The sequence below is a fragment of the uncultured Chloroflexus sp. genome, from assembly GCF_937951745.1.
GTDB lineage: Bacteria > Chloroflexota > Chloroflexia > Chloroflexales > Chloroflexaceae > Chloroflexus.
In genome coordinates, this window is the sequence record NZ_CALFBQ010000044.1 from 1 (window position 1) to 56490 (window position 56490).

Genomic DNA, 56490 nt, shown 5'->3' on the forward strand with positions numbered 1-56490 from the left:
CGCAGAGTCACCGTATACTCAACTGTATCACCGGCATACGCAATCGCCGGATCAACCGCCTTGTTAACAATCGCGCGCGCACCGGGTTCGATAATCCGGGTACGCACTTCACTGAGCCGAGTAGAAGTAAAACCATTAAAGGTATACGCACTGGTCGCTTGATTGACAATAACCGCATTTACCGGACTTGCGGCGACTACGGCACTGAACCCATGACCGGTGGCACTGAAGCCAAACGGCAGCGGATCAAGATAGCGCCAGCGAACAGCAGTAATCTGCTCACCGGCAGCTAACGTCAGCGTTGCACACCCGCCGCCACTCGCGGGGGCAATATTGACACAGCTTGTGCTAGTAAAGGGACTGCCGGGTACAGCGGTAAAGGTTGTGTTAAGGTTCGTCGTATATTCGAGCGCAACCCTGATCCCCGGCATATTGCCACCATGCACGGTCAAGCGTGTCACCTGCAACTCCGGCGGTACCGGGTCAGTAATCACCACATCACTAAGCGGCGTCGTCCCGGTATTAACGGCACTGAGCGTATAGGTCACGGTATCGCCGACCAAAGCTGAGTTAGGGCCGGTTTTAGTCGAACCCAAACCGGGCGTAGGCGGCTGGATACGGCGCACGTCATCATCAGTCAGGGTCAATGTCACCGAACCGGCTTGGGCCGTCACATCAGCCATGTTGCGCACTTCCGTACCCACCGGGAATGAGGCGGACGGAAACACAACAACTACTGTACGGGTAGCGCAGAGACTACTCGGCACAGTTAGGCTAGTCGCTAGCCACGTCACCGTATTGGTGGTCGGATTATAGGTACCGCCATCTGAAGCGCTCACAAACGTAGCACCAGCGGGCAGGGTATCAACAATCTGGACATTCGTTAGATTAAGCGAACCAGAACCATTATTCGGGATACAAACCTGCACCTGATAGGTCGTCGGCACATCAGGCGCACCACCGGAGACAAAGGTCTTGGTTACGACGGCACGCGGTTCAGCGCGGGCTGTAATCGTCAGCGGGTTCGAGAGCCGTGGTGGCGCAGTGGTCGAGCGCATCTCGGCACGCAGGGTGGCGGTGGTGCCATCGGGGGTAGTGCCGGCGGGGAAGCGCACCCGCAATTCGAGTCGCCCAGAGTCACCAGCGGCTAATCGCGCATTGAAAGCCCATGTCACCGTGCGGGTGGCCGGATTATACGATGGTGACGTGCCGGAACCAAGGGCTTGGACATCACCGGCGCCGCCGGCTAATTCGGGTGGGAGAACAACTGTAACGGTCGCATTTTCACATGGGGTATTAACAACACTTGAACAACTGTAATCAACGTTAATCACCGACCAATCGCCGCTATTCACTACTGGAAAATTGGTGCTAAGCACTATGTTAACTGTAGCGTTGGCAAACGCTACATCTGGTCTGAGACCAACAAAGGCAACAGCGACGATTAACAATAGACTAAGCAACGAGCGGCGCACTACAGCGAGGTTTACCATGAAACTAACCTTTACCAACAACGTGTACTACTGCGATGGCTTTCGGAATCAGCCGAAGGCCGACCGAAATGTCTAGGTCAAGTATATCTTCGGCGCGAACCAGTGCATTACCAACTACTTAGGGATACACGCAGCAGTAAAAAGAGAGTGTAATGACACGATGCTTCTCTTCCCGTAGGGAAGAGGGTCGGGGTGAGGGGTATGCCCCCCGGCACCGCCAGTCCCCTTCCCCCCTCTTTCCCACGGGGAGAGGATCGGGGTGAGGGGCATGCCCTGCGTCCGGTAGAACTATGCAACATTCGCCGTTCGATGTTAGAGCTGCGCTTCCGTGCGACTCTAGGGGCGTTGCCTATTCACCAAAAACAGCACGTCGCAACCATCTTACTTTTGCGTAGAGAGTTCACAACCAACTACGAGACTATTCGCTGCCCAGATAGTACCGAGTGCCGTGCAATTGATAATTATACCTGTTTAATTGAGATTTCACTTATGTGATTGAGCTTTCCAAAGGGGTAAAGAAAATGATCACATTTGAGCTACTGAGTTCCAACGTCTAAGAAATAGCATATATGCAAAATTTTGAAGTTGACAAGCGATTGCACAATTTTTGCAAATATTGCACACACCTGTAATATATGCTATACTCACGGCGAAAAGCACATCCCGAACGCCTCCATTATCTACAATGATAGGTTGCCGCGTCTGCCAACAGCAAGTTAGTCGTTGCACCCGAAAAAAGTAGTACGCAGTCTGCGCTACAGGTCATTCGTTTCATCTAACCAACTAGAAAGGTGTGCGTGATGGGTCTGCTCCGTTTCGCCGTCAAAACCTTTCGTCTCTCGCTCATGCGGGTAGGCGCCGGATGGATGTTCGCGCTGTTGACGTTCAACTTCAACCGGGTCACGATCGCCGACCTCGGTGCAATGGCAGTGATTGTCACTACACTGATCGGCCTACACCACTTCATCTCGTTCTTCCAAGTCTACTGGGGTCGCTTCACCGACCGTTACCCCATCTTTGGGCTACGACGCACACCGTATGTCATTCTGTCAAATATTGGGGCCGCGCTGATCTTTACGGCCCTGCCAAGCATTGCGGTTGGGCTAGGCGAACGGTCGCTGGCAGCTACACTTGAAGCCTTCGGGTTGATCTTCCTCTTTGGCGTGCTGATGGCGATGAACGGCAGCTCATCGAATGCGCTGATCGCCGAGGTAACAACGCCGAAAGAGCGTGGCGCAGTGGTGGCGTTCATCTGGGCGACGGTAATCATCAGCGGAATCGTCTCGGCGGGAGTGTCACGGGTGATTATGCCCCAATACTCACCCGAAGCGATGCAATACCTGTACAACCTCACACCAATCATCGTGACCATCACCGTCCTGCTCGGCGTGGTCGGTCTTGAGAAACCAATTACCCCAGAAGAGCACCGCAAACTGCTGCTAGCCGCACCGGAAAAGGGCGAGGCTGGCCCGCTGGAGACGTGGCGGGTGGCAACCGGCCTGATGGGGCGCAATCCACAGGTACGCGGCTTCTTCGCCTTTGTACTGCTGGCAATAATGGGCATTTTCCTCCAAGACGCTATTCTTGAACCATTCGGCGCCGAAGTCTTTGAGATGCCACAAAAAGACACAGCGGCGTTCCAGCAAATGTGGGGTGCAGGAGCATTGATCGGTATGCTCGGTATCGGTATTTTATCGAGTATCTTTTCCATTCAGAAAAAGACCATCGCCACACTTGGCGGTCTGGGTGTGGCCGGCGGCTTAGCACTCCTTATGATCTCGGCCCTAAGCCACCACCGTGAAATTATCCAGCCTGCACTCGTGATAATGGGTTTAGGCATCGGCCTCTTCAACGTTGGCGCATTAGCAATGATGATGGAGATGACGGTCGAAGGGCAGACCGGTCTCTATATGGGCATGTGGGGGATGGCGCAGGGCCTCGGTAACGGCTTTGCGAATGTGCTCAGCGGGCTGGGGCACACGGTTATGATTGAAAGCGGCATCGTTACCCCAGCTATGGGGTATGGCATAGTCTTCGGGCTAGAGGCACTATTGATGGTTATCGCCATCGGCATTTTGCGCGGCATCTCGGTGCAAGAGTTCAAAGGCTTGACGCGGCAAGACCTAACCGCAGCGTTGGCTATGGATACGGCCTCGTAGGATAGCACGGTCTTGTCTGCTAGGCTTTGACGGTGAGTTTCGCACACTGACGCGGGCACACGACCAGCGGCCCGCGTCACTGGAAAGATCGAGTCGGTATGGCGATCGAGATTGCTTTTGACAAGATTGCCGATGTCTACGACGCACAGCGCGGCCATTCGCCAGAGGTAGCGATAGCGATTGGGCAAGCGATTGTCTCTCAGACTGGAATTGGCGCGCAGGTGCTTGAGATCGGGATTGGCAGTGGCCGGATCGCACTGCCAACGGCGGCAGCCGGAGCGCAGGTTACCGGTATTGACCTCTCAACCGCGATGTTAGCAACCGCCCGTGAACGAGCTGCACAAGCCGGTGTACCACTACGGCTGGTTAAGGCCGACGCTCAAACCTTGCCCTTTACCACCGCAACCTTCGATGCGGCACTAGCAGTGCATGTGCTACATCTCCTCTCTGACTGGCGGACGGCACTCGCAGAAATGGTGCGTGTCGTCAAGCCGGGTGGGGTCATCATTCAGGGGATCGATTGGCGCGATCCAGCATCGTGCGTCGGCCTACTGCGCGGGCAATTGCGGCAGGCAGTTATGGAATTGTTGCCCGGCGCGCGCCCTCCCGGCGCCGGTGCTGCGGTTACGCAACACCTCGCCAAATTGGGCGCACCGGCAGGTGAACCGATCACAGCAGCGCGCTGGGAACGGGCAATCAGCCCTGCCGAGGTCATTGCCGGCATGGCCGACCGGATTGACGCCGAAACGTGGGCACTCGACGACGAGGTCTTGCAACAGGCGATCAAACGAGTGCAAACGTGGGCGAGCCAGCGCTGGTCTGATCTTCACGAACCGCAGCTCGTTGAACATCGCTTTCTGCTGACAGTTAGCCGTACCAGTATCGCAACGCCGGCATAGCGCGGATGAGGTGGAGGATCGTATGTACACGCCCGAACAATTGGAGCGACGTAACCGCTCGCCGTGGACAAAAGCCCAATTTATTCTGGCTCCGATTCAATTCATCGTCTTTATCATCAGCTTTGCTCTCGTCATACGGTACCTTGCAACCGGTGAAGGATACTGGATCGCTACTGTCAGTGTGTGGATCAAGATTGCACTGATTTGGGCATTGACCATCACCGGCATGCTGTGGGAACACGACATCTACGGCAAATATTTTATGGCGCCCGAGTTCTTCTGGGAAGACTTAGGGAATCTGATAGCCATCATCACCCACAACGCCTATTTCGTGGCGGTGTGGCTCCACCTCGATAGCCGCACCGTGATGTGGGTGATGGTCTTTGCGTATGTCACCTATTTGTTCAACGCTGGCCAATTCCTCTGGCGCGGGATCCGTTCGGCTAAAGAACGGCGCCTGCTTGAAGCGCAATTACGGGCGCAGTCGGCTAGCGCAGCGAAGGCGCAGTAGCAATGAAGTTGAAGCCATCGTTCGAGGTTGGCTGTGTCACTGAGCAGAGATTACGCTTCGGCGTACTAGAAAGCGATCGACTGTATGCCGATCAAGTCGCGCGCGGTAGTCATCCCGAAACGGAACACGATCGAGATTCGCACGGTGCAGGTCAATGAGCCGAAAGCCGGTGATGTGCTGATCAGGACGGCCTTTACCTCGATCAGCGCCGGTACTGAACGGATGCTGCTCGATGGTCGTCTGCCGCAACCGCAGCTCCTCTTCCCAGTCGTACCCGGCTACGAGACCGTTGGGCAGGTGGTGCAAGTTGGTAGCAAAGCGCCGAAGGAATTGCTTGGTCAGTGGGTATACATTGGCGGCGCGCGTTGTTTTCGCGGTGTCAATGCAGCGTGGGGCGGGCAGAGCGAGTATATCACCGCCGAACATGAGCGGGTCGTGCCGTTAGGATCGATCGATCCGGCGACCGGCGTACTGTTAGCACTGGCGGCAACCGCATTGCATGGCGTAAAGATTGGGCAAATCCGACGAACTGATCGGGTACTTGTGTTGGGGCAAGGTATTGTCGGCCAATTGGCAGCGCGGCTGGCAAAACTCGTCGGTGCGCAGCATGTGGCCGTCGCTGACCGCGTTGCTATTCGGTTGGAGGCGAGCCAAGCCGATCAAGTGATCGATGTTACCCGCGAGTCGCTCGATGAGGCCATTGGCGAGTCGAAGGTTGATGTGCTGATCGAAGCGACCGGCTCGATGGGGGCGCTCGCCGGAGCGTTGCCGCTGCTCGCCAACCATGGTCGCGTCGTGTTGCTCGGCTACTACGAACATATCAATATTCCCTACGCGCCGGTCTTTATGCGTGAAGCACAGATCTTAGTTGCCCGTGAATGGGAATTTGGCCCCGACGGCGATTTACCGCGGGTGCGCGACTTGCTCGCGAATGGTGAATTGAATGTCGCTGGTCTACTCACGCACTATGTACCGCTCGACCGGATTCAAGCCGCGTATCGGCTGGCGTTGGAAGATCCGGCTTGCTTGAAAGTGGTTGTGACGTGGCCACAAAACGGAAATGGGCCGGAAGGGGCATAACGACATTCCACCTAGAAAGAGACTATACGCATGCCTGCGCATCCTAAGCAGAAGCAGCCCGGTTCAACCGCACGAATGCTGGCCGTCTACGGCAAAGGCGGCATGGGCAAGTCGTTCTTCACCACCAATCTGGTCAGTAAACTAGCCCTATTGGGAAACCGGGTGCTCCAGCTCGGCTGTGATCCCAAGCACGACAGTTGTAACGCCCTCTTTGGCGGAGTCAGTCTGCCCACGTTGGGGGATGTCTGGCGTGAATTTAAAGAAGCCGGACGTGAGGATGAATTGGCAGTACACCACGTAATCTTTAAAACGACCGTTATGGGCCGGGCAACCGTCTACGGTTGCGAGATCGGCGGCCCTGAAGTTGGGCGCGGCTGTGGTGGACGAGGCATCACCTTCGGCTTCGATATGCTCGAAAAGTTTGGCCTCAGCCAATGGGCGCTTGATTATGTGGTCATGGATTTTCTCGGCGACGTGGTGTGCGGTGGTTTCGCAACCCCCCTCTCGCGATCATTGGCCGAAGAGGTGATTATCCTCTGCGGCAACGACCGCCAGAGCCTCTATGCGGCCAATAATATCGCCAGCGCCGCCAAATATTTTGCCAGTATGGGTGGACGCACTAAACTGCTGGGGTTGGTGGTCAACCGCGACGATGGCAGCGGTGTGGCGGCCCGGTTTGCCGAGAAGATCAACCTGCCCATCTTGGCCAGCATCCCGCTGGATCGCACAGTGCGCGAATTGGCCGACGCTTGCCAGTTGGCGCTGCAAGAACCGCGCTTCGACGCGATCTTCGACCGGCTAGCTCGCCAGATCATCGATCGCACCTTGCCGGCAGTCAAGATGGAAGATGTTCGCCCGCTCGAGTACAAAGAGTTCTTGAGCGTGTTTGGGGCCGAAGAGCCGGACATTGTGCCTGATGGCGCCACCGCAGAAGAACTGTTCGGCGGGCAAACGGCGCGGCGGCCAGCGCCGGTGATTACGCTCGGTCTGATGGAACGGGCGGTTGGTGATAAGCCGGAGATGGACGCCCCTACCCGCATAGTTGTCAAGCGACTGCTCAATGAGTTGGGGATGTATGTGACCGAAGCCAACCACGATCCGAAGAAGGGTATGACGTTGACCGTTGATGGGCATACCACTATCTGCATGGGCAACACCGACGATCTTGACAGCAAGATAGCAATTCTGGCCGCGTTGCAGCGATCGGGCGAACAATTCCGCTACGTTGACCTGCGCCGTCCGGCCAGCCCGTTCTACCGATAGCCGGCTTTGTAACCGTAAGCCGGATGATGGAGGTGAGCAATGCGGCTACACCTTGCGACAAAACCCACCGAGTATCGCGTAGCACCGCTGGCGCTGAGAATACGCTGGTGGATTGAGGGATGGATCTGGCGTTGGGGCCAAACCGCAGCAGACTTGCACGCGGACAGCCCAGAGTTGCAACATCCGCTGTGGAGGCGGTAATGAGTGAAGTCGATGAGATTCCTGATTTGAAGGAGCTCAACCGCCTGCTGATCGAGCGGATGCGGGTGAAGCGGCGTCCGGTTGCGATCACCTACTGCTACGATGGGCCGCCACCGGGATACGAACCGGCCAATGTGGTGGCGTGCGCAATCGTGCGCGAAGCCGAACAAGGACGGCGGGTGTATGTTGATGCCGAGCATCATGACTGCTGGGTCGGGCAATATCACCTCGGTCTGAATCCCAATCCGGGGCCATACATTACCGAGGGTGTCTATCTGACTGACGCGCAAGGCTTCTATACGCCGGAAGCAGCGGCCTGCAATAAACAGCAGAGCTACTCGCTGCCAGCGGGCATGATCAAGGCATTGGCCGCCGCGCCGCTCGATGACGTGCCGGATGGTGTGCCGGTCGATCTGATGGTGTGTGTGGTCGATCCACAGCGGGCGATGCAGATCGCCGGGGCAGCCAGCGTGCGGATCGGCACATTTCCGGTTGGTGAATTGGGCGCTAGCGCCTGCGCCTCAATATTCGCTGCGCCATGGCACACGAAAAACTCAGTGTTTGCGATTGGTGACGGCGGCGGACGGATGCATAATCGGCTCGATCCGAGTGAAATGTTCGTTTCCATCCCGCGATCACATTTGCGCTACGTGGTAGAATTAATAGAGAACTTCCGCATTGATCCGCAGAAAATGCGAGAAGTAATTATGCCGTCGTATGCCGCAAAGGCAAAATAGCCGCGAGAGGAGTGAACACTATGCCAAGCGGACTCGGTGAAGCCACGCAAATGATCGGTCCGTTGACGCCAGCCATCCTGTGTTGGGCCTGTTTAATCCTCACTGTCCTTGGCCTCGGTCTGACATTCCTGTGGACGAATGTTACCGCCTATGCACGCCGCACACGCAACGGGCGGAAACCAACAGCCGGATCGGTGGTCAAGACGCAGCGGTAATTCGGCCCATAGCGGGATCGCGGTACACCGGTCGCAAGAGGTTGTGATCGGGTTGTCCTTGTTATCCCGCCTAATTCGGGTTTGATGGGTTGGGCGGGCATCTGCCCGCTCATTCATTTTGCAAAGGTACGACGCAATGACTAAAGAACACGACCAAGCAGTCACGACAGCCGAACCATCAGCAAATGGTGATACTCCGTCTACCAATGCTCCGATTCCACCGTATCCATTTGTGGCCATTGTTGGTCAAGCAGAATTGAAGTTAGCCCTTTTGCTGTGCGTCGTTAATCCGACGATCGGTGGGGTCATGGTGATGGGTCATCGCGGCACGGCCAAATCAACCGCCGTGCGCGCGCTTGCTGCCATGCTCCCACCGATCAAGGCCGTTGCCGGTTGCCCTTACTCGTGCGCCCCCGATCGTACCGCTGGCCTGTGTGACCAATGCCGAGCCGTGCCCAACCAGACTGGCAAACCCAAAAAGCCGAGCGTCATCAATATTCCGGTGCCGGTAGTTGACTTGCCGCTCGGCGCAACCGAAGATCGCGTCTGTGGCACGCTCGATATTGAGCGGGCATTGACCCAAGGCGTGCAAGCGTTTGCCCCCGGCCTGTTGGCCCGCGCCAATCGCGGTTTTCTCTACATTGATGAAGTGAATCTGCTCGAAGACCATCTGGTTGACGTCTTGCTCGACGTAGCAGCGTCGGGTGTGAACGTTGTCGAGCGCGAAGGTATCAGTGTGCGCCACCCGGCCCGCTTTGTGCTGGTGGGTTCGGGCAATCCCGAAGAGGGCGATCTGCGGCCACAGTTACTCGACCGCTTTGGCTTGCACGCCCGTATTACCACCATTACCGATGTCAGTGAGCGGGTGGAGATTGTCAAACGACGCCGTGAATATGACGCTGATCCGTTCGCGTTTGTCGAAAAGTGGTCGAAAGAGACGCAGAAATTGCAGCGCAAGATCAAGCAAGCGCAACGCCGTTTACCCGAGGTGGTATTGCCCGATCCGGTGCTGTACAAGATCGCCGAACTCTGCGTTAAACTCGAAGTTGATGGCCATCGTGGCGAACTAACGTTGGCCCGCACGGCAACTGCACTGGCTGCGCTCGAGGGGCGCAACGAGGTGAACGTGAACGACGTGCGCCGGATTGCGGTGCTGGCGCTGCGCCACCGGCTGCGCAAAGATCCGTTGGAGACGCAAGACGATGCGGTGCGGATCGAGCGGGCAGTGGAAGAGGTGTTGGTGCCGTAACGGGACATATATTGCTGAGGACGAAATGCAGCAGGCATCACAGGCAATTGCGCAATGAGCCGGCTCCGAGGCAACGAAGCGTGATGATGTGCGGCAGTTTCACTGCCGCACGTCATACCAATCCTGCAACTGTGCGACGGCTGCACGAAGCCTGTAATGTGCATTCCACGCTCTATCACAACCGCTCATGTTCCGTTCATCATTGATCATCTGGCAGTGTGACGCGATGCCGCCGATCACGCTGACAGGAGCGCATTATGGCACAGAAAGTGAAAGAACTGCCGTCAGCGCCGCTCCCGTTTACGGCGATAGTTGGCCTTGAGACGGCCCGGCAGGCCCTGTTGTTGCTGGCGGTCGATCCGATGCTGGCCGGGGTGGCAATTGGCGCCGGGGCCGGAACCGGCAAGAGCGCACTGGTGCGCGCCTTTGCCCGTATGCTGGCCAGCGGGCGCGAGTTTGACCCCACCTTGCCCTGCAATTTGGTCGAGATGCCGGTCGGTGTAAGCGAAGACCGACTCTTGGGTGGGATTGATATTGAGGCGACGCTGGCCTTGGGCAAGCGGGTGCATCGCAGCGGGTTGCTGGCGCGCGCCAACGGCGGCTTATTATACGTGGATAGCGTCAACCTGCTCGACGATAGCACCATTAACCACATTCTCGGTGCGCTGGATAGCGGCGTGGTGCGGGTTGAACGCGAAGGGATTTCGGTGGTGGAACCGGCCCGCTTTGCGCTGCTGGTGACTTATGATCCGGCAGAAGGGCCGCCCCGTCGCCACTTGCTCGACCGGCTCGGGTTGATCGTGGCCCCAATCGGCAAAGCACCGGTGACGACGCGGGCCGAAGTAGTGCGGCGTAATTTGCAACCAAACCTCGATTATGAAGACGATGAGGCATTGGTCTTGGCCGGCGTGTTGGCAGCACGGGAACTGCTGCCAACGGTGACGATCACCAACGAGCAGATCCGGCAATTGAGTATGACTGCTTTGGCGTTGGGGGTCGAAGGCCACCGGGCCGATATGTTTGCGATGCGGGCAGCGCGGGCAGCGGCGGCGCTGGCCGGACGCGACACGGTGAGTAACGAAGATCTCGAACTGGCGGTGCGGCTGGTGATGTTGCCGCGCGCAACCCGGATGCCGGAAATGACGCAGGAAGAGGTGCAACCGCCGCCGCCTACCCCCGAACCGGCGCCGCCACCGCCGAGCCAGCGCGATGAAGAGGACGAGCAGAACGACGAAGAGGATCAACCACCGAAACCGCCGGACGAAGAGCTGACGGTGGAAGACCTGATTTTGGCGGCGATGGAGACTGAGGTGCCGCCAGATATTCTCGAAACGCCATTCACAGTGCGGCGGCGCGGGCGAAGTGGCTCACGCGGCACGATTTCGGGCCAGCGCGGGCGGCACATCCGCTCGGTGCCGGGCCGTCCGGCGCAAGGCCGGCTTGATGTGATCGCAACGTTGCGCGCAGCAGCGCCGTGGCAACGCTTGCGGGCCAGCGAGCATCCGTATCATCAGCACCGGCGCGGGCGCATCCATTTGCGGGCCGATGACTTGCATATCAAAAAGTACCGCTCGAAAGCGGGCACCCTCTTCTGTTTTCTAGTTGATGCCAGCGGCTCGATGGCACTGCACCGGATGCGGCAAGCAAAAGGCGCGGTTAATGCTCTCTTGCAACAAGCCTACGTGCATCGCGATCAGGTCGCGTTGCTCGCCTTCCGTGGTGAGCGAGCCGATCTGCTGCTCCCGCCATCGCAGAGCGTCGAGCTGGCAAAACGGGCGCTCGATGTCTTGCCGACCGGTGGCGGCACGCCGCTAGCGGCGGCGCTGCTGGCAGCGTATCAGATTAGTGAACAGGCGCGAGCGCGTGGCATCTTCCGTACCACCATCGTGCTGATCACCGATGGACGGCCCAACGTCCCGCTCAAAGCTGACCCGACGATGGATAAAAACCGCCGGCTCGAGCAGGCCCGCCAAGAGGTACAGCAACTGGCCGGACGATTGCGCGCCGCCGGCATCGGAGCTGTAGTAATTGATACACAGCGTAGCTTTGTTTCGCGGGGTGAAGCGCAACAATTGGCGGCATGGCTGGGTGGACGCTACGTGTATCTGCCGAACGGGCGCGGCGACCAGATCGCCAATGCCGTGATCGCGGCGAGTGAAGAGACGTAGCGGCGAGTTGGACGGGTAACAACCCACGGGCAAGCGGCATGGAGTGCGGCAGTTTGACTACCGCACTCCATCGACGGTTATCGCCAAGATATTGGTATTGCGAGGGGGCGTAGCCCCCGAAGGAATCTCCGGCTGTAGCAGGCATAACCGCTGAGTGGTTACCTTTCACACTCGCGGGGATTGCTGCGCCGCGCAAGGCGCGGCGCGCAATGACGTCAGGAAAGCGACGCGCGCTATCCCCGCTAGCGCCAACAAAACACCGGCAACCTCTATGGTTGCCGGTGTTCGTGCCTCTGGCACCCCGCCAGCAGAGGGAAGAGGAAGGTGGAAGAGGGGCAACGGGGAGCACAAGAGGCGGTGTACAGTTCGTGAGGTTTGCTACAGTTGCCTCTCCGCTGGCGGGCAGCGCCGTCTTCACTTACCTGTAGCATATGCCTTGGAGTTACAACGCGGCAATAGTTCTTTGATACCCTTTGCGATGAACCATGTGGCTCGCATCTATTGGTATTGACTTTGCGTCTGAGCTGAACTCATTTCAGTCAGAATCTCAATTCGTCAGCTTAGACCCTCTCGCGCAAGGAGCGAGCTAGGTCTTGGGTAAATGATATTGAATTATTACGGCGAATATATAATTACCATATCTTGCAAATGTCCCGACCGTAATATCTTCAGTTCGATCGAGACCATGAAAAGCCGCATGACTTGATTTAGCGAGATTATCAACCAATTTTCGGGAAAGATGATGATCAAACAGGAATACCGTAATTATTCGCTCACGATCAGCAGCAAAGACCAGACAAGCCTTAATGTCTTCCATAGTTAGAACAGGAAAGTCTGCCAACATTTCCGCAACGCTCATTCTAGCAGCGAGACAAGATAAAATATCACAAACTACATAGCGTAAACTACGAATAATTGGCTTACCACTACGGATAGCAGGATTGACGATAATCATCAACTGATACGTTTTGCCCAGATGCACCTTAACTGCACCGATAACGTGCGAACTTATTGCAGGATTGTAGTGCATCAGCTTGCCTTCATACAAGAGACGCTACCACGCTTAGCAACACACCGGCACGCAACCCGATATGCGGCCAAGATATGCTACAATCAGGAATAGTACGATCAATAGCTCAACAAACTGTTGCCTATGCCGCCCAAACCGCGAGGCCCAACTTTGTTTGACGCGCAACGCCAACAGGCGTTGCAGAATCAGGCGCCGCTGGCAGCGCGTATGCGCCCGCGCACGCTCGATGAGTTCGTCGGACAGGGCCACATCATTGGCGAAGGCAAGTTGCTGCGGCGAGCGATTGCTAACGATCAGCTTTTCTCGCTGATCTTGTGGGGTCCGCCAGGCAGCGGTAAGACGACACTGGCCCAGATCATCGCTAACAGCACCAATGCCCACTTCGAGCCGCTCAGCGCGGTGAGCGCCGGGGTGAACGATCTGCGCCGAGTAGTGCAAGAGGCCAAAGACCGGCTCGGCATGTTTCAGCAGCGCACAGTCGTCTTTATTGATGAAATCCACCGTTTCAACAAGAGCCAGCAAGACGCCATCTTACCTTACATCGAAGATGGCACGATCATTCTGATCGGCGCGACGACCGAAAACCCATCATTTGAGGTTAATTCGGCCTTGCTCTCGCGGGCGCGGGTCTTTACGCTGGAAGCGTTGCGCGATGACGAGATCGGTATCTTGATCGATCGAGCCTTGAGCGATCGCGAGCGCGGGTTGGGTGAGTTGAAGATTATGCTCGCCAGCGATGCGCGCAGTTACTTGATCAATATGTCAAATGGCGACGCTCGCACCGCGCTCAACGCGCTCGAAGCAGCGGCCCGCTCAAAGCCACCGGCGATCGGCGAGACGCGCTTGATCACGGTTGACGATATTCGCGATGCGTTGCAAAGCCGGGCCGTGCGCTACGATAAACACGGCGAACTGCACTACGACGCCATCTCGGCGCTGCATAAGAGCGTGCGCGATAGCGATCCCGACGGTGCGTTGTATTGGCTGGGGCGGATGCTCGACGGCGGCGAGGATCCGCTGTACATTGCCCGCCGGTTAGTGCGGATAGCAGTGGAGGACATTGGGTTGGCTGATCCGCAAGCCTTGCCGCAGACGATTGCCGCCCAACAGGCGGTGCATTTTCTCGGCCAGCCGGAAGGCGAATTGGCGCTAGCGCAGGCGGTTGTTTACCTCTGCCTCGCGCCGAAGAGCAATGCACTCTACCGGGCTTACGGCGCAGTGCAACGCGACGTGGCCGAAACGCGCAACGAGCCGGTGCCGCTCCATTTGCGCAACGCACCCACCGAGCTGATGAAACGGCTGGGGTATGGTCGCAGTTACGAGTACGCTCACGACCTGCCAGAAGGGCGGTCTGATCAAGAACACCTGCCGCCGAATCTGGCGGGGCGAATCTACTACGAGCCGACCGGACGCGGTTTTGAGGCGGTGGCCCGCGAACGGTTGGCGTGGCGCGAAGAGCGCCGGCAACGCTCAACCCCGCCACCTACCACACCAACGCCGGCGGAAGAGCTGGCCCCCGGCGAAGAACCACAGCTACCGCCAGAGGACGTACCGCCGCGACGGCGCGGCAAACGGAGCACACTGTAGGGGCATAGCGCTGCTATGCCCCGACCGAGGAACATATCAATGATCGACCGAGCACAAGTCGTTATTATCGGCGCAGGCGTGATTGGCGCGAGTATTGCCTTTCATTTGGCCGAACGTGGCCTGCGCGACGTGGTTATCCTTGAACGCGAAGAGACCGAAATCAGCGGCAGCACGGCTCGCTCGGCTGCCGGGGTGCGCCACCAATTCTCGTCGCGCATCAATGTCTTGCTGTCGCGCTACAGCATCGAACGACTGCGCCACTTCGAGGAAGAGGTCGGCGGCCACGCCGAATTGCGGCAGGTGGGGTATCTGTTCCTGATTAACGACGAAGCGACGTGGGCGCAGTATCTGCGCAACGTGGCGATGCAACGCGAGCTGGGGGTGCGGGTTGAGACACTGACGCCGGAAGAGGCGGCGCGTTTTGTGCCGCAAATGCGGATCGATGACTTGATCGGGGCCACCTTTGGCCCTGACGACGGCTACTGTGATCCCTACGGCATTGCGCTCGGCTACCTGCGCGCTGCGCAACGTCACGGTGTACGCCTGCGCCGTGGCACGCCAGTGACCGGTTTTCAGATCACCGGCGGGCGCGTGACGGCGGTAGAAACGCCGTCTGGGCCGGTCGGCTGCGACATTGTGATCAACTGCGCCGGGCCGTGGGCAGGTGAAGTAGCGGCGCTAGCCGGTCTCGACTTGCCGGTGCGACCCTACCGCCGCAACGTCTATATGACCACCCCCTTCCCAGCGATCAGCGCGCCGATCCCGTTGACGATCGATGTTGGCACCGGCTTCTACATGCGGCGCGAGGGGCAGAGCATCTTGATGGGTCGCTCGAACCCAGCCGAGCCAAGCAGCACCAATACCACGGTGGATTGGGATTGGCTGGAGGCGGTGATTGAAGCCGGCATCCACCGCTTCCCGATTCTGGAGACGGCAGGGTTGGCCGAACAGCAGTGTTGGGCAGGCTTGTATGAAATCACGCCGGATCACAATCCGATCCTTGGCCGGCATCCTGATTTAGCAGGTTATATTGACGCCAGCAGCTTCAGCGGCCATGGCATCATGCACGCGCCAGCAACCGGTTTGTTGATCGCCGAAGAGGTGATCGACGGGCGGGCGCATACGATTAATATTGACGAGCTGCGGATCGACCGGTTCCGTAGCGGCAAGCTCGCATCCGAATTCAATGTTATCTAACGAGGTGATGAACCATGACGCTTGATGAAGCGATTGCCGAGATTCAGCGCCGGATTGCCGCTGCCAGCCCTAGCGCGGTCACACGGGTGACGCGCGTTTCCGCCGAAGAGGCTAGCATTCGGGCTTACGCCCCCGCCGCCGACGAGCAGGCGATCAAGAATGCGACGAATGAGTTTACCATTTCGCTGTTGACCAACGAGGGCCTTGACGTGCAGGTGCTGGTGTACGACATCACGACATCGTTGCCGCCAGAGGAGTAGGGGAACGGGCATATCGCACATACGATACATATCCTTAACAGATCACAAAAGCTATTGTTTGGGTAGCATCGCAGTGACTCCGCCTCCAGTTGCCTTGAATGGCACGGAGCGCGGGGTCATATTTCATTGCCAAACTAAAACGTCAGTGCTTAAAAAGTGAGCGAACGTTCAAGTTAGTTGTAGGCTTCTATTGCTATCACGCTTACTAGAAGATGATACACCTCAATCTCGACAAGCCTCAGCGATGGAAGCAAGACATTGAGCAATCAATATTTCAATCGCTGGTTCATCACATTTGCTCCAGAGACGTTCCGAGCAGCGCGTGAAGGCACTATTACGCCCTCAACAAACATTGCAGATTTGCGCTTAATCACGCCAAGCGAACCCTATTATTCGTAACGAGCAAGAGCGTCGCCAACCTTCGTTTGATAGCAACATTTCGCGAACAGCATTGATATACCAAACAATCAGTAGCTAGCACCATGCTGATCTCGACAATGCGCGCCAGTACATACGCTGTTCGATTGAACATCACTGGATAGATCAACATTCCACATAGATGTCGTTATGCAAACCAAGAATGCGCTCCCTTAACAAATTCCCATTTTTATTGAAGCGAAGCTAGCCGGTGATTTCGTTAACCTAAGCAAGCGCCGGAAAGAAGCAGCCAATAAGATGCAACATATACGAGCAGCGTGTGGTGACAACATCCGGTACGTATTATTTCTGGCCGGAAGTGACTAGGGAAGAAGTAGTACAGGTAACATTGTGGTGAACCGCTCCTACCTCACCCCCGCTCGTCATTCATCAACACCTGCTGCAACTGCCGTTTAAGGCGGGCAAAGGCTGGGTCGGTGACGAGGGTGTACGAGCGCGGGCGAGGCAGCGCAACGCGCAGCTCAAGCGCGATGCGGGCCGGGCGCGGGGTGAGGACGTAGATGCGGTCGGCAAGGATGATGGCCTCGTCGATGTCGTGGGTGACGAGCAAAACCGTGCGGTCGAGCCGATCCCACAGGGCGAGCAGCCACTGTTGCAACTGGGCACGGGTGAGGGCATCGAGCGCGCCGAAGGGTTCGTCGAGCAGCATGATCGGGCGGTGCCAGAGGACGGTGCGCAGAAAGGCGGCGCGCTGGCGCATGCCACCCGACAGCAGGGCTGGGCGGGCATCACCCCAGCCTTGCAAGCCAAAATCGGCCAGCAGCGCGTGCGCTTCGCGGCGGGCCGCCGCCACATCGCCGCCATGCACCACCGTCGCCAGCACCGCGTTCTCGATCACCGATAACCACGGGAGCAGGGCGTCGCGTTGCGGCATATAAGCCACCTGCCCGCGCCGGCCCGTCACATCCACACCGTCGATACGCACGGCACCGGCATCGGGTCGTTCAAGGCCGGCAATGATGTTAAACAGGGTCGTCTTGCCGCTGCCGCTCGGCCCAATTACGGCGACAAACTCCCCCGCCGCGACCTGCATGCTCAGCCGGTCGAGCACCAGCATCGGCCCGGCGGGAGAGGTGAACGTTTTGCTGATGGAGTGTAGTTCGAGGGTTGGCATTGCGTTAGTTACCGAAGGGAGACAGCGGCGCTGTGTCCATACGGCGGTTACGGCAAGAAATCGTTAGTAAAGGCCTTTTCCGGCTCGATCATGCGCGCAATAAGGTTGCGTTCGGCCATCCATTGGGCGTAGGTGCGCCAAACCGCAAGCTTCTGCTCACCCCAACGCGGCGCTTCGGCCTGATATTGGCCGGCCAAATATTGCTGGCTGCGCCGCACCAGCTCGGCGTCGAGTTCGGGCGCAGCCTTAAGAAGGATATCGGCAGCTTCGGCGGGCTGCTCGATGGCAAAGCGATACCCGGCGCTCGTTGCGGCGAGGAACCGTCGCACCAGATCAGGCCTCTCGGCGATCAGCTTTTCACTTGTAATTATGACCGGCGTATAGTAGTCGGGGATGCACTGCACATCGTTCATCATCACAATATTGAGCGGCACACCGCGCACCTCAGCTTCAATGCCGGTCCAACCTTTGAAAATCCAGACAAAATCAACTTCATCGCGTTCGGTGGCGACAAAAAAGTCGGAACTACCGATGTCAACAAACTTCACCTGATCAAACTGTTCACCGGCCCCAACACATTCAAGCAAACCACGGATAACCGCTTCTTCGACAGGGGAGCCAAACGCACCATACTTCTTGCCAATGAAATCGCGCGGGCTGGTGATGCCCTCTTCGGCGCGGCTGGCAAAGCCACTGGTGTTGTGCTGAATAATTGCAGCAATCGAGACAATTGGCACTCCCTCCACACGGGCTTGGGTGACACCTTCTTGATACGAAATGCCAAAATCAAGCCGGCCAGCAGCCACCAACTGCTCGACCGTGCCGCCCTCTTGCGCACCGAGAATCTCGACAGCGAGACCTTGCTGCGCGTAGTAGCCTTTATCTTGGGCCACATAGAGACCGGTATGATTGGTATTCGGCGTCCAATCTAATCCAACGCGCACGTTGGTTAAAGGAGTCTGAGGGGAAGACGGTGTTGCAGTCCCACTACCACACGCAGTCAGCACCATCATCAGGGTAAATAACAACCATCTGCGCATTAGCGTTCTCCCTTCCAAAACACGATCCAGCGTTCAAGCAGGCTAACCAAGGTGAAGAGAACAATCGTTAGTAACGATGTCACCAGTGCGGCGACAAAGACTTGATCAGTACGGAAGGCACGCAGCGAGCGTGCAATATAGACGCCCAAACCGGCGCTGGCGCCGATCCATTCGGCTAACACGGCACCGATCACACTGTAGGTAATCGCAACCTTAATCCCGGTGAAGATAGCCGGCAAAGCAGCGCGCAACCGCAACAGGCGGAGCAGTTGCCAATAGTTGGCCCCCATTGCCTCAAGCAGACGACGCTGGTCGCGATCGGCCCCTTGCAGACCGTCGATGGTATTGACCACAATCGGAAAAAAGGTAATTAGCGCCACCACCAGCACCTTGGGCAAGAGACCAAACCCGAACCCGACGACCAGCAGGGGTGCAATCGCCACGATTGGCACCGTCTGCGACGTAACCAGCAGCGGATAGATAGCGCGGCGCAGGAGCGGTGAGGCATCGAGTGCCACGCCTAACCCAAATCCAGCTACCAGTGCCAGTGTAAAGCCGGGGATCGTTACCGTGAGCGTGGCTATGGTATGCTCGGCTAACACCGGCAGACTTGTCACCAAAGTGGTAGCAATGCGGGATGGTGATGGCAACAGCCATGCCGGAACGGCCCAATACCAGACCAGCCCTTCCCAGAGCAGCAGCAAACTGATGACGAGCAAAGCTGGCGGGCCATATTCAACCAAGCCGGTGCGCCACGATAGGCGGGTGGGAGCAGTGACCGGTGTCGTGTGGATTGGTGCCGAAACCTCTTCACTCATACTTCGCCAGCTTCTCGGCAATTGACGAACCATTCGGATCGTAATCTATCTTGATTAGGGTAAAGACCCGGCTGGCGCCAGCGGCCAGCACCGCCTCTTGCGCCCGCTTAATGACCGCCATAATCGCATCGTAATCACCTTCGATCGTTGTCTCCATGGGGCAAACGCGGTAGGTCAAACCACTCTCGGCCACTACCGCGATCGCCGCATCAACGGCAGCGTAGGTCGTCGCTTTATCGGGCAACCCACCGGGCAAGACCTCGAAACTGACGGTGACAGCGGGCATACCATCCTCCTTGTTGCGCCAACAATAAAAACCGCCACTCCAGCGATGGGGAGCGACGGTACCATGACCAGAAAGCCTTCCCTCCGCTGGCATAACCCAGATCAGGTTCAAAGGGTCAACGGCATCAATCGGGCCGCAATCTCAGCCGGGCTCACCCGGCTCCCCTGGCTGCGCAGATGCGCTTGATTCAGTTGTGTTAAGAATGATAGAAGGAAGCGGGCCGGCTGTCAAGCGCCGGAGGTATAGATAGCTACAAAGAGGCAGATAGGTGGTAGAGCAATCTTACAGCAAACGACCGGCGTATACCGGTCGCGCTTGGTGGGCCGCCTCGGATTCGAACCGAGAACCTGTCGGTTATGAGCCGATTGCTCTGCCGTTGAGCTAGCGGCCCGTCTCGCCCTATTATAGCGAGAGGGAGGGGTTGGCGTCAACCAGTTGGCCGCTGGCCAACGACCAGCAACATTGAACGGGTAGGAGGAATCGCAGCAGTAAGCGCAAAAAAGAGCGCTTTACCAAGCACTCGATGGGGTGCGCTAAGCAAGCGACTCGCTTCAAGACCAACTCGCTCCCACGGTGCTTCATACCGCTTGCACACAATCCGAAAACCGGCTTGTTCGACCAACCACGTCAATTCACCCATTGTGTAGGTGCGGCTGTGGGTGGTATAACGCGCCTCGCCTTCGAGCAGCATCTGGTGGCGAAACTCTTCAGGTGTACTGAGACTCTGCCAAAGCAGCATGCGCAGAATTGCGCGGGCACGGCTTTTGAGGTAGAGTTCGTTAGGCGTGGTAATCAACAACCGGCCACCGGGCCGCAAAACGCGGTAAAACTCGCGTAAGATCGGCAACGGCGAATAGACCATATGCTCGATCACTTCGGAAAAGACCACCCAATCAAAGCCAGCATCGGGGTACGGCACCGGTTCGCGTTCGAGATTGACCTGCCGCACTTCAACGCCTAGCCGATCCCAAAGTGCCTTGCGGGTAAAGGGATCAAGGTCAGCGCCACTGACCTTGAATCCAGCTTCAACCAATAGCTCAGTAAACTGGCCGGGCGTTACCCCCACTTCAAGCACACGAGCGCCGTTGGCCGGCCCCATCGCACGTAGCATTGCCGCAAAGCGGTAGCGATGTAGGCGAAAGTAGGCTTCTTTACCATCGGCCCGTGCGCTCTGGGCAACGCGGTCAAACAAGGCAGATTCTTCAACTTTGGTCATGGTTTGTTCGTCAATCATCATAGCGGTTGCCGCCCACAGCAACGCCGCGCCGTATAGTATCATACTCACGACAGATCGGCGAGTCGGGTGTTAACCCACTCGACTGGAAGGAGCGTAACAATGTATCCATCCTCACCTCCCACCACTCCACAGCGCAGTGAACTGAGCCGCCTCTTTTTGCGCTGGCTCATCTACTCGCTAGCGATCTTTGCCGCAGTGTGGATTGTGCCGGGGATCGAGTTTACCGGGCCGGGCTGGCAAATCGGGATTGTCGCTTTGCTGTTCGGGCTGCTAAACGCGCTCTTGCGGCCACTGCTCTATTTTCTCACCTGCCCACTGGTCATTCTGACGCTGGGTCTGTTCGGGCTAGTGATCAACGCCCTTTTGTTGGGGCTAACCTCGGCATTGGCCGATCAACTCGGCATTCATTTCGTGGTTAATGGTTTCTGGCCGGCCTTTTTTGGCGGCATGGTGATTTCCATCGTTAGCACGGCGCTGCAATATCTAGCCGGCGACGTGCAGTTTCGGATCGTGGTTGAACGCCGGCCAAGGAATTAATCGTAGAGACGTTGCAATGCAACGTCTCTACAGTTTTACGCCTCAAATCCGCTCGCGGGCACGGTGAAGCCGAACAGTGCGGGTGAGCAGCGTTGCGCCGAGCAACAACACGCCAAGGAAAGGTATACCGGCGCTCGTGTTGGGTAACGGCGCTTGCCCGCCACTCTGGCCGCCGGCAGCCGGCGGCGTGGGCGTGACGGTAGCCGTGGGTGAAGTGCCGCCACCGATCACGGCGCCAGCAGTTGCGGTTGGGCTAGAGGACGCTGCTGTGGCGATAGCAGTTGCTGTCACCCCCACTGTAGCCGTCGCAGTTGGACTCGTCACTGGCGCAAGTGTCGCGGTCGCCGTGACCACCTGCTGCTCGCCAACCACCAACACGGTGCTGATATTCGAGAATACGGGCCGGCTCAAGCCGCTATAACTCGCCTGCGCCTGCACCACTAACAACGTCCCGGCAGTAACGTTGGGACGGATACGGGTCGCAATCGTGATTTGCACACGCTCACCGGGGGCAAGATCGGGCGCAGTGTACGTCACTGTTTGGCTGCTAATTACCGGATCGGCCCCACGGCTCGCGTTTGCACTCAGTACTTGCAGGTTCGAGGGCAGTACACTCCGTAGGTTCACCGCACTGATCGTCTGCTCAGGATGTGTATTCCCTAACACTACTGTAAAGACCACATCTTGGCCAGCGTAAGCGCTGCCCCAATCGCTAGACAGGCGGAGCAGCAAATCACCTTCGCTAAACACAGCCGGAGCTGGTTGTTCGGTTGGAGTCGGTGTTATTTCCGGCAGCGAGGTTGCTGTTGGCGAAGCCGGAGGCCTTGGTCGCGGCGTTGCAGGCGGACGTGGCGCAACCGTCACCACTGGCGCCGGTGGTGGTGGCTCAGTTGGCAAGACTGACGGCGAGGTTGGTACGGTTGGCGCTGGTGGTGACGTTGGCGCTGGAGGTTCAGTAGGACGCGGCGCCGGCGGCGAGGTTGGCCTTGGCGCTGGTGGTGACGTTGGCCGCGATGTTGCGACCGGTGTTACCACTTGGGTTGGAATTGGTGTATTGGTTGTTATTGGCGTCACGGTTGGTGATGTTGGAGTTGGTGTTATGGTAACGACGGTGGTCGGGGTTTCTGGGGTTGATGTAACCGCCGGAGCAGTTGGTACTGGTTCTCCGGCGACAGTTACATTTACGACATTCGAGGTGGCAATAGTAAGACTCCCCTGTTCAAGGACTGCCTGATTGGGAATCAGCGTTCCTATGCTTGTTGTTGGGCGAACACGCACTTGCAACGTCACCGATGCCGGATTAAGCGTACTCACCGTGAGTGTGCAGAGCACAGTTTGGCCGGGGAAGCAGGTGCCTGATATCGCCGATACTTCCAACAACTCCAATTGAGAATCCAACACGTCACGCAGGGTAACGGTCAACAGACCCGCACTCTGCGTCGTCACCGCTAAACTGTAACTAAACGTTTGGCCGGGAGCGACATTAGCCAACGATGCAAACTTAGTCACGCGAGTTGTGGCCGGTGTTGGCGACGGCGTCACCGTCTCGACCGTCGGCGTCACCGTTACCGGCGTTGGTGAGTTTACGGGGGTAAAGGTTGGCGGGCGCTGCTCGAGGCTAGCTGCCGTTTCGGTTACAGCCATCAAACCCTGCGCTGGCGCAATCGGCGGGCGCAGCCAATTGAGCGCTTCCAAGGTAAGCGGTACCACAATCATCAAAACGCTCACCGCAATCGCCATGAGTTCCCAAATCGTCCACGGCGCCGGAGCGCGGCCACGATCGGGTGGCAGATTGGCGGAGCGCGAAGGTTTCGGCGGCATAGAGCCTCCTCGTCTCACCTGATCGGACGCGAGTCAATCAGATCGGCGACAACGATCAGGCGTTGCGTATCCCAGTTGGTGCAAGTAATCAGCGTGAGTACAGGTGAAGACGTCGGATCCATCACCTCGACTTGGGTCGGCCAGACATTGCGCGTTTCACGCACACGGTAGCGGTAGAGCCAGCCACCTGCTTCTAATAATATCTCATCACCCGCTTTAAGCGCCGGCAGATCACGAAACACGGCACCGCGAAGGCCAGCGTGACCAGACAAAACCGTATTGCCCACCGTGCCCGGCAGTGCGGTACCATGGTGGTAGCCGGCGGCATATTCAGCTACCTGCCAAGCGCCATCAACCACAAAGACCTCGTAGATCGACGTATCGAGCTGGATGCTGGGGATGCGCAACCGCTGCGGACGCGGATCGGTTTCTGGCAAGGGCTGTACTCGCGGTTGGGGAGCCGTATAATCGGGCGGCTCGACCGCCATTTCCGGCGCCGTAAACGGCAAAGCCGGCAGATGAGGCGCAGCCGCAGGAGGCGCAACTGGCCCCGGTGACTGCAACGGCTGGGCTGAAACGGCAACCGGCGGCTGCGCTTGGCCCCGCCAAGCCCGCCACCAATCGCGCCCATAGCCATCGATTAGCCAGTAGGCGAAGACGGTGATCATTGCTACAAAGAGAGTGATTTCGGCAATGAGCAACGCACGATCAATCCACGTGCGCCGCAAGAAACCACGGAGGGCTTGCTCGCGATGCGCCGCGCGGGAACGCAGTTGCGCTGGACGCAACGGGTCGCGCCGGCCCGGCAGGTCGTACAGAAGCAACTCTTGCAGCAAATCGTGGTCGCTTACACGCTGCACCGGTGGCGGTGACGACCGGGGTGTGGCGGAGCGGCGCTGCGGAAGTGTGGTCATCGTTGTAACGTTTCTGATGCCAAGCGTGAACGGTGTATCTGCGCGAGCAGGCACACGCTGCTCTAACGCAAGCAACCTGCTTTCATCTGGAGGAACGAGCGAATCCGCATTTTTTGCGCTCTATAGTCAACCAACTTGCTTGCCGATTGCAAGAATTATACACGACGATTGAGCGCTCTGCAATAGTCTGGCCGATAGAATGAGCCATGCGCAGCGATCATTCCCCATGAAGTGTAAAATAAAGCGCTTACGCAAGCGCGGCACAGAGCCGTTCGATCCCGGCAGCAAATGTTGCCGGCTCGGTGAGAGCCGAAATCATGATGTGGCAGCCGGGTACCTCACCGTAGAAGTAGCCGGGATGGACAAACACCCCTTGTTCGAGCAGGTAGAGCACCAGCGCCTCCTCATCGTCCCAGCCGCTGATGGATGGGAAGAGATAATAGCCGCCAGCGGGCGGGCGGGCATGGATGCACGGATGATCGGCGAATTGGTGCAGGGCAAAGGAGATATTCGACCGCACACGAGACACCATCGCCGCCACAAAGGGGGCGCCCTCTGCAAACAGGGTTGGCAACAGAAACTGGCTGAGTGCATTCGCGCCCAGCAGCGTATCGTTGAGCAATTCGAGCCGGGGCGCGAAGGCGCGCGCCGGACGATTAAGCGCAATCCAGCCTAATTTGAGGTCGGGCAACGCAAAGAGTTTAGAAATCCCGTTGAGGGTGAAGACCGGCAGATCGGGATGAAGCGCAGCTAGCGGCGGGGTTGCCGGTACGGTGTAGGTGAAGGGAGCAAACACCTCATCGCAGATGACCGGAATGCCGAGCAAATCGAGCGTTGCCAAGGGGCGATCAACGATTGCACCGGTCGGGTTGTGCGGCGAGACGATCAAGATGGCGCGCGTGCGCTCATCGGCGGCGCGACGGAGCGAGCGAGCATTGATCCGCCAATCGCGCTCTTCGTCAAGCTGGTAACTGCGCAGTTCAAGATTACGCAGGGCAGCGAGGTACTCAAACAGCGGATAGGTGACGTTGGGCACAAGCAGATTGTCACCGGGATCGGCGAGCAAGGCGAAGAGCAGGCTGTAGGCTTCGCTGGTGCTAGCTGTGAGAAAGATATCATCGGGTGTCACAACCAACGGCGGCGAACGGCGAGCATAATAGGCGGCAACCATCTCACGCGCCGCCAAATCGCCGCGCGGATCGGGCCGATAGCGGCGGCTAGGCCAGTAGGCGGCTGCGGCGGTCGCCAACACCTCTGGCGGGAAGAGCAAGCCTTGCGCGGTAGGGTTGCTGCTGGTCAAATCAATCAGATCGCCCCGGGCAGCGCGCGCCTGCCGGGCCTGTTCGAGCCGGTTGGGGGTGAGATCGAGCTGGGCAAAGACGCCGGCCATCGTTGTTCACCCGTTAAGCGAGCTGGTGAGATGGCGCCAGAAGGCATCACGTTCGCCGGGCACAAATGGCATATAGAGCGCAACCCGGTCGAGCAGACCTTCGTACCGTTCACGCAACGCTGCCGGCAAATCAGCCGGATCGGCCTCGACGGCGAAGGTGGCTAGCATCGTCTCATCGATCAGGCCGGGCATGTCGGCCCACCGCTGCTGCGCCGCCAAGCGCGACAACTCTTCGCCTACCTCTCCCCAACCATGGCAGGCCAGCACCGCGCGATAGGTCGGCGTCGAGGCATAAAACGCGATTTGCTGGCGGGCAAAGGCCCGCATCCGTTCACGTTCGGCCCGATCATTGCCGGTAATGACCAGCGCGCTACCGGCAATCGCACACGCCGCCGGATCACGACCGGCTGTGGCAGCGCCTTCGGCAATCTGCGGACGCAGCACTTCGCGCAGATAGCGGGCGCTGTTGAGCGGGTGGGCGTGAAAGCCGTCGCACACTTCGCCAGCCAGATGGGCCAGACCGGTATTGACACCGGCGATGTAGATGGGAATATTGGGATGGGCAATTGGGCCGGGACTAAAGAAGGGCGTCATCAGGGTATGTTGGTAATACTGGCCACGATAATCGAGTTTGCCGCCGGTCTGCCAACATTGCCAAATCGCGCGCAGCGCACCGATATAGTCGCGCAACCGGCCTACCGGCGAATCCCACACACTGCTAAACCGGCGTTCGATATGGGCCTTGACTTGGGTGCCTAACCCCAACACGAAACGCCCGCCGCTAAAACCGGCCAGATCCCATGCGATCTGGGCCGTCACCATCGGGCTGCGCGGGAAGGCGATCGCCACCGCAGTACCAAGCGTAAGCTGGCGGGTATGTTCGGCGGCAATTGCCAAGGCGAGAAACGGATTATGGGCCGTTTCCGGCGCCCAAAGCGCGGCAAACCCGATCGCTTCAGCGGCCTGCGCCACAGCGGCGGCATGTGGCAAGGGATTGGCGTCAACTTGAAAAGCGGCGTCGAGCAAGAGCATAGTGTTCTCCGTGACAGGGCGGTCTTTGAATGCGTATGATAGCAGATGTTAGGTCAAGAGGTGAGGGAATTGCGCCCAGCCCTTTAGGGCCGGGTTCCGAAACCCGCTGGGCAGGCGAGGGGTAGAGACCGAAAAGCGTCCCCATACGGCCCACCACGGAAGCGGGTTGTTGCCAATGTGGTGTCGGTTTGGAGCGCAGTCTTCCCTCGCCCACCTCACGACGGTCAAGGGAGCTACTGAGTAGACGGACAAGGCATTCTGAAGCGGAATGCAGCAGCACCCCCTCTTCCGCACCAGTAGCAGAGGGGTAGGGGTGCGGGCAAGGGTGGAGCCAACGATACGTTTGCGCAGCCTGCCGGCACAAGCTAGGCTTTACAACAGGTATGGAGTGCGGCAGTTACACCGCCGCACTCCATAGAGTAAGCACAAACAGACGGGGGGACTACTACCGTTGCGCTTGCGATTCACGGCTTAATCCGGTGCAACAGCGCCGTCAGCCGGTCATAATCCTCTTTGAGCAGCCGGGCCAGTTCACGGCCCACCCGCACCAGATAGGCCGGGCCATCGCGGCGGGCCAACGCAATCGCGCGGACAGACGCGGCCAACAGTTCATCCGACGGAACACCGGGAGCGAGCAAGACGATGCGCAGAAAATCGAGTTGCTCACCAAACTGCGCCAATTCCTGCGGCTCGCAGGGGTAGACCGAATAGTGAACTGGCGGAGGTTGGGGCGACAGGCGCTGGAGCAAACGGCCATCAAGCGCGTACCCGACAGTCAGCGCGGCAAACTCGGTTTGCAACACCTCGCCGAGATCGGGATGTTCGCGGTAGATTTGGTCATCATACAGATTACGCCCGCTGTAGGTACGGCCCCGCACAATCGCTCGCCCGCCCGGCTCACGACTGCCGGTGTGAATATCAAACACCAAACCATAGACCGCCAGCGCCTGATCGCGAGTAGTCGCCCGCACCAACGCGCCAAACGGCGGCGCGGCTAATAATTCGTAGGTAGCCGCAACAAAATGCGTCGTCGAAGACTCAATGATTTCACCGATCCGGCCATTTTGCGGCATCGTCATGATCGTCATCCCTGCACAAACTGCTTGCTCTCGCGCTTGGCCGAAACACCAGCCGGCGCTTCGGCGCGCTGGAGCGCACCGGAGACCATCTGCTCAAACACGCGCCGCTCGGCGCTGCGAATCACCGCTTGCTCGTGGGCGCGTTGCAAGGCAATCGGGTAGCCCTGCCCGCGCGCCGCTTGATCGTAGACCAACACATGCACTTGATCGACCCATTCCGGCTGACCGGCCACCCAACCGGGCAGCTCAATGCGGGCCAGCTCGCGCCCGACACGCAAGAAAAAGAAGTGAATTTGGTGATGTTCGTAGCCTTCAACACTGATCCGGCTCAGTGAACGAAAGATCGGGCTACGTTGGCCTTCGCGCAAACGAGGGGCAAAGATGTCGGCGTCAATCAAATCTTGGCAAACCATGCACGACGGCATCCGCCCTTGTTTCGCATCACTACACTGTGCGCAATTGGCCCCGCGTTGCGCATGGACATTCACATCAGGACAGAACATCAACCGCACTAATCCCATCACCTCCGGCGAACGGCTGCGGCTGATGTACGACGCGACCGGGATCGCGTGTTGGCGCATTCGTTCGAGGTAGGTCAAATATTGCCGTAAAAAGTGATCACGCACTTGAGCATCAGCATTCGCCAGCGCCCACCGGATGAGCGTACCATCTTGCAGTGCCAACCGGGGAATTGCCGGGTCGGTCAGCGAGCCGATGGCCAACTCGCCTAGCGCCACCCCCTCTTCGACATCGCGCCGCACGCTGAGCAACGCGCCTTCGATCAGAATGCGGCGGGTATCATTATGAAAAAATAGGTCTGTTTCGGCAAAATAGAGCTTTGGGGATGACTCAAGCCGCGCTTCCGGCTGCGCGCCGTAGCGAATGTAGACTTTTCCGATGTTGATCAGATAACAACTCACCTCGCCATGGCGATCGACATCGATATGCGAGCCATCGGTCGCGGCGATGGCGTAATCGGTGGGGATGGGGGGCAGATCTCGCACCGTATCCAACGGCTCAACCGGCGCCGCCAGCAGCCAGTTTGCTGATGCCTCGCTAAGCTTGACCGCAGCAGCCCAATGTTCCTCACGGCCAATCTCATGCAGATACCGCTCGCATACCTCGGCGACCCGCACATCGCGTTGGCGCGCCTCACGCGCGACGGTCTGGCTCATCTGTCGTACTTGTTCGCCGAGTGCAGCGAGATTGAGGCTCATAGCTGCTCCTTCGCTCACCTGTTCGTATTGGTTAGCATAGCCGATTTGAAGTGGGCTGTCAATCGAATGGCGAAATTACGAATAGGGTACCGGCAACCTGTGCCGGTCAGGGCGACTTTGAAACTCGCCCTGACCGTTGCTCGTCATGTAAGGCATATGCTGTATGGGCAGATGGCGTAGAAATGGTATCATACACCAACAACAGACACCTCCTGCGCCACCTATTCCCGATAGGGTGCAGTCTTGCGAGAAGATGCTGCTATGCCCATTACTACCTATCAAACTGCACTCGACTACATCTACAGTTTTATCGACCCCACCCGACAGGGTTCGCCTGACCCGGCGATTGCCGCGCGCGCACTGACCCGGATTACAGCGTTATTGGAAGATGCCGGCAATCCGCACCACCACTTGCGTGCCGTGGTAGTAGCCGGCACGAAAGGCAAAGGCAGCACCTGCGCAATGATCGAAGCGATGGCTCGTGCTGCCGGGTTGAAGGTAGGATTGTGGACATCGCCACACCTTAGCTCGTACCGCGAACGGATTCAGATTGATCGCGAGCCGATCAGCCAACAGACACTGATGAAGCTAGTCAATGCGGTGCAACCGCTGGTAGAGGAGTTTGACGTAGCGACCTATGGCCGCCCCAGCACGTTCGACATTGGTTTTGTGATTGCTATGCGTCACTTTGTCGCCAAGCAGGTCGATCTCGCGGTGGTGGAGGTGGGGTTGGGCGGACGCTATGACGCAGCAGCGACGATCACGCCGCTGGTAGCGGTGATCTCGTCGATTAGTTATGACCACATGGCGATACTAGGGCCAACGTTGCGCGACATTGCCTACAACAAAGCCGGCATTATCCGCGCCGGCCAACCGGCGATTACGGTACCGCAGCGTGCAGAAGCGGCGCAAGTAATTGCTGCTGAGGCGCAAGCTGTTGGCGCGCCGCTCTGGTTAGCCGCTGAAACCGCCGTTGAACCGTGGATCGGCGCCGGATTGCCGCTGACCTATCCAGCGCCGCCGCAGCCAACTAAGCTGCGCGGTGCATTTCAACGCGAAAATGCGCGGTTAGCGATGGGTACAGCATTGCTACTACGCGGGCAAGGCATTGCAATCAGTGATGAGGCGATTCGGCGTGGGTTAGCCGAGGCGTGGTGGCCGGGCCGGTTTGAGTTGATCGATGGCTCGCCGCGCATTTTGATCGACGGTGCCCATAACGGCGATTCGGCAGAAAAGCTCTGGCAGGCGATTACGCAAGCGATACCACACCGCCGAATGATCCTCGTCCTCGGCACTTCCCGCGATAAAGACATCGCCGCAATTGCTGCTGCACTTGCGCCCCACGCGGCGCAGATCATCATTACCCGTTCCAGTCATCCGAAAGCGATGGATCTCGACCGCATCGCGGCAGAGGTAGAACCATGGACGACGGCGCCAGTGCAGATTGCCCCAGTAGTGGCTAATGCTGTCGACGTTGCCCGTACTTTGGCCGGCCCTGATGATTTGATCTGCATTACCGGCTCACTGTTCGTGGCCGGCGCAGCACGTGAGGCGTTGGGCTTGGCGGTAGCCGACTAGGCTGTTCCTCTTTGTGTCCTTTTTGTGTCCTTGCGCCGTTGCGGTGATGCCATTACGACGACGCGCTGGTATACGAACGCAACCCAACTCGCCAAAACGCCCGCGCTGCTAGCAACAACACCCCGGCAATCACCGGCGCCAGCGCAAGGTACATCGGTTCGAGCAGCCCGATCAGGGCTGCGGCTGGAAAGGTGGTTAAGAAAGCAATAGGGATAACAAAGGTGAGTACCAACCGGATTGCGGGGCTGTAGGCGGTGACCGGAAAACGGCCGGTCTCGTAGATGGCAGTCAGCAGCTCAGTAACGTTCTCGACCCGAACGAGCCAGAAGGCCGTCGTTGCCAACAGCATCCAAATTGCGTAGGCCGTCACGATGCCGCAAACTAGCAGAAAGAAAAAGGTTAAGAGCTGGATCGGAGTAGGCCATATCTGTCCCAACCAGAGGCCGTAACCGATCAAGCCAAACCCAACTAGCAGATCAGGTAGCACAAGCAGATTAACATGGCGCAGCGAAGCCATAAACTGGCTGTCAACCGGCTTGACCAGCACAAAATCGAGTGTCCCTTTCTGAATGTGCTCAACGATGCGGGTGATATTCGGGCGCATAATACTATCGATCAAGCCCTCGAAGATGCGAAAGAGACCGACAACCAACAAGGCCTGTGGCAGCGTCCAGCCACCGAGGGTGCCGGTAAACTGGAAGAAGACCAGTGTACCGAGTACTCCCCACAAGAGCCAAAGGCCGCTCTGCAAGAGAGCGGTTAGAAAGTTGACCCGATATTCCAGTGCCAACTGCAGGCTGTTGTGAACAAAAAGTGCGAATAGGCGTAGATAACGAAGCATAGGTTTAGCAACAAGATATCGCAAAGACGCTTATTTCAGCATACCACAGAACCCAACAGGGGATACCTTCTGGCATCCCCTGCGACAGATACAACCGCTCGCAGTAAACTGGCCTGAGCTTACCGCTGCACTAGCGGTACGAAGAGACGCGCCGTGTTGCTCACGCCACCCCAGAAGCCTCCCGCCAAGGTATAACCGCCGCCACTGAGCACACCGCCATCGGGTTGACCAATCGTACCGCCGAGCGTATAACCGCCCCCTGTGCTGAACGTGGCGCCGCCGCTATCAATGGTGCTCCACGTCAAGTCATACCCGGCACCAGCTTGAGCGTGGGCAAGCGGCGTCACACTTACTGTCGGCACACTAGCCAGTGCCAGTAGTACAAGCATTACGTAGATCAAGCGCATGATACCCTCCTAGTCATTGAGTGCTAACTTCCACTGTTCGCACCGTTACCACCCAAGCAGTATTTAGGGGGCTACTTGCGACCAAGAATCGCAGCGTATCAGTTGGATCATCAGCGAGTACGAACACAATCGATGTACCCATAGTAAGTGTACTACTCCCTAAACTTTCGAGGGGGGTGACACCAACTAAACTCGTTGTACCGCCGACATTGGCAATCACGCCGCTCAAGCGAAAACCCGCAGACTCGCCATCAGTCTGCCGACCAACAATCAAAGCCTCAAAGACGACGGTGCGATTGTTGGAGATCGTGATCCGCTCTGTGCCGCCATTGAGAAAGAGTTCAACTGATGAAGAGCTTCCGGTTACGTTGCGCAAGACATAGATTGAGGTTTGCGCATCGCCGGGTACCGCAAAAGAGCCTGATGCATACGCCATCTGGCCGTAATTAGTGGCTACCGCGTGCGAACCGCCGGGAACGGTGGCAAAGACGCCGCTGGCAGTGTTTTGACCGCCGCCACCAACTGTAGCATGAGAACTGCTTGTGGCATTCTGGTTACCGCCACCGATAGTAGATCCATCACCACTAGCGTTATTGCCAATACCGCCACCAATAGTACTATATGAACCAGCAGCAGAATTGCCATTTCCGCCGCCAATGGTGGCGCCTCCACCACTGGCCACACTGTAGCCGCCGCCAGCAATCGTAGCGCCGTCACCACTAGCCGTATTGCTAACTCCCCCGCCAACCGTTGCATACGATTTGTCACTAGTTGTGCCAGCATCGTCACCAGCCCGATTGTTGTAGCCACCACTGACAACACCGTAATTATCGGTCACGCGGTTGGGGAAAGCATTGTCGCCACCGCCGCCGATAGCTGCGCCGATCACGTTACTGGTGATATTATTACCGCTGAAGCCGCCAATCAGGTTAGGGCTAGTAGGGTTGGGCTGCGTCCACAACCCCGGCAACGCCAGTGCATACGGCGCTGGGGTAAGTGGTTGACGTGGGGTGAGCGGTGTGTAGCTACCGCTTCCCGCCGGACACCGCACGCTAATCGCGAGCCAGCGCGCATCACCGTTGAATGCACTCACACCAAAATCGAGTGCGACGGTAAACACGCCGTTGGTAACCGTGACATTGGTCTTGGTTTGCGTGCTGCCAATCTGGGTTCCGGCGGCAGCGTCATCGTACAACTTGAACTCAAGGTCACAGGTGCCATTCACCGCCCCGCTACTATTGGTCAACCGACCTTGGTAGGTGAATGCAGTTCCTAGCACCGCTTGCAATCCCGGTGTACCGCTTTGGGCAGCTGTGCGCGAGAGTCCCAACGTAGTAACTAAAAGAACGATCGTTGCGAGCAAAATGACCGTGTGCTTCATACAGACGCTCCTTGTATGCGACGAATAGCAACAACAGAGCAGCGATATATACCAACGGTTTAGATGCGTGCTCTGCTATGCAGCCATCGTAGCAAACGAGCGTCCTCAAAACGTCCTCGGCAAAAAAAGCACAGGGACGCAGTGTAGCTGCGCCCCTGCTGTGCCCCAAAGGATTACGCGCGGGCAAAACGGGTAAATTGCGCGGCCAACGCCGGTGGCAACCGGCCAACAATATGCGCACCGTTGCTATCAAATTCTTCGACCTCGATCACACCCCGTTGGCGCCAGAGGGCCACGAGATCGTTGCGCTGATAAGGGATCAGCGCCTCCACCCGCACCATTCGCTTGGCCAGCGTCTCGACAATCCGCTCGCCGAGCATCTGCAAGCCCCAACCTTGTTGGGCCGAGACGGCCACAATATCGCCGGGCAGCCCCATTTCAGCCGCAATTTGCCCAATCCCCTCGGCAGTCGCACCTGTGAGCAGGTCAATTTTGTTGAGCACGGTCAGAATCGGCTTTTGATCGACCCCTAGCTCGCGTAGGGTTTGCTCAACGGTTTGAGCGTGCTCTTGCGCGTTACGGTGGGTGACATCAACCACGTGCAACAGCAGGTCAGCCTCTTCGATCTCTTCAAGCGTAGCGCGGAAGGCCGCAACTAGCTTGGGAGGCAGCTTCTGGATAAATCCGACAGTGTCAGTCATCAACGCGACAATATTGCCGGGCAACAACACCTGCCGGGTGGTCGGGTCGAGGGTGGCAAACAGCTTGTCTTCGGCCAACACCTCGGCGCCGGTCATGGCATTGAGCAGCGTACTCTTGCCAGCGTTGGTATAGCCAACCAGCGCGATAATTGGCACACCGCTCTGGCGGCGGCGCTGGCGGTACAGCTCGCGGTGACGGTGAACGTCGGCCAGTTGCTCTTTCAGCCATGCAATCCGGCGCTCGATCAAGCGGCGGTCAATTTCAAGCTGCGTCTCACCGGGGCCACGTAGACCAACCACGCCACCCGCTGAAGTACCGCCACCTATGCCGGCCTGCCGTTCGAGGTGCGTCCATTGCCGGCGCAAACGGGGCAGCAGGTATTGGTATTGGGCTAGTTCGACCTGCAAGCGCCCTTCGTGAGTACGGGCATGACGGGCAAAGATATCGAGGATCAGACCGGTGCGGTCGATCACCTGCGTCTGCAACTCCTCTTCAAGATTGCGAGTCTGGGCCGGACTCAGTTCATCATCGAAGACGATCAGATCGGCTTGTGTCTGCTCGCGCAGAGCAGCAACTTCCTTGACCTTACCGGGGCCAATGAAAAACTTGGGTAAAGGTTCAGGCAGGCGCTGAAAGATACGACCTACCACTTCAAGGTCGGCTGTCTTAGCGAGAAGGGCCAACTCGTCGAGCGAGTCTTCAACCGGCCATGGGCTGTGCGTACTCGCAATTTCTGCCCCAACAAGCAGCGCGCGTCGGCGGGGTACAGCGGTCGGATAGAGCCGTTTGCCATCGTGAGTACGAATCTCGTTAATAGTTGTCTCCTTTGACTAAACGTGCATATGCTTCACCATTGCCTATATTGTAGCACTGCCTGCTGGTCGCTTCAAGCTGTTGGTGGGACAGTGGTCGAGCCACAACCGGCAGTGATTGTTATTTTTTCGCACAATCTCTAGTGTCTATTATACACTACGATTGATGGAAAGCAAAGGTTGCACCTTTGTTTTCATCCGGCGCGAGACAGCGTCGTCGGAGCGTCGCTCAATGATAGAGGAGGTTAGTTATGTATAGCACGTGGCTCGAGTTGACGGCTGCCGAGGTGCATCAGCGCGATCTCATCCGCGATGCCGAACACGAACGGCTGGTGCGCGAAGCGCGTCGCCTCCGCCGCGAACAATCGTGGTGGTACCGGTTGTGGAAGTTATTGACTAACGTCCAACTGGTCAAGAAATAGAACTGCGTCCTACGTCAAGCCGCAAGACGCGCGGGCAGATTTACGAACGGGCAGCGCTTCGGCTGCCCCTTGGTATATAACCCCCGCAGGCCTGTTACCCCCACCCCTGTTCCTCCCCCACTGGGGGACGGGAACATAGGTTACCGCAGAGGACGCTGAGAGCGCGGAGGATGATCCGATGCCATACCCTTTGCGCTGCTCTGCGTCCTTTGTGCCTTTGCGTTCCGATCGCTGCGCCGTTGCGTTGTCGCTCTCTCCGTCTTGGGGATGAGGGTGAACGACATCACTCCCCCACCAACGCCGCCAAGCGCCGTTGCGTGCGCAACGCGGCCAACGGCCCACCGGGAGGCTCGATCCAGCGGGCCAGTGCGGTGATCGAAGTGGTGCGGCGGGCCTGAATAATCCGACGTTGCTGCTGCAAGACCGGCCATTCAGCCAGCGCCATCAGGCGACCAGCGACCATATCCGGCTGCCGGCGTAATGCGGCATACGCCAGTGCCATGCCATCGTAGGCTAGGATTGACGGCAAGCAGGCGGCTAGCAATGGTGCTGGCAAACAACGGATCAGCATGCGGATCCGGTTGCGACCAAGCAGACGCTGCTTGAGCGGGCTGAACATGCCGGCGGTGGCCGAATAGACGTGGCGCGCACGGGCATGGGGTGCCAACACACACGACCAGCCGCGCAACTGGGCCCGCCACGCCAGATCGGCGTCTTCGAGATAGCTGAAAAAGTCGGCAAAGAAGCCGATGTCTTCGAGCATTGCTCGCCGCAGCAACGCCAAGCCGCCACTGGCGCCGAAGACCGGCTGCGGCTGGGCCGGCAGCGCAGCCACCGGCAGCCCCAGCGCCCGCTCGGTCGCAATGCCATCGGCTTGAAAGCGAATACCGGCCCCAGCCACCACCTGTGGGCGGCGGCTGAAGGTTAACACTCCTGCTGCCCAACCCGCCGCCGGCTGTTCGCGCAGCGCATCCCACAGTGCATCCACGCAACCCGGCTCGGCTAGCGCATCATCGTTGATCAGCCAAATCAACTCGCCACGCGCTGCCGCGATACCGGCATTCACACCACCGACAAAACCGGCGTTGTACGGCAGCTCAATCACGCGCACCGCCGGCAAATGAGCGCGCACCCACGCGCCAGCGTGGTCGCGTGAGCGGTTATCAACTAGCACAATTTCGTCATACGGACGCAACTGCGCTTGCACCGCGCTGAGGCAGGCCGGCAGGTAGCGTAGGGCGTGGTAGGTGGGGATCACCACCGAGATAGGCGGACGGGCAGGAGCCATACAATGCTCGCGGTAACGGCGACACCACACGAGTGATTGTAGCGCATGTGGGGAAGGTAGCAGACGCATGCGCAAACAGGGCGTTTTCTGGCAAGCCTATACGTCAAAGTGTGCGTTTCGGTTATCAGAATGAACAACCTCCCCCTCTCGCTGTGAGGCGGGAGAGAAGGGCGAGGGGTGAGAGCCAATGACCAAGGCGCAAAGGACGCAGAAGATTGGGAATGGTGAGCAGGGGAGAGGAACTATCTGATTCCTACTCCCGATTCTCTCCACCCTAATTCACCCGCACCCCCTGCGCCTTCCCCTGCGCGGACGAGGAGCACTGCTACATTCCGCTCCCGCACTGCCGTGCCCGCCATACTGCGGCTCTCCCTCTCTCGCTGTGAGGCGGGAGAGGGGCCGGGGGGGCGAGGGCGACACCCTGCTGACCATACGTTGGTTGTGTACGGAGCCACACAGCCATGCGGCGCTGCGGAGATCTTGACACCTCTACCGTCCTTTGGTATATTGTATACAATCTTTCTAAGGCATAACTAATATAACTATTCGGTATAATTGCGTTTTGATATGTCTTTATGACGTTATCTACATGTCGCTTGACGATGCTCTCATGCAGTTTACCGGCTACTACAGTGAATTGTAATGACTAGATTGTATACATCAGATGAATCTTCTTCCGCCGATCAGGTTTACCAGCGCTTGCGCCGGTTGTTGATCGAGGGCCATTACCCGCCCGGCTCCCGGCTGGTCGAAGAGCGATTGGCCAGCGACCTCGGCGTCAGCCGCACGCCGGTACGGCAGGCGCTGGTGCGCGCCGCCGCCGAAGGGTTGGTGCAGATCTTCCCTAACCGAGGCGCAGTGGCGCGCAGTTTTACGATTGATGACCTGCTTGAGATGTATGACTTGCGCGCCCTGCTCGAAGGCCATGCCGCTTTTCTAGCCGCCCAACGGATTTCCCCCGAACAGTTAGCTCGCATGGAAGCCGCTGCCGCAGCGTTGGAAGACTCGCTGAACCAAACCTTTGCTCGCCGCGAAGACGAGGTGCATTTTCTGGTCGAGCAGAATGCCGTCTTTCACCAGACGATTGCCGAAGCTGCCGGCAATCAACGCCTGATTGCAATGCTCAATCAGATTGTCGCGGTACCGTTACAGTTTCGCTCGTTCTATTGGTATCGCCCAGAAGAGCGCCAAATTTCCAATTTTTTCCACCGCAGTATTCTCAATGCACTCGTGCTTGGTGATGGCGATCGCGCTCGCGCCATGATGCGCGAGCATATTTTGTATGGTCGAGATGTGTTGTTGCAGAGCCGGCGCGCGGAATCGGCTGCCGTCGCGTCCGGCGAGGAGAATGAACCGTGAGCCGCCAACGTCCGCCGCGACCACTCGATGATATTCGCGTGCTCGAATTGGGCGCATTTTTGGCCGGGCCGTTTTGCGGCCAGTTGTTGGCCGATTTCGGCGCCGAGGTGATTAAGGTTGAACCGCCCGGTAAGGGTGATCCGATGCGTGAGTGGGGCCGCCATCGCTATAAGGGCCGCACGCTGTGGTGGTCGGTACTGGCCCGTAACAAGAAGTCGGTCACGATCGATCTACGTACCCCTGAAGGTCAAGCGCTGGTCAAGCGGATGGTGCCCCACGTGGATATGGTGCTGGAGAATTTTCGTCCCGGTACGCTTGAAGAGTGGGGGTTGGGTTGGGAAGAGTTGAGCGCGCTGAATCCCGGTTTGATCATGATCCGGGTGAGCGGGTTTGGTCAAACTGGCCCGTACCGCGATAAAGCTGGCTTTGGTTCGATTGGCGAGGCGATGGGCGGCATTCGCGCAATCACCGGCTTCCCCGACCGTCCGCCTACCCGCATCGGTATCAGTATCGGCGATTCGCTTGCGGCGACGTTTGCTGCCCTCGGCGCGTTGGTTGCACTGCATCAACGTCAGCGCAGCGGGCAGGGGCAGGTCGTTGATATTGGTATCTACGAGGGTGTGCTGGCTTTAATGGAAAGCATGATCCCTGAATATCAGTTGACCGGCCATATCCGCGAGCGCACCGGCAATATTTTGCCCAATGTCGCCCCCTCTAATATTTACCCCACTGCTGATGGCGGTTGGTTTGTGATCGGGGCTAATGCCGATACGATCTTTACCCGTCTTGCCCAAGCGATGGGCCAACCCGAATTGGCTCGCGATCCGCGCTTCGCCACCCACCATGCGCGCGGCGAAAACCAAGCTGAACTCGATGATCTGATTGCGGCGTGGACGATCAACTACACTGCTGATCAACTCCAAGCCATGATGGACGAGTATGGCGTCCCGGCTGGCCGGATCTATACCGCCAAGGAGATGTTGAGCGATCCGCATTTTATCGCCCGCCAGTCGATTGTTGGCGTGCCTGACCCCGATTTGGGCGAGATCAAAATGCAGAATGTCGTGCCCCGGCTTTCAGCCACTCCCGGCGGGATTGATTGGACAGGGCCAGCCCTCGGCCAGCATAACCGTGAGGTGTTCGTCGATCTGCTAGGGTTGAGCGAAGACGAGGTAGCGGCGTTGCAAGCGAAGCGAGTGATTTAATGGAAGCAGTGACGATCATTGATGTCGCACCTCGCGATGGCTTACAAAATGAGCCTGAGGTGTTAGAGGTTGCAACGCGGGTTGAGCTGATCGAGCGTCTGCTCGCAGCGGGCGTGCCGCGGGTTGAAATCGGGTCGTTCGTCAATCCGCGGCAGGTGCCACAGATGGCCGGAGCCGGCGAGATTGCGCGCCTCCTTATCGAGCGCGGTCACCATTTGGCCGCCCGTACCAGTAATGATACGTTTCGTTTCACGGCTCTTGCCCCCAACCAGCGTGGCTACGAATTGGCCGCCGCCGCCGGAGTGCGCCACGTCCGGCTGGTACTAGCCGCTAGCGATGGTCTCAATCAGGCCAACTTCAAGCGCACGACTGCCGAGTCGTTAGCCGAGTTTAGTCAATTGGCACTGCGGATCCGTCGTGAAGGCATAGCGTTTGGGATCGCGATCGGCGCGTCGTTTGGCTGCCCCTTCGATGGCTATGTCTCGCCCGCACGGGTGCTCTCGATTGCCGAGCATGCCGCCGATATGGGAGCGAACGAGATCGTCTTCGCCGATACCACCGGTATGGCTGTGCCGACACAAGTGGCCGCGCTGTGCGAGATGGCCGTGCGCAGATTGCCACACGTCACTCTCACGATTCATCTGCACAATACGCGCAATACCGGCTACGCCAACGCCTTCGCCGCTTGGCAAGCCGGTATCCGTTCGTTCGATGCAGCCTTAGGCGGGATCGGCGGTTGCCCCTTTGCCCCCCGCGCCGTCGGCAATATCGCCAGCGAGGATCTGGTTCACATGTTCAACGGTATCGGCGCCCCGACCGGGATCGACCTGCCAGCTTTGCTTGCGGCATCCGATTGGCTGAGCGCAACGCTGGGCCGGACCTTACCGGCGCTGACCGGCAAGGCTGGGCCGGTCTACGCGCAGGTGGTGACCCCGGCAAACCACCGGTTATGAAAGGGGGCGGATCAGAAGCGCTTCACTACGTCTCCCCCTTCTCTCACGGGGTGGAACAAGGGCGGGGGGGATGAGGGCAGAGATAGCAGTTTCAACGGGAGGAATGGAGCCATGAGTTATCGTATCGGAGTCGACGTCGGCGGCACCTTCACCGACCTTATGCTCTTCGATGAGGAGAGTGGGCGCTATTGGCGCCACAAGACCCCTTCCACGCCCCACGATCCGTCAGAGGCAGTGCTGACCGGGATCGCGGCCATCTGCCAGCAAGCTGGCATTGACCCCGCACAAGTCGCTCAGATCATGCACGGTACCACTGTCGCGACCAACGTCATTCTTGAAGGCAAAGGCGCGCGTGTCGGTCTGATCACCACCGAAGGCTTTAAGCAGATCTTGCACCTTGCCCGCTCGCAGACGCCGGGGCCGTTGGCGGGCTGGATGATCATGATTAAGCCGGAACCGCCCGCAACACTGGCCGATACCCGCGAGGTATCCGAGCGTATGAGTGCGCGCGGCGAGGTCGTGCGCCCACTCGATGAGGCCCAAGCCGAAGCGGTGATGCGCGAGCTGGTCGATTCGGGAATCGAGTCGCTGACGATTTCGCTGATCAATTCGTATGCTAACCCCGATCACGAGCGCCGCCTGAAGGCGATTGCCCAGCGCGTCGCCCCTAACTTGCCAGTAACTATCTCGTATGACGTGCTGCCGGAGTTTCGCGAGTACGAGCGCACGCTCACCGCAACTATGAATGCGTATGTCAAACCAAAAGTCAAGACCTACGTTCACAACCTTGATCAGCATCTGCGCCAGCAGGGGGTGCAAGCCAAGCTCAACATTCTCCGTTCGGATGCCGGCCTGATGACTGCCGAGACGACTGAGGAAAACCCGGTCTATACGCTGCTCTCTGGCCCCTCAGGTGGCGTAGCTGGCGCATTGCACATCGCCATCCGCGCCGGGTATCCCAATATTCTGACCTTCGATATGGGCGGCACTTCAACCGACGTCTCGCTCTGTATGGGTGAGCCGAATATTGCCCGCGAGACGGTGCTCGGCTACTTCCCGGTGAAGGTGCCGTCGGTGGATGTGCGTTCGGTTGGCGCTGGCGGCGGCTCAATTGCCCACGTGCCTTCGCTTACTCGCGCGTTGCGGGTTGGTCCTCAAAGCGCCGGGGCAGTGCCCGGCCCGGCCTGTTATGGCAAAGGCGGCACTGAACCGACCGTTACCGATGCGAATCTGGTCTGTGGCTACTTGCCACCAAGCATTCTTGGTGGTGCGATGCAGCTCGATATATCGGCAGCTAAAGCGGCAGTGCAGAAAATCGCCGATGCGACTGGTTTGAGCTTGATGGACGCTGCCGAGGGAATCTTGCGCATCGTCAACGAGAATATGTTCGGCGCACTGCGGCTGGTCAGTGTCCAACGCGGCTTCGATCCGCGCCAATTTGCTTTGATGGCCTTCGGCGGGGCCGGCCCGCTCCACGGCAACGCGCTGGCCGAATTGCTTGGCTGCTACCCGGTGATCGTGCCGCCTGCCCCCGGTCTGCTCTGCGCGCTTGGTGATCTCAGCGCTGATTACCGTGACGAGTTTGCCCGTACCTACATCCGCACGGTCGATCAGGTAGATCAAGCAGAGATGGTCGGCATACTGCGCGAACTGGGCCGCGAAGCCCGCGCTATGCTCGCCGCCGAAGCTATTCCGCCCGCCCGCCAAGAGATTCGCTACTTCGTTGATATGCGTTACTACCGCCAAGGCTACGAGATGCCGATTGCGGTCAGCGAGGCTGAGTTTGAGCAGGACTTAATCCCGTTACTGGTACAACGCTTTAACGAGCTGCACGACCGCACCTACGGTTTTATGCTCGACAGCAACGTCGAGATCGTCAATCTGCGCGCGGTTGGTATTGGTCGGGTAACGAAAGTTGAATTACCTGAAGCCGAGCCGGGTGATGCCGATGCTAGTAGCGCCTACACTGGCGAACACCAGATCTACCGCCACGGCGAATGGATCACGGCCAAGCTCTACGACCGCAACAAGCTGCGCCCCGGTATGCAGGTCGAAGGCCCGGCCATTATCACTGAAGTTGACAGCACGACGGTGGTGCTGCCCCATCACACTGCGACCGTTGATCGCTATTTCAACCTGTTGATCAATCGCAGCTAAACGCCGGTGCGGCGTTGTGCCAAGACGAAAAACGAGGAACAGCTATGGCGACCAATCTCAAAATCGCGTCGATCCCTCAGATCGAGATCGATCCGATCACGCTCGATATTATCGAAAACGCGCTCAAGAATACCCGCTATGAGATGGACGCGGTGCTCTACCGCACGGCGATGAGTCCGGTTATTCGCGAGCAGCACGACCAGTTTCCGATGATTACCGACCCGCATGGGCGGATGATCGTCGGCCAGTTCGGTTCGTATATCGCCGGTCTGCTCGATAACTGGGATCAGACAATCGAACCCGGCGATGTCATTTTGCTCTCGGATCCCTACCTCTGCGGCGGCGCGATCAGCCACATTAACGACTTGCTGGTAATGTTGCCGATCTTTTACGGCGAAGGGGAGAATCGTGAGCTGATCGGCTGGGCGAGCATGTTTGGTCATGCCCAAGATGTCGGCGGGCCGCTACCCGGCTCGCTGCCCACCAACGCCACCACCATCTTCGGTGAAGGGTTGCGGCTGCCGCCGGTCAAAATCTACGAACGTGGCAAGCTCAACCGGGCCGTACTCGACATTATGCTGAACAACGTCCGCCAACCCGAAATGAACCGCGCCGACCTGATGGCAATCATCGCCAGTTGCCGCACTGCCGAAAAGCGGGTGATCGAGCTGTGTGACCGCTTCGGCAAAGATGTCTATCTGGCTGCCACCCAAGCCTTGCTCGACCGCACTTATCGGGCGATGAAAGAGCTGATCATGCGCAATTTGCCTGAAGAGCCGCAGTCGTTTGAGGATTATGTCGATGACGATGGGCTGGGCAACGGGCCGTTCAAGATGAAGTTGACCATCTGGCGGCAAGGCCACGAAGCCTACTTTGATTGGACGGGCACCGATCCGCAAGCGATGGGGCCGATCAACTTCTACCTCAATGAGTCGATGTTCAAGATGTTCATCGGCGTCTACCTAATCATGGTCTTCGACCCGCAAATCCTGTTCAACGACGGCTTCTATCCGCTGCTGCACGTCACTATGCCCAAAGGCAGCCTCATCCAACCCGAATTTCCGGCGGCGCTAGGATGCCGCACCCATGCCCTCACCCGCTTGTTCGACGTGCTCGGCGGAGCGTTGGCCAAACGCGCACCAGAGTTTACCACCGCCGCCGGTTATGGTACTTCGCCTTACCTGCTCTATTCCGGCTACGACAAAGACGGCGAGTTCTTCTATCTGATGGAAATCAACTACGGCGGGATTCCCGGTCGTCCGATTGGTGATGGAATGGATGGGCATTCGTGGTGGCCGCTGTTTACTAACATCCCCACCGAATACCTTGAGAGCTACTACCCGATCCGGATCGAGCGTTACACCAGCATCATAGATTCGGGTGGCGCCGGTTTCCACCGCGGCGGCAACGGCATCGAGAAGGTCTACACCTTCCTCGAACCGGGCGAAATCTCGATCCACGACGACCGCTGGCTGACGCCGCCGTGGGGCAACGTCGGCGGCAAACCGGGCAGCCGGTCGAGCAAGTTGCTGGTGCGCACCGATGGCAGCCGGCAGGTGCTGCCGAGCAAATGTGACCAAATCGCCGTCGAACCGGGTGATCAACTGATTTACCGCACTGCCGGCGGCGGTGGTTGGAAAGACCCGCTCACTCGACCCGCTGAAGCGGTGCAGCGCGATGTGCGCTACGGACTAGTCAGCCGGGAAAAGGCGCTGAACGACTACGGTGTTGTCCTGACCGATACGCTAGAGATCGATGTTGCCGCCACCGAAGCCAAACGTGCCGAGCTGGCCGCCGCGCGCGGCGAGATCAAAGGTTTCGACTTTGGCCCACCGCTCGAAGAGCTACTGGCGAACGCCGAAGCCGAGACCGGCTTGCCTGCGCCGCGCAAACCGCAACCGGTGCGGTGGGCGATGGCTCGCGCCGCCCGTCGCGAACGCATGGCGCAAGTTGCCGCTCAACGCGAAGTGACGGCAGATTAAGGTAGAGTTGGGGCGACGCATGCGTCGTCCCAACCATTCTGAGGATTATAGTGTGATGACACCGTTTGACCACCTTGCCGATGACTACCGTCAACACGGGTTAGCTGGGCGGGTTGGCTTTGGCGAACGACCGGCGCTGCTGGTGATCGACTTCATCAAAGCCTACACCACCCCCGGCTCGCCGCTATACGCTGCTCCCGGCGTACCGGATGCGGTGCGCGCCAGTCAGCCGGTGTTAGCCGCAGCCCGTGTTGCCGGCATCCCGATCATCTACACCACCGTCGCTTACGCACCCGATGGCCGTGACGGTGGTATCTTCGTCCAAAAGGTACCGGCGCTACGCCAACTTACCCACGACTCGCCGCTCATTGCAATTGTTGACGAACTCCATCCGCAAGGGAATGAACTCGTCATCGAAAAGAAATATGCCAGCGCCTTTTTCGGCACCCATCTCGCTGCCACGCTCACTGCACTGCGGGTCGATACCATCATTATGATTGGCTGCTCAACCAGCGGCTGCATCCGGGCTAGTGCCGTTGATGGCATGCAACACGGCTTTCGGGTGATCGTGCCCCGCGAATGCGTTGGCGACCGCGCCCCTGAACCGCACTTTGCCAATTTATTTGATATCGATGGCAAATACGGTGACGTGGTTGCGGTTGATGAGGTATTGGCGTATTTGCGTCTATCAACGCCATAAAACCATTACATTGTAACAATGAACTATCATTGCAGCCATCGTAGAACCTGAACCCTTAAACAGATAACTCCTGTAGCGCGATATTCGGTTCATCCTGCTCCATTCACGTAATATATTTCTTCTTGACTTTATGCAAAGATAGTATTATCATGGAGGGTACGGCATCTGCTTCAATGCCGACATTTTGTGTTCCTCATAGAAAGTGTACGGTCTTAAGCGATGAGCCACCGCTATCGCTGGATCTTTCTGGCCGGCGTGGTCGTCGCGCTCAGTGGTTGTCTGTCAACATTACCGACAACAATGGACGTGAACGGGCCATTGCCGGCTACCTTGCCACCACTAGCGCAAACCTTGCGCGCCACGATAGGGCCGACAAATCTTGTGCCGGCGCAGGAAGCTGCTGTGCCTGCAAGCACAATGACTGCGACCGCAGCGATTATTGTTGCAACACCGCCACCAGTCACCACAGCGCCGCCCACACCCACCTTAGTGCCAGCGCCAACCCTCGTCTTACCAACGTTGCCGGCATTATCGAGCGAAGAACGTTGGCGATTGCAACAGCTCAATCGCCAAATCTTTGCCGAACCACGTTTATATACAACGAAACGCAGTGAATTGTACTGGTACGATCCAGTTAATCAACAATCAGTATTAATCGGTATCATAAATGGTGAATTTATGGCACAAGCCACATTCACCTTCCGCGAAAATAATCAGCTATCTCTTGAAGTACCATACCATATCAACCATTCTTATGGACTTTCCTCCCTCTCTCCTGCGTTAATCGAACGTATTCGCACCGCAGGATATGATGAATGGATTGAGACGTTCGTCTTTTTAACGCCTGATGTGCAAGCCAAAGGCTGACGGTTTCGCAGTTACCGGGTTACGAACTGGTTAGGAAATGGTTGTATAATCTTTTCGGTTTGGTCACTTTTGATAGTTCTACAGCTATAGTTTAGCAAGGAAGAAGGAACCGCCGTGAGCAGTCGCTATCTTGAAATGGTGCGTGGACAACGCCGCCGAGGCGGCTGGCAATTCACCTCAAAATCGTTGCTTGCCATCCTCGCGTTCATCGCTATGATTGGCTCTGCGGTCTATTGGTGGGGTGTCCAGAGTCAATTAACCGGCAATTGGATTATTGCTGCGGCATACACCGCAATTCTGGTGTTAGCGCCACCGAGCCTCATGTCGTTCCTCATCCCATGGTCGCCGGGTGGGATGCTCTTGCAAAAAATCAACGCAAAGACGTGGGGCTATGTCGCGGTCATGATCGCCGCGCTCTACCTTGTCTATTATTCGTTTGAAATTCAATGGACATGGTGGGCGTCGCAGCCGGTTGTCCAAAGTACAGGGTTAGTCGTCCAACAGGTATTGATTGGCATTATCGGCTTTATCATTATTCCTGCGCTCTTGTGGACTCCGGTGACCTCTGAGGAGCTGGTTGAGCAAGTGCGCCAAGCCCATCTGGTGCGTCGCTACGAACTGCAAACACAGGCTGATATTGCCATTCTGCGCGCGACGCTCCTGCGTGCGCAAGAGAAGGCGTTGATCGGGTTTGCGAATCTGACCGTGCAAGAGCGTGAGGAATTGGCCGCCGTGATGCGTGGATTGGTCAAAGGCATTGACGCAACCCTGCGCGATATTGGCGAGAGCGTCAAGACCGTGAGCGGGGCAACTGTTCCGTTCAATAGCCTTGAAGACAATGAGGATATCCAGAAGTACCTCGATTTTGTCGCCGAAACGCTGACCGAAAATTCCCTGCTGCCTCGCCGCTCATCTACCACTGGCCAGCACGAAGCGGCAACCCGCCAACTTTCGACTCGCGAAGATGAGGAGTACTACGAAGATGACCGGCGTACACGCGCATTGCGACAACGCTAGTTAGGTGGGACTATGCGCGGCTACCGTTTCACCACCGATGACCGCCTACCCGAACGCGACTTGCAAGAGCTAGCCGATGAGCTGGCGATCCAGTTGCATTATGCGCTCGGCGAGCGCGTGTTTCTGTTGCCGCGTGCCGATGTAGCTGAGTTGATTTGGCCGTATATCGAAGACCTCCATCCTGATGACCAGAATGATGTTGTCTGGCTGGTGTGGCATCTGTTCCAAGAAGCGCATGAGCTGGACGAAGAGTAACCCGCCTTCATCATGACTACGGTTCGCCGGTTGGGGATTTATGGAGGTACGTTCGATCCGATCCATTTCGGTCATTTAGCCATTGTCGAAGAGGCGCGCTGGTTTTGCCGACTCGATCAGGTGCTCATTGTTCCTGCCGCAGCTCAACCGCTGAAGGAAAGCCATCTCGCTGCTGCTCATCACCGGCTGGAGATGGTGCGGTTAGCGTGCGCCGGCAACGACGCACTGGTCCCATCGTCGCTCGAACTTGATCGTCCGCCGCCCTCGTATACGATTGATACGTTGCGTGTATGCCGGGAACGGTACGGCCCAGAGGTTGAGCTGTTTCTGATTATCGGCGCTGATGCCGCCACCGATTTGCCGCGCTGGCGCGAACCTGACCAGATCGCACACCTCGCTCACCTCGTCGTGGTCGAGCGTCCCAATTATACGTTTGACCACGAATCGCTCGTTGCAGCAGTGCCGGCAGTACGTGATCGTATGATTGTCCTTGCCGGGCCACAACTCGCTATTTCCAGCACTGATCTGCGCCAGCGCCTCGCCACCGGTCGCCCGGTACGCTACCAGTTGCCTGATGCTGTACTGGCTTATGTGAATCATCACCGGTTATATCAAATTGAGGAATAACGCCCCATGGCCGACGATGCCGAGCGCCTCTTGAGCGAGACCGCCGCCGCGTGGAAGCTTGCGCTCAATGAGCGTCAAATCGCCCAATTTCATCGCTATCTCGACGAACTGATCGTCTGGAACGACCGCTTTAATCTCACCGCAGTGCGTGACCGCATCGCTATGGTGCGCCGCCACCTGCTCGATTCGCTGTGGCTGGCCCGTGATTGGCAATCACAACCGGCCAACCTGCTCGACATTGGCAGCGGGGCCGGCTTCCCGGCGCTGCCGATCAAAATTCTCTATCCAGAACTGCCAGTCACGTTAGTCGAAGCTACCGGCAAGAAGGCTGAGTTCTTGCACCACATGATTGATTGTCTCGAACTGGACGGCGCGCGCGTGCTGAATGAACGGATCGAAACAGTAGGACGCGATCCCGCCGAACGCGATCAGTACGACGTGGTGACGGCCCGCGCTGTCGCCGAGCTGCGGGTACTGGTGGAATACGCCTTGCCGCTGTTGCGGATTGGCGGGAGATTGCTTGCGCCCAAAGGCCGCGATCCCGAGGCCGAAATTGTCGCGGCGCGCAACGCACTGGCCCTGCTCGGCGGCGAAATAAGTCTCTGTCAGCCGGTAGATATTCCCGGTGAAGAGCGCCGCAGTCTTGTGATTGTGACCAAAATCGCCCCCACTCCTGACCGTTTTCCGCGCGCGATTGGCATACCGGCCCGCCGGCCACTGTGAACAGGCGTAGAGACAAACAAATAGTTGTCTCTTTGGCACATCCGCATGCGCTGATGCAGTATTCATGCAACTTCTTGACCTCTCCACACGTACAGATCAACGGTTGTGGATGACGGATCGACATGCTATGATGTAAACAGTGTTTCCGTTGCAGCAAGTCCGCAGCCTTGGTCATCTGTCCGAACATCCAAAGGAGGAGCATCCATGTCCATTCTCGGTCGTATCAAGGATCTGATCAGCGCCAACATCAACGCCATGCTAGACAAAGCGGAGGACCCGGAGAAGATGGCGAATGAATACTTGCGCCAACTGACTAATGAGCTGTATGAGGCTCGTACCGGTGTCGCCCAAGCTATGGCCGATGAGACTCGGCTTGAACAACGCCGTATTGCTGCCGAAGGTGAGGCCGAGCAATGGCAGATCAAGGCCGAGCGAGCGTTGCGCGCCGGTGATGAGGCGCTGGCCAAGGCGGCGCTTGCCCGCAAGGTGCAGGCTCAGAAGCTGGCCGAGCAGTACCGTGCCCAAGAGAAGGCTCAGGAAGAGCAGGTAGAGGCCTTACAGCAAGCGTTGATCGATCTCGAAACGCGGATCGCTGAGGTGAAGGCACGCAAAGAGCTGATCATCGCCAAGAAAAACCGTGCCCAAACCCAAGAAGCAATTCAACGCACCGCCAATTCGATTGGTCGTGTCAGCGCACTTGATAAGCTTGATCAACTGGAAGAGAAGGTTGATGACCGCTTGGCCCGGGCTGAGGCAATGGCAAAGCTCGAAGGTGACTCGCTTGAGGCTCGTTTTCGCAACCTTGAGAAGGAGACCGAGGTTGATAGCGAACTGGCTGAGCTGAAGCGCAAGCTGGGATTGAGCTGATCGGATAGCGAGGGGCGGGTGTCAAACCTGCCCCTACACCTACCCCGTCTCTATACCGCCGGCTCGTAGCAAGCGCGGCAGCGTGCCTCGTACATATCAAGACCGCCCACAACAATTGTTGGCGCATTGGCCGGGGCAGGTTTGCCGTCGATCAAACGCTGTGAGCGCGTCGCATACGCGCCGCACTTAACGCAGATCGCGTACAGTTTATCAACTTGCTCGGCCATGGCCAGTAAGTGCATCATCGCTGGAAACGGCTCGGCGCGGTAATTGAGATCGAGGCCGGCCACAATCACCCGCGCGCCACGGTCGGCGAGCCATTGGCAGCCACGCACCATCTCGGCCGGATCGTCATCAAACAGATGCAATTCATCAATCGCCACGACATGCACATCTTGGGCATAGGCCAAAATCTCACGCATTGTTGCCACTGTAATCGCCTCTAGCCGGCTGCCGCTATGGCTAGCTACCTGCCCCTCGGCATAGCGCGTATCCATCCGCGGCGTAAAGATCCGGTACGACTGGCGGGCAATCCGCACTTGCCGCATCCGCCGGATCAGCTCTTCGGTCTTGCCACTGTACATGCAGCCGCAAATAACCTCGATACGGCCGCCATCGCTCGGACGGGTCATTACTCCTCCTGAAATGATCATATGCTAGGCTAAGTAGGGTACACTGTACATACGCCATCGGTAAGGGGAATCATCATTCACCCTTGCCGTTTCGCTCTTGCGGTCGCCTTTCTCGGCTACCGTTAGCTTGCGGAGTATACCATATATGTCACGCCAGACAGAAGACGAACGCCTGCTGCGCACCGATCCGTACCGTCACCCGCACGATTTTACCCATACCGACACGTGGCGCGTGTTGCGGATTATGGGTGAATTTGTGGAAGGATTCGAGAATATGGCCGGGCTTGGCCCCGCCGTCTCGATCTTTGGTTCGGCCCGTATTCCACCAACCTCACCCATCTATTTGGCAGCGAGTGAAACGGCCCGCTTACTCGCGCAGGCCGGCTTTACCATCATCACCGGCGGCGGCCCCGGCCTGATGGAAGCGGCTAACAAAGGCGCGCGCGCCGGTGGCGGGCGCTCGGTTGGCTGTACGATTGAATTACCATTTGAAGCAGGCGCTAATCCCTTCGTTGATCTTGAAGTGCGGTTTCGCTACTTCTTCATCCGCAAAATCATGTTCGTCAAATATGCCCATGCCTTTGTCATCTTTCCCGGCGGCTTCGGCACGCTCGATGAACTATTTGAGGCCTTAACCTTGATCCAAACGGGCAAAATCCACGATTTCCCGATTGTGCTGTACGGCTCAGAGTTTTGGCAAGGTATGATCGATTGGGCGCGCCATACGCTGCTCACCAGCGGTACGATTGCGCAATCCGATCTCGACCGTTTGCAGGTGCGCGACGATCCGCAACAGATTTGCGACCTGATTGTACAAGCTCATCAGCACCGGCAGAGAGGCGGCGATCCGTGGACGCGCTAACGTGGCCAGCGGATGACGAATTGTGTGCATTGCTGCGCCGCTATTATCAAGGTGACGCGGGCCTTTGGTCGGAAATTTTGGCCCGCGTCGAACAAGAATTGCGCCTACGCCAATTGCCGCCCCTCCCGCGCCACGTGCGGTTCCGGCGCATCGGCGATGGCTATGTGGTGGTGATTACGCCGGCGGGGGCATAGACGCCCGCTGTGACACACCTTACGTCGCCGCCGGATACCCGCCGCGTTCGAGGTATTGCCGGCGGTAATAGTCCATGTACTCACCGGATTTGATTGGTCGCCACCACGCCTCGTTCTCGACAAACCAACGCACGGTCTTTTCCAACGCTTCATCAAAAGTATGGCGTGAACGCCACCCCAATGCGCGCAGTTTCGAGCAATCGAGCGCGTAACGCCGATCATGGCCGGCCCGGTCAGCAACGTGCTGGATCAAGCTGTACGGCTTACCAAGAATATCGAGTATCTTGCGCGCCATCTCGATATTCGGTGTCTCGACTTCGGTGCCAACGTTATACACCTCGCCAAGTTGGCCTTTGTGCAGCACGATATCGATTGCCTCACAGTGATCAAGCACGTATTGATAATCGCGCACTTGTAATCCGTCTCCGTAGATCGGCAAGGGGAGATTGTCAATGGCATTAGTGGTAAAGAGTGGCACAGCCTTTTCGGGGTAGTGGTATGGGCCGATATTGTTTGAGCCGCGCGTGGTGGTCACCGGCACGCCATACGTGACGTAGTACGCATAGACAAGATGCTCGGCCCCAGCCTTGCTGGCCGAATATGGGCTGCGCGGTTCGAGCGGATCACCCTCGCGTGAGCGATGCGGCGCCGGGATCGCGCCGTACACCTCGTCGGTGCTGATCTGATGAAAGCGCTCGAGTTTTAGTTCGCGCGCCACCTCTAGCAACGCCCACGTGCCGTTGACATTGGTGCGCACCACCGCGTCAGGGGCCATAATCGAGCGATCAACGTGGGTCTCGGCGGCAAAATTGATGATGGTATCAATATCATAGGCGCGCACCGCTTCACGCACCGCATCAATATCACAAATATCACCGCGCACAAACGCAAAGCGCGGATCGTTGGCGACCGGCGCCAGATTAGCCAAATTGCCGGCGTAGGTCAGTTTGTCGTAGACGACGATGCGATAATCGGCATACTTGCCCAGCATATAGTGAACAAAGTTGCTGCCGATAAAACCGGCCCCGCCAGTCACGAGCAGATGTCTCATAGGAGATCCAATCCCTTTCACTGCATAACGTTCGCGCAACCAACGATAGCATCTTGCTGCAACTGCTATCTTGATACAAACGCCGAAGGTCTGCGCCAACCGGCTTGTGCTATCGCTTGGCGGCAATCATATCTACTTACAGACAACGTTACAGACAATAGCACATGAGAATGAATAGGCAACCGGTCTTGCCGGCCACATAGATTACGCTTCTGTAAAGATGCGGTTTTTGGCCCGCGATTCGGTTGCCATACGCTCTTTGTAAGCTTGCACTTGCGCCAACAAAGCCGGATCGGCGCTAGCCAGAATCTGCACAGCGAGCAAACCAGCGTTGCGACCATTACCAATCGCAACCGTGGCAACCGGTACCCCTGCCGGCATCTGCACAATCGAGAGCAGCGAGTCGAGGCCGTTGAGCGCTTTGCTCGGCACCGGCACACCGATCACCGGCAACGGCGAATAGGCGGCAATCATGCCGGGCAAATGAGCCGCGCCGCCGGCCCCGGCAATGATGACCCTGATACCGCGCTGGTGCGCGGTGATGCCGTATTCGGCCATATCGAGCGGCGTGCGGTGCGCTGAGACAACCCGCGCTTCGTAGGGAACGCCAAACTCGCGACAAACATCGATTGCGCCTTGCATCGTTGGCAAGTCGCTGTCACTGCCCATAATGATACCCACGAGCGGATGATCAGACATAGCGCTTCCTCGTCTCGATTCGTCACGATGGCATCGCCACCAGCGCAGCGGCGCGACGAGCAATCGTTTCGGCTTCAGCCAAGGTATCTGCCAACGCGGTAATATGACCCATCTTGCGCCCGACTCGCTCTTCGCGCTTGCCATAAAAGTGCATGTGCGCACCGGGAACCGCCAGCGCCTCGATGATTGCGCTGGTATTGATAGGGCCGTTGCGCTGGCCGAGCAGATTGACCATCACCGCTGCTGGCGCGCGCATCGCGGTCGAGCCAAGCGGCCACCCTAACACAGCCCGCAGATGCTGCTCAAACTGCGAGATGACGCAGGCTTCAATCGTGTAGTGGCCGGAATTGTGCGGGCGGGGGGCCAACTCATTGATTAGCACCCGGCCATCGGCCAGCGCAAACAACTCGACGCCAAAAATCCCCACCCCCTCGACCGCCTCAATCGCGGCCACCGCCAGTTCAGTCGCCAACGTGGCCATCGTCGGTTCAACCCGCGCCGGCGCGTAGACCACATGGCAGATATGATTCTGCTGCACCGTTTCGACCACTGGGTACACCGCCGTCGCGCCATCGCGCCGGCGCGCAACCATCACCGCCAATTCGCGGCTAAACGGCACCCATGCCTCAACCAACAACAGGCTGCCGCCGCGAGTAAGCCGTTCCCACGCTGGCGCGACATCAGCGGGACCGCGCAGCGTGGCATTGCCGTAGCCATCATAGCCATTGCGGCGCGCTTTGAGCACCAGCGGCCAGCCAAACTCTTTGGCAACCGCCAAGACCTCATCTGGCGCAACGACCGACCGGAACGGCGGCACCGCCAGCCCTGCTGCTGCCAATCGTTCCTTTTGCCACAACTTATCTTGCACCACGGCAACCGTCGCCGGGGCGGGCCAAACCGGCGTACCCAAAGCAACAACCCGCTCGAGCAAGCCGGCATCGATAAACTCGTTTTCTAACGTCACCAGATCGCACTGGCGGGCAAACGCAGCGAGCACCGCTTCATCTTCCCACGGCCCAACCACCGCATGCTGGGTATACCGCGCCGCCGGGCTATCTGGCACCCGCTCGCAGATCACGATTTCAATGCCTAAACTAATGGCTGCCTGCACCAGCATCTGCGCCAACTGGCCGCCGCCAAAAATCCCTACCCGCATAGCGCTTCTCACCACGAACTGATTAACCACGCTGGGTATAGTACCGTTAGAGGACTAGATGCGCAAGCGTATGATGAGCTCGCACGGGTCTATCGCTCTACACCAGCGTCCCATCCCATAGCACGGGTTGAGCAAGACTTCCCTCGCAGCTTATGTCATCCAGCCCACCCCTTCAAAGTCAGGCGCAAACTTCCGCTATAATACAACTGGTGACAACAACCTTCGCAAGGAGCATGGCCGTATGTCGATTTCTTCGCGCAGCAATCGCCGCCGTTCCAATCAACGCTCTAGCCCGGTACGCCGCCCGGTCGCCCGGTCGGTCGAACCGCCTGATTACAGCCGCGAGTATGCCGATGTCCGCCAAGACCTAATCTGGATCACAATCTGGGGCGGGCTGCTCACGATTGGGATGATTGCGGCTTCCTTCGTGCTGTAGCACCACCGATCACTGCCGCAAAGAAGGCAACTCGTCATAGGAGCCTTGCTTTGCGGCCATTCTCTCTATGACACCTATGATGAACAGCGCCGAAAACCGGTTGCGTAGCAAAGCCGCCCGGTTGCGCCACCTTGAGCATAAGCTATACAATGCACCACCCAACGGCTACAGCGTGATCGAACTCGCCAAACTGTGCGGCGTCAACCGGCGCACGATCTACCGCGATCTCGATACGCTGAGCGAAGCGGGGGTACCCATTTGGGAGCACCACGGCAGATACGGCCTCGATCGCAGCAAGTACCTCGCCACCATCCGACTTAACCTCAATGAAGCGATCGCGCTCTTTTTCGCTGCGCGGTTGCTCAGCCACCACAGCGACGAACACAACCCGCACATTGTTTCAGCGCTCGACCAGCTCGCTGCGGGTCTGCCCGACCAAACGATCGCCGGCCACATTGCCCGCTTGGCCGATATTGTGCGCCAGCGCCCGCCGGATCCGCATTACGTCACCATCCTCGAACTCCTCACCCGCGGGTGGGCTGAACGGCGCATGGTGCGCATCTGCTACCGCGCCCCCAACCGTCCGCTCACCGAACGCGACATTGCCCCCTATTTTCTCGAAGTGGTGCGCACGACGCCGGGAGTGTACGTGATCGGCTACGACCGGCTGCGCGATGACTTGCGCACCTTCAAAGTGGAACGGATCGAGCATGCCGAGCTGCTCGACGAGCAGTTCAGTATTCCAGCGGACTTTGACCCGTATACCCACTTAGCGCGGTCGTGGGAGGTGATGAACGAGGCTGAAGTGACGATTCACCTACGCTTCAGCCCGCAAGCTGCGCCGCGCATCCGCGAGACTCGCTGGCACCACAGCCAACAATTGTTTAACCATGCCGATGGCAGTTGCGACTTATGCCTGACCGTCGCCGGCATTCGCGAAATCTTAGGTTGGGTATTGAGTTGGGGAACTGAGGTGGAGGTGATCGAGCCGGAGGACCTACGGGCCGAGGTCATCAACCATGCCCGCCGCATATTAGATAAATACAAATAAGAGAGGGCGACGCGCGCGTCGCCCCAGCTATTTCCGAGACACCAACAACTATTCCGTCTCTTCGCCGTAAATTTCCTTCAGCAGGCTCTTCTTCTTTTCGGGCTGGCGGCCAGCGCGGCGCGCTTCGCGCTCGGTCTGCCGCTCTTGAGCGACATTCAACCGGCGCATAAAGCGATCAACTTGGCCGGCGGTATCGACGATACGCTGTTCACCGGTGTAAAACGGATGGCAGTTGGCACAAATCTCCACCCGCAGATTTGGGCGGGTCGAACCGATCTTCCACACCGTCCCGCAGGTTGTGCAGACGATGCCATCGGTATAGTACTTGGGATGAATACCCTGTTTCACCGTCGTATCCTCTCTAATTGGCAGCGGACTCGGCAGACGCAACTGGGATCACGCTGACCATCTTCTGGGTGCGCGAATAGTGGCCGAACTGCACCACGCCATCAACGAGGGCGTAGAGTGTCCAGTCGCGGCCAACGCCGACATTCTCACCCGGCTTGATTTTGGTGCCGCACTGGCGCACGATAATATTGCCGGCCCGAACCAGCTCGCCGCCGAAGCGCTTGACACCGCGCATTTTCGGATTGCTGTCGCGCCCGTTGCGCGAGCTGCCTACACCTTTTTTGTGTGCCATTGTTCAAGCTCCTCTAGGCGACGATCTCGCTAATGCGAATTTTGGTATAGCGCTGGCGATGGCCGGTGCGGCGGCGATAGCGCGTCTTGTTGCGGTAGCGGAACACGACAATCTTGTCGCCCTTCTGCTCACCCAATACCTCTGCCCGCACCACAGCACCCTCGACCAGCGGCGAGCCAACCTTTACCTGCTCCGCGTCGCCCACCAACAGCACTTCACCTAGCTCAATCTGGCTGCCCGGCTCGGCGCTGATCAGGTCGATGGTCAGGACTTGGCCCGGCTCGACACGGTATTGCATACCACGGTCACGAATAATCGCATACACGGTCTTCTTCTCCTTGGGGCGACGCACGCACTGCGTCGAGACAACATGAAAACAGAGCGGTTGCACCGCCCTTTGCCTTGCGTAGTATAGCAAAGGGTTGGCGTAGTGTCAAACGCCGTTCGCTACTCGCTGCGCGCAATCCGAGCCATCTCCTCGCACGCGCGCAAGGCGGCGATCCGCGCCCAACCGAGCGACGCATTAGCGCCAATTGCCAGCAACAAGATCAGGTCATCAACCGACGCCATAATGATGTTTTGATCTTGGCCCTCGTGAATAACCAAATGGCCGGGACGCTGCTGGCCCAAATGGCGGCCAATCTCGGCCAGCGC

Annotated in this window: 57 protein-coding genes, 1 tRNA gene, 1 pseudogene and 1 riboswitch (1 of these 60 only partly in view); of the genes and pseudogenes, 32 read left to right on the forward strand and 27 right to left on the reverse strand. The window is 58.1% G+C overall.

Going from position 1 to position 56490, the window contains the following annotated elements; all coding sequences use genetic code 11:
• Positions 1-1493, reverse strand: a 1493-nt coding sequence (locus Q1A59_RS10675; RefSeq protein WP_299644960.1) for a hypothetical protein, incomplete at its 3' end; no start/stop codon positions are given.
• A gap of 800 nt (positions 1494-2293) precedes the next feature.
• Here Q1A59_RS10675 and Q1A59_RS10680 point away from each other — a divergent pair.
• From Q1A59_RS10680 to bchD, 9 genes are all read left to right on the forward strand, one after another.
• Positions 2294-3652 carry a BCD family MFS transporter gene (locus tag Q1A59_RS10680; RefSeq protein ID WP_299644961.1) on the forward strand — a complete coding sequence of 453 codons (1359 nt, stop codon included), beginning with the start codon at positions 2294-2296 and terminating at the stop codon, positions 3650-3652.
• Between the two features lie 98 nt (positions 3653-3750).
• A complete protein-coding gene (locus tag Q1A59_RS10685) occupies positions 3751-4551 on the forward strand; it encodes a class I SAM-dependent methyltransferase (RefSeq protein WP_298403116.1) in 801 nt (266 codons plus the stop codon).
• A gap of 22 nt (positions 4552-4573) precedes the next feature.
• Positions 4574-5062, forward strand: a complete 489-nt coding sequence (bchF, locus tag Q1A59_RS10690) for a 2-vinyl bacteriochlorophyllide hydratase (protein ID WP_298403117.1) — start codon at positions 4574-4576, stop codon at positions 5060-5062.
• An 84-nt stretch (positions 5063-5146) separates the two neighbouring features.
• Positions 5147-6142 carry a zinc-binding dehydrogenase gene (locus Q1A59_RS10695; protein ID WP_298403118.1) on the forward strand — a complete coding sequence of 332 codons (996 nt, stop codon included), beginning with the start codon at positions 5147-5149 and terminating at the stop codon, positions 6140-6142.
• A gap of 30 nt (positions 6143-6172) precedes the next feature.
• Positions 6173-7405 (forward strand): chlorophyllide a reductase iron protein subunit X, encoded by a 1233-nt coding sequence (locus Q1A59_RS10700; RefSeq protein ID WP_298403120.1) that lies wholly within the window; start codon positions 6173-6175, stop codon positions 7403-7405.
• A gap of 200 nt (positions 7406-7605) precedes the next feature.
• Positions 7606-8343 carry a DUF169 domain-containing protein gene (locus Q1A59_RS10705; protein ID WP_298403122.1) on the forward strand — a complete coding sequence of 246 codons (738 nt, stop codon included), beginning with the start codon at positions 7606-7608 and terminating at the stop codon, positions 8341-8343.
• A 20-nt stretch (positions 8344-8363) separates the two neighbouring features.
• A complete protein-coding gene (locus tag Q1A59_RS10710; RefSeq protein WP_298403124.1) occupies positions 8364-8558 on the forward strand; it encodes a hypothetical protein in 195 nt (64 codons plus the stop codon).
• Positions 8559-8694: 136 nt separating this feature from the next.
• Positions 8695-9807 carry a magnesium chelatase ATPase subunit I gene (bchI, locus tag Q1A59_RS10715; protein WP_298403126.1) on the forward strand — a complete coding sequence of 371 codons (1113 nt, stop codon included), beginning with the start codon at positions 8695-8697 and terminating at the stop codon, positions 9805-9807.
• Positions 9808-10064: 257 nt separating this feature from the next.
• Positions 10065-11975, forward strand: coding sequence for a magnesium chelatase ATPase subunit D (gene bchD / locus Q1A59_RS10720; RefSeq protein WP_299644962.1), 1911 nt, complete (start codon positions 10065-10067; stop codon positions 11973-11975).
• Between the two features lie 757 nt (positions 11976-12732).
• Here the strand turns inward: bchD and Q1A59_RS18165 are convergent.
• Positions 12733-12930 (reverse strand): annotated as a pseudogene (locus Q1A59_RS18165) (DUF433 domain-containing protein); the annotation flags it as partial.
• A gap of 198 nt (positions 12931-13128) precedes the next feature.
• Here Q1A59_RS18165 and Q1A59_RS10730 point away from each other — a divergent pair.
• The 4 genes from Q1A59_RS10730 (at position 13129) to Q1A59_RS18170 (ending at position 16793) form a co-directional block, all read left to right on the forward strand.
• A complete protein-coding gene (locus tag Q1A59_RS10730; RefSeq protein ID WP_298403135.1) occupies positions 13129-14592 on the forward strand; it encodes a replication-associated recombination protein A in 1464 nt (487 codons plus the stop codon).
• A gap of 39 nt (positions 14593-14631) precedes the next feature.
• A complete protein-coding gene (locus Q1A59_RS10735; protein WP_299644963.1) occupies positions 14632-15789 on the forward strand; it encodes an FAD-binding oxidoreductase in 1158 nt (385 codons plus the stop codon).
• 14 nt (positions 15790-15803) lie between these two features.
• A complete protein-coding gene (locus Q1A59_RS10740) occupies positions 15804-16049 on the forward strand; it encodes a hypothetical protein (RefSeq protein ID WP_298403140.1) in 246 nt (81 codons plus the stop codon).
• A gap of 609 nt (positions 16050-16658) precedes the next feature.
• The gene (locus tag Q1A59_RS18170) at positions 16659-16793 is read left to right on the forward strand and encodes a XamI family restriction endonuclease (protein ID WP_366144821.1); all 135 of its coding nucleotides are present in this window, start codon (positions 16659-16661) and stop codon (positions 16791-16793) included.
• Between the two features lie 43 nt (positions 16794-16836).
• Here Q1A59_RS18170 and Q1A59_RS10745 read toward each other — a convergent pair whose 3' ends face one another.
• From Q1A59_RS10745 to Q1A59_RS10770, 6 genes are all read right to left on the reverse strand, one after another.
• Positions 16837-17601, reverse strand: a complete 765-nt coding sequence (locus Q1A59_RS10745) for an ABC transporter ATP-binding protein (RefSeq protein ID WP_298403142.1) — start codon at positions 17599-17601, stop codon at positions 16837-16839.
• 47 nt (positions 17602-17648) lie between these two features.
• A complete protein-coding gene (locus tag Q1A59_RS10750) occupies positions 17649-18641 on the reverse strand; it encodes an ABC transporter substrate-binding protein (protein WP_298403144.1) in 993 nt (330 codons plus the stop codon).
• Entirely contained in the window at positions 18641-19459 is an 819-nt protein-coding gene (locus tag Q1A59_RS10755; protein WP_298403147.1) for an ABC transporter permease, read from the reverse strand. The genes Q1A59_RS10750 and Q1A59_RS10755 overlap by 1 nt, the downstream gene beginning before the upstream one ends.
• A complete protein-coding gene (locus tag Q1A59_RS10760) occupies positions 19452-19745 on the reverse strand; it encodes a thiamine-binding protein (protein ID WP_066788574.1) in 294 nt (97 codons plus the stop codon). Before Q1A59_RS10760 ends, Q1A59_RS10755 begins: the two co-directional genes overlap by 8 nt.
• Before the next feature lie 60 nt (positions 19746-19805).
• Positions 19806-19921, reverse strand: a riboswitch (TPP riboswitch).
• Positions 19922-20061: 140 nt separating this feature from the next.
• Positions 20062-20136 (reverse strand) — tRNA-Ile (locus tag Q1A59_RS10765).
• A gap of 36 nt (positions 20137-20172) precedes the next feature.
• Positions 20173-21024, reverse strand: coding sequence for a class I SAM-dependent methyltransferase (locus Q1A59_RS10770; RefSeq protein ID WP_298403317.1), 852 nt, complete (start codon positions 21022-21024; stop codon positions 20173-20175).
• Between the two features lie 57 nt (positions 21025-21081).
• On the opposite strand from Q1A59_RS10770, the gene Q1A59_RS10775 reads away from it, so the two are divergent.
• Entirely contained in the window at positions 21082-21519 is a 438-nt protein-coding gene (locus Q1A59_RS10775) for a phage holin family protein (protein WP_298403154.1), read from the forward strand.
• 42 nt (positions 21520-21561) lie between these two features.
• Here the strand turns inward: Q1A59_RS10775 and Q1A59_RS10780 are convergent, their stop codons facing one another.
• The 6 genes from Q1A59_RS10780 to Q1A59_RS10805 all read right to left on the reverse strand — a co-directional run bounded on the left by Q1A59_RS10780 (position 21562) and on the right by Q1A59_RS10805 (position 28972).
• A complete protein-coding gene (locus Q1A59_RS10780; RefSeq protein WP_298403157.1) occupies positions 21562-23340 on the reverse strand; it encodes a hypothetical protein in 1779 nt (592 codons plus the stop codon).
• 14 nt (positions 23341-23354) lie between these two features.
• On the reverse strand, positions 23355-24254 hold the full coding sequence (locus Q1A59_RS10785; protein ID WP_299644964.1) for a sortase: 900 nt from the start codon (positions 24252-24254) through the stop codon (positions 23355-23357).
• 247 nt (positions 24255-24501) lie between these two features.
• Positions 24502-25644 carry a pyridoxal phosphate-dependent aminotransferase gene (locus tag Q1A59_RS10790; RefSeq protein ID WP_298403164.1) on the reverse strand — a complete coding sequence of 381 codons (1143 nt, stop codon included), beginning with the start codon at positions 25642-25644 and terminating at the stop codon, positions 24502-24504.
• A gap of 6 nt (positions 25645-25650) precedes the next feature.
• Complete coding sequence (locus tag Q1A59_RS10795; RefSeq protein ID WP_298403167.1) at positions 25651-26676, reverse strand: LLM class F420-dependent oxidoreductase; 1026 nt, start codon at positions 26674-26676, stop codon at positions 25651-25653.
• A gap of 464 nt (positions 26677-27140) precedes the next feature.
• Positions 27141-27755, reverse strand: a complete 615-nt coding sequence (locus tag Q1A59_RS10800) for an HAS-barrel domain-containing protein (RefSeq protein WP_298403169.1) — start codon at positions 27753-27755, stop codon at positions 27141-27143.
• Positions 27756-27760: 5 nt separating this feature from the next.
• On the reverse strand, positions 27761-28972 hold the full coding sequence (locus tag Q1A59_RS10805) for a DNA double-strand break repair nuclease NurA (protein WP_299644965.1): 1212 nt from the start codon (positions 28970-28972) through the stop codon (positions 27761-27763).
• A gap of 261 nt (positions 28973-29233) precedes the next feature.
• Between Q1A59_RS10805 and Q1A59_RS10810 the strand changes: the two genes are divergently transcribed.
• A complete protein-coding gene (locus Q1A59_RS10810) occupies positions 29234-30550 on the forward strand; it encodes a folylpolyglutamate synthase/dihydrofolate synthase family protein (protein WP_299644966.1) in 1317 nt (438 codons plus the stop codon).
• A 52-nt stretch (positions 30551-30602) separates the two neighbouring features.
• On the opposite strand, the gene Q1A59_RS10815 is transcribed toward Q1A59_RS10810, so the two are convergent.
• The 4 genes from Q1A59_RS10815 to hflX all read right to left on the reverse strand — a co-directional run bounded on the left by Q1A59_RS10815 (position 30603) and on the right by hflX (position 34687).
• Entirely contained in the window at positions 30603-31391 is a 789-nt protein-coding gene (locus Q1A59_RS10815) for an ABC transporter permease (RefSeq protein ID WP_299644967.1), read from the reverse strand.
• 119 nt (positions 31392-31510) lie between these two features.
• Positions 31511-31798: a hypothetical protein gene (locus Q1A59_RS10820; protein WP_298403176.1), complete on the reverse strand. Its 288-nt coding sequence runs from the start codon at positions 31796-31798 to the stop codon at positions 31511-31513.
• A 13-nt stretch (positions 31799-31811) separates the two neighbouring features.
• Positions 31812-33179, reverse strand: coding sequence for a hypothetical protein (locus Q1A59_RS10825; protein WP_299644968.1), 1368 nt, complete (start codon positions 33177-33179; stop codon positions 31812-31814).
• A 173-nt stretch (positions 33180-33352) separates the two neighbouring features.
• Complete coding sequence (gene hflX / locus Q1A59_RS10830; protein ID WP_367280897.1) at positions 33353-34687, reverse strand: GTPase HflX; 1335 nt, start codon at positions 34685-34687, stop codon at positions 33353-33355.
• A gap of 257 nt (positions 34688-34944) precedes the next feature.
• Here hflX and Q1A59_RS10835 point away from each other — a divergent pair, with 257 nt between their 5' ends.
• Positions 34945-35115 (forward strand): hypothetical protein, encoded by a 171-nt coding sequence (locus tag Q1A59_RS10835; RefSeq protein ID WP_298403182.1) that lies wholly within the window; start codon positions 34945-34947, stop codon positions 35113-35115.
• 283 nt (positions 35116-35398) lie between these two features.
• Here the strand turns inward: Q1A59_RS10835 and Q1A59_RS10840 are convergent, their stop codons facing one another.
• A complete protein-coding gene (locus Q1A59_RS10840) occupies positions 35399-36403 on the reverse strand; it encodes a glycosyltransferase family 2 protein (RefSeq protein WP_298403185.1) in 1005 nt (334 codons plus the stop codon).
• 642 nt (positions 36404-37045) lie between these two features.
• Between Q1A59_RS10840 and Q1A59_RS10845 the strand changes: the two genes are divergently transcribed.
• The 12 genes from Q1A59_RS10845 (at position 37046) to Q1A59_RS10900 (ending at position 49115) form a co-directional block, all read left to right on the forward strand.
• Positions 37046-37762 carry a GntR family transcriptional regulator gene (locus tag Q1A59_RS10845; protein WP_298403187.1) on the forward strand — a complete coding sequence of 239 codons (717 nt, stop codon included), beginning with the start codon at positions 37046-37048 and terminating at the stop codon, positions 37760-37762.
• Positions 37759-38967, forward strand: coding sequence for a CaiB/BaiF CoA-transferase family protein (locus Q1A59_RS10850; RefSeq protein WP_298403190.1), 1209 nt, complete (start codon positions 37759-37761; stop codon positions 38965-38967). The genes Q1A59_RS10845 and Q1A59_RS10850 overlap by 4 nt, the downstream gene beginning before the upstream one ends.
• Positions 38967-39920: a hydroxymethylglutaryl-CoA lyase gene (locus Q1A59_RS10855; RefSeq protein ID WP_298403192.1), complete on the forward strand. Its 954-nt coding sequence runs from the start codon at positions 38967-38969 to the stop codon at positions 39918-39920. Before Q1A59_RS10850 ends, Q1A59_RS10855 begins: the two co-directional genes overlap by 1 nt.
• Positions 39921-40031: 111 nt before the next feature.
• Complete coding sequence (locus tag Q1A59_RS10860; RefSeq protein WP_298403195.1) at positions 40032-42077, forward strand: hydantoinase/oxoprolinase family protein; 2046 nt, start codon at positions 40032-40034, stop codon at positions 42075-42077.
• A 44-nt stretch (positions 42078-42121) separates the two neighbouring features.
• On the forward strand, positions 42122-44059 hold the full coding sequence (locus tag Q1A59_RS10865) for a hydantoinase B/oxoprolinase family protein (protein WP_298403198.1): 1938 nt from the start codon (positions 42122-42124) through the stop codon (positions 44057-44059).
• A 55-nt stretch (positions 44060-44114) separates the two neighbouring features.
• Positions 44115-44759, forward strand: a complete 645-nt coding sequence (locus Q1A59_RS10870; RefSeq protein ID WP_298403319.1) for an N-carbamoylsarcosine amidohydrolase — start codon at positions 44115-44117, stop codon at positions 44757-44759.
• A gap of 219 nt (positions 44760-44978) precedes the next feature.
• Positions 44979-45626: a hypothetical protein gene (locus Q1A59_RS10875; protein ID WP_298403201.1), complete on the forward strand. Its 648-nt coding sequence runs from the start codon at positions 44979-44981 to the stop codon at positions 45624-45626.
• Positions 45627-45740: 114 nt separating this feature from the next.
• Positions 45741-46643 (forward strand): hypothetical protein, encoded by a 903-nt coding sequence (locus Q1A59_RS10880; RefSeq protein ID WP_298403204.1) that lies wholly within the window; start codon positions 45741-45743, stop codon positions 46641-46643.
• Positions 46644-46655: 12 nt separating this feature from the next.
• A complete protein-coding gene (locus tag Q1A59_RS10885) occupies positions 46656-46898 on the forward strand; it encodes a hypothetical protein (protein WP_298403207.1) in 243 nt (80 codons plus the stop codon).
• Between the two features lie 12 nt (positions 46899-46910).
• Positions 46911-47525, forward strand: a complete 615-nt coding sequence (gene nadD / locus Q1A59_RS10890) for a nicotinate-nucleotide adenylyltransferase (protein ID WP_298403210.1) — start codon at positions 46911-46913, stop codon at positions 47523-47525.
• 6 nt (positions 47526-47531) lie between these two features.
• Entirely contained in the window at positions 47532-48248 is a 717-nt protein-coding gene (rsmG, locus tag Q1A59_RS10895) for a 16S rRNA (guanine(527)-N(7))-methyltransferase RsmG (RefSeq protein WP_298403213.1), read from the forward strand.
• 204 nt (positions 48249-48452) lie between these two features.
• Positions 48453-49115: a PspA/IM30 family protein gene (locus Q1A59_RS10900; RefSeq protein WP_298403216.1), complete on the forward strand. Its 663-nt coding sequence runs from the start codon at positions 48453-48455 to the stop codon at positions 49113-49115.
• A 50-nt stretch (positions 49116-49165) separates the two neighbouring features.
• On the opposite strand, the gene Q1A59_RS10905 is transcribed toward Q1A59_RS10900, so the two are convergent.
• Positions 49166-49747, reverse strand: a complete 582-nt coding sequence (locus Q1A59_RS10905) for a thymidine kinase (RefSeq protein ID WP_298403219.1) — start codon at positions 49745-49747, stop codon at positions 49166-49168.
• A 145-nt stretch (positions 49748-49892) separates the two neighbouring features.
• Here Q1A59_RS10905 and Q1A59_RS10910 point away from each other — a divergent pair, with 145 nt between their 5' ends.
• Together Q1A59_RS10910 and Q1A59_RS10915 are read left to right on the forward strand one after the other, a co-directional pair.
• Positions 49893-50609 carry a TIGR00730 family Rossman fold protein gene (locus tag Q1A59_RS10910; RefSeq protein ID WP_298403222.1) on the forward strand — a complete coding sequence of 239 codons (717 nt, stop codon included), beginning with the start codon at positions 49893-49895 and terminating at the stop codon, positions 50607-50609.
• On the forward strand, positions 50597-50803 hold the full coding sequence (locus tag Q1A59_RS10915; protein ID WP_298403225.1) for a hypothetical protein: 207 nt from the start codon (positions 50597-50599) through the stop codon (positions 50801-50803). Before Q1A59_RS10910 ends, Q1A59_RS10915 begins: the two co-directional genes overlap by 13 nt.
• Positions 50804-50822: 19 nt before the next feature.
• On the opposite strand, the gene rfbB is transcribed toward Q1A59_RS10915, so the two are convergent.
• The 3 genes from rfbB to Q1A59_RS10930 form a co-directional block, all read right to left on the reverse strand.
• Positions 50823-51854, reverse strand: coding sequence for a dTDP-glucose 4,6-dehydratase (gene rfbB, locus Q1A59_RS10920; protein WP_298403227.1), 1032 nt, complete (start codon positions 51852-51854; stop codon positions 50823-50825).
• 204 nt (positions 51855-52058) lie between these two features.
• The gene (purE, locus tag Q1A59_RS10925; RefSeq protein ID WP_298403230.1) at positions 52059-52553 is read right to left on the reverse strand and encodes a 5-(carboxyamino)imidazole ribonucleotide mutase; all 495 of its coding nucleotides are present in this window, start codon (positions 52551-52553) and stop codon (positions 52059-52061) included.
• A gap of 22 nt (positions 52554-52575) precedes the next feature.
• Positions 52576-53709: a 5-(carboxyamino)imidazole ribonucleotide synthase gene (locus tag Q1A59_RS10930; protein ID WP_298403233.1), complete on the reverse strand. Its 1134-nt coding sequence runs from the start codon at positions 53707-53709 to the stop codon at positions 52576-52578.
• A gap of 241 nt (positions 53710-53950) precedes the next feature.
• Here Q1A59_RS10930 and Q1A59_RS10935 point away from each other — a divergent pair, with 241 nt between their 5' ends.
• Both Q1A59_RS10935 and Q1A59_RS10940 read left to right on the forward strand, forming a co-directional pair.
• Positions 53951-54145, forward strand: coding sequence for a hypothetical protein (locus tag Q1A59_RS10935; protein WP_298403235.1), 195 nt, complete (start codon positions 53951-53953; stop codon positions 54143-54145).
• Positions 54146-54221: 76 nt separating this feature from the next.
• Complete coding sequence (locus Q1A59_RS10940) at positions 54222-55196, forward strand: YafY family protein (RefSeq protein ID WP_298482421.1); 975 nt, start codon at positions 54222-54224, stop codon at positions 55194-55196.
• Between the two features lie 48 nt (positions 55197-55244).
• Here the strand turns inward: Q1A59_RS10940 and rpmE are convergent, their stop codons facing one another.
• The 4 genes from rpmE to Q1A59_RS10960 form a co-directional block, all read right to left on the reverse strand.
• Complete coding sequence (rpmE, locus tag Q1A59_RS10945) at positions 55245-55544, reverse strand: 50S ribosomal protein L31 (RefSeq protein ID WP_366144819.1); 300 nt, start codon at positions 55542-55544, stop codon at positions 55245-55247.
• Positions 55545-55557: 13 nt separating this feature from the next.
• Entirely contained in the window at positions 55558-55836 is a 279-nt protein-coding gene (rpmA, locus tag Q1A59_RS10950) for a 50S ribosomal protein L27 (RefSeq protein WP_298403240.1), read from the reverse strand.
• A 13-nt stretch (positions 55837-55849) separates the two neighbouring features.
• Positions 55850-56161 (reverse strand): 50S ribosomal protein L21, encoded by a 312-nt coding sequence (gene rplU, locus Q1A59_RS10955; RefSeq protein WP_012258181.1) that lies wholly within the window; start codon positions 56159-56161, stop codon positions 55850-55852.
• Between the two features lie 122 nt (positions 56162-56283).
• Positions 56284-56490, reverse strand: the final stretch of a protein-coding gene (locus Q1A59_RS10960; protein ID WP_298403255.1) for a response regulator. It continues 708 nt past the right edge of the window; 207 of the gene's 915 nt are visible here — the last part of the coding sequence; its start codon lies beyond the right edge, outside the window; the stop codon is at positions 56284-56286.

What these genes read in the sequence shown, in the direction of transcription:
- Q1A59_RS10680 (WP_299644961.1), top strand. Translation starts at nt 2,294, where the DNA reads ATGGGTCTGCTCCGTTTCGCCGTCAAAACCTTTCGTCTCTCGCTCATG.
- Q1A59_RS10685 (WP_298403116.1), top strand. Translation starts at nt 3,751, where the DNA reads ATGGCGATCGAGATTGCTTTTGACAAGATTGCCGATGTCTACGACGCA.
- bchF (WP_298403117.1), top strand. Translation starts at nt 4,574, where the DNA reads ATGTACACGCCCGAACAATTGGAGCGACGTAACCGCTCGCCGTGGACA.
- Q1A59_RS10695 (WP_298403118.1), top strand. Translation starts at nt 5,147, where the DNA reads ATGCCGATCAAGTCGCGCGCGGTAGTCATCCCGAAACGGAACACGATC.
- Q1A59_RS10700 (WP_298403120.1), top strand. Translation starts at nt 6,173, where the DNA reads ATGCCTGCGCATCCTAAGCAGAAGCAGCCCGGTTCAACCGCACGAATG.
- Q1A59_RS10705 (WP_298403122.1), top strand. Translation starts at nt 7,606, where the DNA reads ATGAGTGAAGTCGATGAGATTCCTGATTTGAAGGAGCTCAACCGCCTG.
- Q1A59_RS10710 (WP_298403124.1), top strand. Translation starts at nt 8,364, where the DNA reads ATGCCAAGCGGACTCGGTGAAGCCACGCAAATGATCGGTCCGTTGACG.
- bchI (WP_298403126.1), top strand. Translation starts at nt 8,695, where the DNA reads ATGACTAAAGAACACGACCAAGCAGTCACGACAGCCGAACCATCAGCA.
- bchD (WP_299644962.1), top strand. Translation starts at nt 10,065, where the DNA reads ATGGCACAGAAAGTGAAAGAACTGCCGTCAGCGCCGCTCCCGTTTACG.
- Q1A59_RS10730 (WP_298403135.1), top strand. Translation starts at nt 13,129, where the DNA reads ATGCCGCCCAAACCGCGAGGCCCAACTTTGTTTGACGCGCAACGCCAA.
- Q1A59_RS10735 (WP_299644963.1), top strand. Translation starts at nt 14,632, where the DNA reads ATGATCGACCGAGCACAAGTCGTTATTATCGGCGCAGGCGTGATTGGC.
- Q1A59_RS10740 (WP_298403140.1), top strand. Translation starts at nt 15,804, where the DNA reads ATGACGCTTGATGAAGCGATTGCCGAGATTCAGCGCCGGATTGCCGCT.
- Q1A59_RS10745 (WP_298403142.1), bottom strand. Translation starts at nt 17,601, where the DNA reads ATGCCAACCCTCGAACTACACTCCATCAGCAAAACGTTCACCTCTCCC.
- Q1A59_RS10750 (WP_298403144.1), bottom strand. Translation starts at nt 18,641, where the DNA reads ATGCGCAGATGGTTGTTATTTACCCTGATGATGGTGCTGACTGCGTGT.
- Q1A59_RS10755 (WP_298403147.1), bottom strand. Translation starts at nt 19,459, where the DNA reads ATGAGTGAAGAGGTTTCGGCACCAATCCACACGACACCGGTCACTGCT.
- Q1A59_RS10760 (WP_066788574.1), bottom strand. Translation starts at nt 19,745, where the DNA reads ATGCCCGCTGTCACCGTCAGTTTCGAGGTCTTGCCCGGTGGGTTGCCC.
- Q1A59_RS10770 (WP_298403317.1), bottom strand. Translation starts at nt 21,024, where the DNA reads ATGATACTATACGGCGCGGCGTTGCTGTGGGCGGCAACCGCTATGATG.
- Q1A59_RS10775 (WP_298403154.1), top strand. Translation starts at nt 21,082, where the DNA reads ATGTATCCATCCTCACCTCCCACCACTCCACAGCGCAGTGAACTGAGC.
- Q1A59_RS10780 (WP_298403157.1), bottom strand. Translation starts at nt 23,340, where the DNA reads ATGCCGCCGAAACCTTCGCGCTCCGCCAATCTGCCACCCGATCGTGGC.
- Q1A59_RS10785 (WP_299644964.1), bottom strand. Translation starts at nt 24,254, where the DNA reads ATGACCACACTTCCGCAGCGCCGCTCCGCCACACCCCGGTCGTCACCG.
- Q1A59_RS10790 (WP_298403164.1), bottom strand. Translation starts at nt 25,644, where the DNA reads ATGGCCGGCGTCTTTGCCCAGCTCGATCTCACCCCCAACCGGCTCGAA.
- Q1A59_RS10795 (WP_298403167.1), bottom strand. Translation starts at nt 26,676, where the DNA reads ATGCTCTTGCTCGACGCCGCTTTTCAAGTTGACGCCAATCCCTTGCCA.
- Q1A59_RS10800 (WP_298403169.1), bottom strand. Translation starts at nt 27,755, where the DNA reads ATGACGATGCCGCAAAATGGCCGGATCGGTGAAATCATTGAGTCTTCG.
- Q1A59_RS10805 (WP_299644965.1), bottom strand. Translation starts at nt 28,972, where the DNA reads ATGAGCCTCAATCTCGCTGCACTCGGCGAACAAGTACGACAGATGAGC.
- Q1A59_RS10810 (WP_299644966.1), top strand. Translation starts at nt 29,234, where the DNA reads ATGCCCATTACTACCTATCAAACTGCACTCGACTACATCTACAGTTTT.
- Q1A59_RS10815 (WP_299644967.1), bottom strand. Translation starts at nt 31,391, where the DNA reads ATGCTTCGTTATCTACGCCTATTCGCACTTTTTGTTCACAACAGCCTG.
- Q1A59_RS10820 (WP_298403176.1), bottom strand. Translation starts at nt 31,798, where the DNA reads ATGCGCTTGATCTACGTAATGCTTGTACTACTGGCACTGGCTAGTGTG.
- Q1A59_RS10825 (WP_299644968.1), bottom strand. Translation starts at nt 33,179, where the DNA reads ATGAAGCACACGGTCATTTTGCTCGCAACGATCGTTCTTTTAGTTACT.
- Q1A59_RS10835 (WP_298403182.1), top strand. Translation starts at nt 34,945, where the DNA reads ATGTATAGCACGTGGCTCGAGTTGACGGCTGCCGAGGTGCATCAGCGC.
- Q1A59_RS10840 (WP_298403185.1), bottom strand. Translation starts at nt 36,403, where the DNA reads ATGGCTCCTGCCCGTCCGCCTATCTCGGTGGTGATCCCCACCTACCAC.
- Q1A59_RS10845 (WP_298403187.1), top strand. Translation starts at nt 37,046, where the DNA reads ATGACTAGATTGTATACATCAGATGAATCTTCTTCCGCCGATCAGGTT.
- Q1A59_RS10855 (WP_298403192.1), top strand. Translation starts at nt 38,967, where the DNA reads ATGGAAGCAGTGACGATCATTGATGTCGCACCTCGCGATGGCTTACAA.
- Q1A59_RS10860 (WP_298403195.1), top strand. Translation starts at nt 40,032, where the DNA reads ATGAGTTATCGTATCGGAGTCGACGTCGGCGGCACCTTCACCGACCTT.
- Q1A59_RS10865 (WP_298403198.1), top strand. Translation starts at nt 42,122, where the DNA reads ATGGCGACCAATCTCAAAATCGCGTCGATCCCTCAGATCGAGATCGAT.
- Q1A59_RS10870 (WP_298403319.1), top strand. Translation starts at nt 44,115, where the DNA reads ATGACACCGTTTGACCACCTTGCCGATGACTACCGTCAACACGGGTTA.
- Q1A59_RS10875 (WP_298403201.1), top strand. Translation starts at nt 44,979, where the DNA reads ATGAGCCACCGCTATCGCTGGATCTTTCTGGCCGGCGTGGTCGTCGCG.
- Q1A59_RS10885 (WP_298403207.1), top strand. Translation starts at nt 46,656, where the DNA reads ATGCGCGGCTACCGTTTCACCACCGATGACCGCCTACCCGAACGCGAC.
- nadD (WP_298403210.1), top strand. Translation starts at nt 46,911, where the DNA reads ATGACTACGGTTCGCCGGTTGGGGATTTATGGAGGTACGTTCGATCCG.
- rsmG (WP_298403213.1), top strand. Translation starts at nt 47,532, where the DNA reads ATGGCCGACGATGCCGAGCGCCTCTTGAGCGAGACCGCCGCCGCGTGG.
- Q1A59_RS10900 (WP_298403216.1), top strand. Translation starts at nt 48,453, where the DNA reads ATGTCCATTCTCGGTCGTATCAAGGATCTGATCAGCGCCAACATCAAC.
- Q1A59_RS10905 (WP_298403219.1), bottom strand. Translation starts at nt 49,747, where the DNA reads ATGACCCGTCCGAGCGATGGCGGCCGTATCGAGGTTATTTGCGGCTGC.
- Q1A59_RS10910 (WP_298403222.1), top strand. Translation starts at nt 49,893, where the DNA reads ATGTCACGCCAGACAGAAGACGAACGCCTGCTGCGCACCGATCCGTAC.
- rfbB (WP_298403227.1), bottom strand. Translation starts at nt 51,854, where the DNA reads ATGAGACATCTGCTCGTGACTGGCGGGGCCGGTTTTATCGGCAGCAAC.
- purE (WP_298403230.1), bottom strand. Translation starts at nt 52,553, where the DNA reads ATGTCTGATCATCCGCTCGTGGGTATCATTATGGGCAGTGACAGCGAC.
- Q1A59_RS10930 (WP_298403233.1), bottom strand. Translation starts at nt 53,709, where the DNA reads ATGCGGGTAGGGATTTTTGGCGGCGGCCAGTTGGCGCAGATGCTGGTG.
- Q1A59_RS10935 (WP_298403235.1), top strand. Translation starts at nt 53,951, where the DNA reads ATGTCGATTTCTTCGCGCAGCAATCGCCGCCGTTCCAATCAACGCTCT.
- Q1A59_RS10940 (WP_298482421.1), top strand. Translation starts at nt 54,222, where the DNA reads ATGATGAACAGCGCCGAAAACCGGTTGCGTAGCAAAGCCGCCCGGTTG.
- rpmA (WP_298403240.1), bottom strand. Translation starts at nt 55,836, where the DNA reads ATGGCACACAAAAAAGGTGTAGGCAGCTCGCGCAACGGGCGCGACAGC.